Raw genomic sequence first — 57,671 nt, forward strand, 5'->3', positions numbered from 1 at the left:
GACCATGTATTGGTTCCATACTCACGGTTTAGCACGTTGTGGTTTATCGGAAGCAGAAATTATTATACCGCACCCGATTGCTTCTTATTATGGTATTCCCGAACTATTTTGGAGCTTCGTGAATAACAGTATTACTCACGGAAAAATCGTGTTTAATGAACCTATTTTTATTGGTCAAACCCAAGCAGGCTATGAGTATTTAGTTGCAGTACCGTTTGAAGAAGGGCTGTTGCATGTGGGTAAATCAACGCCAATTGATGACTTAAAACCACTTGAAGAGATGAATTTCGAGTTTGGTGATGCGTCATCAGAGCGTTTCATGGGGGATTGGCATGATCGAGACGAATCTCATCAGCACCCATCCGCGATGTTGTTCCGTGTGACACAAGAAAACCCGGTATTAGAAAGTTTCTTTGAAGGCTTTGAAGATCAAAACGCGATGATGTTTATGCGTACCGATGAAGAAACCGCTGATATGTCCCGTAAAGCCAAATTACGTTGGGAATATTTTACCCATATGCTAGATAACTACGGGCCAAAACCGGTCGCTCAGAAGAAAGGATTTTTTGCCAAATTCCTCGGTAAAAACGAGGAAGCGGAAGATTCGGAATGGCGCTTTTTAGTGAAATGCGGTATTGGTTACCATGATGCAGAAGAAGATTTCGATGGTCATGAACATATGTGGTTTGAACCTGTTTCTTGGAATGGAGACAAGTTTGAAGGGCGTTTAATTAACCATCCTTTTTATGTGAAAAATATGCAAGAAGGGGAAGTTTATCCATTAACGCGCGACGATATTACGGATTGGACAATTTATTTCCAAGACGGCAGTTATACCCCTGATACGATATATAAATTGTTAAGTGGCGCTCAAGTTCACTAACTTGTCATACTCGTCATACCTCAAGCTGCATGGGTGTTGACTGCGCTCAGCCAGTCGAATCACATACTTATGTATGCTCATCGGTCTGTCTTCGTTTGTCGCCTACATGCAACTTGAATTATTTAGAGTATATACGCGTCACGATTCAAACCGCATGGGTGTTGACTGAGCTCCGCCAGCCGAATCACATACTTATTCAAGCTAGAGTACAAAGGTTTATGTTAGACTGGGCGCGCAATGCGCCCAATTTAATGATGAAAATTTAACGCCATGAATGAATCCGAGCTTTACCAATATGCCTTGTTTATGCTTTCCCGTCGTGATTATGGGAAAGCAGAGCTATTTGCTCGTATGAAACGGCGTATGTATGAAAAAAATGAAGGTATTATTGATGAGCCTTTAATTGAATTGGTGCTTGAAAGGCTAAGTGAGCAACATTTTCTTGATGACGACCGTGTCGCGGGGTTATTAATGCAAGGTTATCTCCGTAAAGGGTATGGACCATTGCGGATAAAACAAGAAATGCGGCAGAAAGGTTTCACTGAAACGGTTGTGGAAAAGCATTTTGCTACTCTAGATGTAGATTGGTTTGAAAAGGCCGCATTGGTTCGTAGTAAAAAATTCGGTGATGACCTTCCTCATGATTTCAAGGAAAAAAGTAAACAAATTAGATACTTACAGTATCGTGGCTTTTTTGGCGATATGATTTATGAGTTATTCAATGGTTAGTTTCCATATTATTAATTTATAAAATCACTTACTTTTCAACTGGTTGAAATAAAATCTGAACATAGTTTTTGACGTTGTTTATTTTAGATTAATCAGTGAATTGTGAGTTCGATCTTTCTTTTATCAATTTCATGTTAACGTTAACATATATTTAATTATATACTGTGTTCATGTTCTGGGCTGCTCACTTCACGATAAATCAAAAAAGAGAAGAAAGCGCTAGCAATGATGTTTATTGGTTTAATTCAAATAGGTATTAATATGAAGATGTTACCGTTATCTGCGATTGCAGCGGCTTTTGTCATCCTATTCCCTTTGGTGGGGGATGCTCAAACGGATTTAAGTCGTATTGAGGCAAGGCTGGAGGCGTTAGAGAAAAGAGCTGAGTTGGCAGAACGACGTGCCGAAGCTGCTGAACAGAAAGCAGAGAAGCTCGAACGAGTGATGAATATGCATGAAACTACCAAACAACCCATATCAACCGTTGTTAAGGAGCCTATTTCCAATACAAATGTACCAAGGGAGAGTGAAGAAAAACCAATATCTGGGATCCAATACCACAATGATTACGGTGAACTTAAGCTTTATGGCGATGTTGAGTTCAATATGGATGGGGCGAGTCGTCAGGGACAAATTACATCTGTCAGAACGGCTCTTGGGAAAAACAACCAACCAAATAAGAGTGATAATTGGGATATTAATGGACGGATCTTGATTGGGGTAGATGGTAATCATTTGAAAGATAATGGAAATTATGCAGGGTTTTCTGTGCAGCCGCTTGCGGATATGACAGGAAAAATGAACCTTGATGATGCCGCTTTTTATTTCGGGCAAAAGGATCGCTGGCAAGTAAAGCTCGGCCGTTACGAAGCTTATGATATGTTCCCATTAGGGCAAGATACGTTTGTACAGTATTCAGGCAATACGGCGAATGATTTATACAGTGATGGGTTCGGTTATATTTATATGATGAAAGAAGGGCGGGGGCGTTCAGGTGATGGTGGTAGTGTTCAACTTTCCCATTCATTAGATGATTGGTATTTTGAAATTAACGCATTGGTTGAAGATGGTACCGCTTTATTCGATGATTCTAATTACCATGGTTATCAGCTAGATAATAAGAAAAATGTTATTTATTTAAGGCCTGTGGTGGCTTGGCAGCCGAATGATTTTAAAGTGGCTATTGCGATGGAATCCCAAGTTATCAACAATGCCTATGGGGATAACGTTGATGGTCATTGGAAGGATATGTCCAAACGTAATGGATATGGTATGACTTTAGGATGGAATAGCGTAGAAAAAGACTCAGATAATGGCGTGCAGCTAACATTCAGTACTGCATACCTAGATGCAATAGCAGAAACAGATTTATCGTTAGGTGGCTATGCCTTGTGGCGTCGCGCTCAACTAGGTTATATCTATGCGCATAATAATATTAAAGATTTTAATGCAGTAAATATTTCGACAGACCCTAATTCAGTATTGAATAACATCCCAGGTAAATATGATATTCATACTTTGTATGCTTCTTATGAGTTACCTCAAATTTTAGCTATAGATAATTACAAAATTTATCTTGGTGCTTATTATTCTAAAATTAATGCAGATGACCCTAATTTGATTAGTCATCATGATGATGAACGCTATGGTGTTCGTGCTCGCTTCAAATATTTTTTCTAGTCTAAGTTAAGCCGTTCTTCCTATGTGTTGTTAATAAATAGGAAGATCGACTGCAAAATAACTATCAAAAAGATTTTTTATTTATTTCTCTTGTGTTTTAACGCATTTCTATATTAAAAATCATCTGCTGACATGATCATTGTCAGTGAATTTTGCTTAATGATTAGGCAGAGTAATTTTTTTTATAATTACAAAATAAGACAGGCAGGAGAAATAAATGATTGAGCTCTTAATCGGCGTTATTGTCGCCATTGGAGTTGGGCGTTATATCATAAAAGGGTATTCCGCAACGGGTGTGTTAATGACAGGAGGGATTTTACTTCTAATCATTACCGCTATTATGGGCAAAAGTATTTTACCAGGTTCTGTTCCGACGACGGGGTGGCGTGTAACAGATATTCTGGAATACATAAAATTCCTATTAATGAGCCGAGGTGGCGACCTTGGTATGATGATCATGGTGTTATGTGGGTTTGCATCTTATATGACTCACATTGGGGCGAATGATGTTGTGGTGAAAATCGCTTCTAAGCCATTAAAAATGATCAACTCACCTTATTTGTTGATGGTTGCTGCTTATATTGTGGCATGTTTGATGTCACTGGCGGTATCTTCTGCGACAGGCCTCGGTGTATTACTGATGGCGACATTATTCCCTGTAATGGTGAATGTCGGGATCAGCCGTGGTGCAGCAGCAGCAATCTGTGCATCGCCAGCGGCAATTATTTTAGCGCCGACATCTGGTGATGTTATCTTAGCGGCAAAAGCGGCTGAAATGCCATTAATCGACTTTGCATTTAAAACGACCTTACCGATTTCTATCGCGGCAATTGTGGCAATGTCAATCGCTCACTTCTTTTGGCAGCGTTACCTCGACAGAAAAGAAAATGTCACGACTGAAATGTTAGATGTGAATGAAATTAAAACCCATGCTCCTGCTTTCTACGCTATTTTACCTTTTACGCCAATTATCGGTGTTTTAGTGTTTGATGGTAAATGGGCGCCTGAATTGCATATTGTTACCATTATTGTTGGCTGTATTATTTTGGCTGCAATCATTGAATTCATCCGTAGCTTCAGCGCTAAACATGTCTATAGTGGCTTAGAAGTTTGCTACAAAGGTATGGCAGAAGCATTTGCAACGGTCGTTATGTTATTAGTGGCGGCTGGGGTATTTGCTCAAGGTTTAAGTACCATTGGCTTTATTAAAGGGCTCATTGACCTTGCACAGTCATTCGGTTCTGGCGCAATTGTGATGATGATTGCACTGGTGGTGATTACGATGTTAGCTGCGATGACCACAGGTTCAGGGAATGCACCGTTCTATGCATTTGTTGAACTAATTCCTCATTTAGCAAAACAAATGGGGGTCAATCCTGCTTACTTAGTGATACCAATGCTACAAGCCTCTAACTTAGGGCGGACTTTATCGCCGGTATCAGGGGTTGTCGTGGCCGTATCTGGTATGGCAAAAATCTCTCCGTTCGAAGTCGTGAAAAGAACGTCAATCCCAGTATTAGTTGGATTGGTTGTGGTTGTAATTGCGACAGAAATATTAGTGCCTATATATCTATAACATTTCAGTTTCTCAGGTAAAAAAAAATGGCTGAGCGAATAACTCAGCCATTCCTCGAATTAAAAATTAAATACTTTATATCTAAAATTTACTCTTTTAATTGATTGCGAAATTATTTTTTTACAGAATAATTACGTGGTGTTTGTTCTTTTACGTTATTAACGAGATCTACCCCAAAAAGTTGAAAGAAATAGAGTAATTAAATTAGGTACTGTTGCCCATTTAATGCAAAATCTGCACATCTTATTTTAATAACGTTAATGATGAAGAACACAAGATGAGCACAATTGAAAAAGCAGTAGTTACAGAAGATAAACCTGTCAGTAAGTGGACTTATAAGGATTTTACTTGGGTACTTTCTTTATTTGGTACCGCCGTGGGGGCAGGCGTTTTATTCCTACCAATTAAAGCTGGTGCTGGGGGTTTTTGGCCATTAGTAGTATTAGCAATAATTGCAACACCAATGATTTGGTTGGCTCATAAAGGGTTAGCTCGCTTTGTCTTATCCTCAAAAAATCCAAATGCCGATATTACCGATACGGTAGAAGAGCATTTTGGTAAAGTAGGCGCAAATATTATTACATTTGCCTATTTCTTTGCTATTTACCCTATCGTATTGATTTACGGTGTCGGTATCACGAATACTGTTGATTCGTTCTTAGTAAATCAATTAGGAATAGACCCACTACCACGATGGTTATTGTCTGGAGTATTGATTGCTGCAATGACTGCTGGTGTGGTATTTGGTCGCGACCTTATGTTAAAGCTCACCTCCCTAATGGTTTATCCTTTGGTATTCATTTTGTTAGCTTTATCATTGTATCTAATCCCTGAGTGGAATATGTCCATGCTAGAGGTGGCTCCTGATTGGAGTGCAATGCCTGTGATTGTTTGGATGGCGATCCCACTTATCGTATTCTCATTTAACCATAGCCCAATCATCAGCCAATTTACTAAAGACCAACGTCAGCAGTTTGGTGATAATGCAGTGGTAAAAACGGATATGATTACTGGTGGTGCAGCATTGATGCTGACTGGTTTCGTGATGTTTTTCGTTTTCTCTGTGGTGTTATCACTAAGCCCAGCAGAGCTTGCCGTTGCGAAAGAACAAAATATCAGTGTGTTATCACATATTGCGAATATCAACCCATCGCCAATCCTATCTTATTTAGGGCCTATTGTTGCTTTCGCTGCGATTGTATCAAGTTACTTTGGTCACTTCTTAGGCGCTCACGAAGGTTTGGTTGGGTTAATTAAATCTCGCTCTTCTTTCTCTGTGAAGAAAATTCAAATGGCATCCATGTTATTTATTGTGATAACAACCTGGATTGTGACTATTCGTAACCCAAGTATTTTAGGCATGATTGAAACGATGGGGGCACCAATGATTGCCGCTATCCTATTCATTCTACCTGTTGTTTCGATGAATATTGTTCCTGCAATGAAGAAATTTAGCACTTCAAAACTGGCACAAATCTTTACTTTTATCTGTGGATTAGCGTCTATTACTTCGGTTATTTATGGTGCATTTTTATAATGACTAAGTGATTCGTTAAGGGCTCTCACTCTATTTGTTGAGTGAGAGCCCCTTGTTGTTTAATTACTGTATATTTAATTAATCTTATTAAAGAATACTACTAACATGTTAAAGCCATCAATTTAGTAGTTATCAGGACGACCAAACCCAGGGTCGCTATAAGTTGGGTAGGTATCGAAAATATTGCCATTTCCTGTTGCTCTTGGATCGCCATGCTCTTTTAAAGTTGTCATCAATTGAGTATCTAGCTGTTCAAGAACGCCTGCATATTCTTTATTCTGAGCTAAATTATTGAGCTGATCTGGGTCCTTTAGAATATCATATAACTCAACATTAGGTCGTTTACCTGTCGCCAAGGTATAAAAAGGTTCTATTTCTTTCTTATCTTTTTCGGTAATGATGAATGCTTTTGTTGGGCTGGCATCAATATTAGCATAGCCGCTATAAACTTTATTGGCATATTCCTTAAATGTAACGTCGTCCTTGCCTGGTTTTCCTGCTGGCCAGCGGTTAGGTTCAAAGTTTTTGATATATAAATATTGATGAGTACGTAATGCACGAATAGGATAAGTTTCTAGTGGAACCTCTCCACCATCCATGTGCCTTTCCATAGCAGTAATAACCGATTCACGATGTGGCTGGTCATATTGCAAGGTTGGAAGCAGGCTTTTCCCAACCATTGATGATGGCGGATTAACTCCTGCTGCTTCTAAAAAGGTAGGAGCTAGATCGGTTAAGGATACAAGTGAGTCATTTGTACGTGATGGTTTGATGACATTATTCCACATAATGGCAAGTGGAACGTGTGTTCCTGCATCATATAGGGTTGCTTTCGCCCTTGGGAATGCCCAACCATTATCACCAGTAATAACAACAACGGTATTATCTAAAAGACCTTCTTTTTCAAGTTTATTAAGAATATCACCACAATTCTTATCAAATATCTGAGCAGCATCGATATAATCCGCGATGTCATCACGTACTATCTGGTTATCTGGTAAATAGTTAGGAACACCATCATCTTTAACTTTTATTCCTTTTTTAACTCCTTCTCCCGTTGTAAAAGGGCGATGAGGTTCAGGGCTACCGTACCAAAAACAGAATGGTGTATCTTTTGGTCGCTCAGCCATAAACGTATCAAAGTTTTTATATCGAGCGCCGGCTGGGTTTTGACTTCTTCCTCCTGGCTCAGTTTTACCAGGTGCCCAGCCTTTACCAGAGAAACCTACATAATAACCATTGTCCTTTAAGATATCGGTATATGTTAATAATTTTGAGGATAATGTACCTGCGAGATTAGCTCCTTGTTCTAGTTGGTAAATAGGTTTACCCGTTAAAATAGATCCCCGTGAGGCTGTGCATGTGGGGGCAGCGGTGAATGCATTAGGAAAATTAACTCCTGAGCGTTTAATTCGTTCAAAAGTTGGAAGGTTTAAACCAAGCTTATCAACGGCTTCGGAATTCTGCCAACTCCAATCATCTGCGATGAGAAAAAGAATATTTGGTCGAGGTCTAGCTGTAGCTGCAAAAACATTAGTGTTTGTTATTGCAAGTACAGATAAAGCCATCAACCCTTCACAAAGTGTTCTACGAGTGACATCTACCATTTTACAATCCTCATATACTTTACATTATCCCTTAAGGTAAATTAATACTGCTGATTTGATTTATATACTTATAAATAAAGAAAATATAATCTTTCTATTTGATATAGATTGGTATAGATTCATGAATATAATTACAAGTTAATTATGTATAGTAAAAATAATTAATTTGTAATTATAATATGTAATATAGTTCACATTTATTGTTCATGATCTATCAATAATAATATAAACTATCAAAATATGTTGGTGGGGGTAAAATGTTACCAAAGATTGATGTAAATGCATGTAAATCAGAGGATTGTAAGAATTTTGCACTAGTTGATTGCGCTGATTACGTTAAACCATCATTCAAACTTGGTTATAGAGCCATATATTGTCCTAAATGTGGTGGTAATAGTTATCTAATTAATAACGATGACTTAAAAAAAATATTTTATCCATATTGGTCTTTCTATATGAAAAATATAGAAAAAGCTTGTCCAAGCTGCTATTCAACTGAAAGTATAAAATATGGAACAACAGCAATTGGTACTGTTAGGTATCAATGTAAGAATTGTAATAATGTTTATTCATTAAAAAATCTAAACAAATTTGATGATGTTGATAACAAACTCATAGAAAGTTTATTAAAAAACACCAAGGTTAGTACTATTTTTAAAGAGTTAAAAATTACACCGGCATCTTTTTATCGAAGATTAGAAAATATAAATGAAATATTAGATATATTATGTAGGAAAGTTGAAAAATATAAAATAAAAAATAAAATTTCATCAATAGAGACAAATTTATTTAATTTAAATTGTAGGGTTGAAAATAAAACGGGACTATCTAATGATTTACACTGTATAGTTAGTTGCTGCTCTAAAACAGGTTATGTATTACCTATTACGACAAATTGGAATGATCAAGAGTTATCATTAGAAAGTATTTATAAATCACAAAATATCCCAGCGGAATCTATTAATTTATTAGAAGAAAATACAATAGAAAAAATATATAAGAAATATGAATCATTTCATAAGCGTCATAGCTTTGATCATATCCACTATACGAGTGATAATGTGTCAAAACACATTATAGAGCCTGTTGTTGCTGGCCATAGTCATTTTAAAACATTAGAGATATTGTTAGCACCGAATGTAAAACATCACTTTATTCATCATGAGGTTTATATTCGAGGAGCAGTATTAACAGCTTATGGGAATGCAATTAGAAATGAGAAATGTGATGTTTTCTATGTTATTTCTAATGAAAATAGAGATGGCATTCAATATAAACATACTGGAAGCTATAAAGTTGGATGGTGGAAGAATGTTTGGCATGAATATAAAGATATTAATGGGGAAGGGTATAAATATATTTGTAACTTGACTAGTTCTAAAAACAATCAACCGTATGAGTATCTAAAGTTAAACCCATCATTAAAATATTCTGAAGAATTTATAAAAACGTTCTTGTATTTCTTCCCAAGTAAAAGAATAAATTCATTATCACCAAAAATTTTAGTTAAAATTCTTTCTTTATTTAGTAAATATTATAATTACTGCTGTATTCCTCCAAATGAAACACTAACAGCTGCTCAGCGTATAGGAGTGGCAAAACAACAGTATGACTTAAGTATGATATTGAATGTAGACTTGTATTCTGACAGCGAAGAGTAAAATATAGAGATATACCAACATAAATTGATAGTATTTTTCTGTTGATGATGAAATCAGTGGTTAAACGTGACTAAAATCACATATGTTCCAGTACGATTATTATTAACTACAGTCATCAAAAATGATGGCAATATATTTATTCTGGAGCAATTGTTATGAATAAAAAGTTATTAGTTTTACCCATAATTATAGGTTCGCTATTAGGTAGTACTCTTTCATATGCAAAAGATATTACTATCTATCATACTAATGATTTACATGCTCATGTTTCACCATTTAAAGTTCCTTATATTAGTAAAGATAGACAAGTAGGCGGGTTTGCTAATATAGCTAGTGTAGTTAAAGATGCTAAAAATAAAGAACAAGGTGTTTTTTTCTTTGATGCAGGTGACTATTTTACAGGGCCATATATTAGTACGTTAACAAATGGTGAAGCTGTAGTTGATATTATGAATGAAATGTCATTCGACGCAGTTTCAATTGGTAACCATGAATTTGATCATGGTGTTCCTAATATGTTAACTCAATTAAATAAGGCTAAATTTCCTGTTTTATTAGGAAATGTTTTTTATGAGAATTCAGAGAAACCTGTCTGGGATAAACCGTGGACTATTATAGAAAAAGATGGTGTTAAACTAGGTGTTATTGGCTTACACGGAAAATTTGCTTTCTACGACACAGTGAATAAAGATAAAAGAGAAGGTGTAGAGGCTAGAGACGAAGTCGAGTATTTACAAAAATATATTAATGAGCTGAAAGATAAAGTTGATATTACAGTATTACTGGTACATGAAGGCGTCCCTGCTCGTCAATCAAGTTTCGGTGCGACTGATGTATCTAGAATGCTACAAAAAGATATTGACCTAGCTAAACAAGTCGATGGTATCGATGTTTTAATTACAGGCCATGCTCATGTAGGGACACCAGAGCCCATTAAAGTAAATGATACCTTAATTGTTTCAACAGATTCTTATGGCATTAACTTAGGTAAGTTAGTGTTAGACGTTGATGATAATACAAATAAGATCAAAGGATATAAAGGGCAACTAATTAATATGTTCGCAGATGAACATACGCCAGACCCTGCTACTCAAAAGAAAATTGATGATTGGACTAAAAAGCTAGAAACAATCACGCTAGAAAAAATTGGAAATGCGAACGTCGAATTAACACGTGCTTATGGTGAATCATCTTTATTGGGTAACTTAATTACAGATGCTTTCTTGCAAACAGATTCACGCGCGAAAATTGCTTTTGTTAATAGTGGTGGTATTCGAAGCGAAATAGAGAAAGGTAATATTACTCTTGGTGATGTAATCAGTATGTTCCCATTCCCTGATGAACTTACTTACATGGAAATCAGTGGAAAAGATCTTCGTTCATTAATGAACCATGCTGCAAACTTGACAAATGGCGTATTACAAGTCTCTTCAGGCTTAGAAATGAAATATGACAGTAAGAAAAATCCAGACAGTCGAGTCGTTTCATTAAAATTAAATGGTAAAGATATTAATGATAACGAATATTATCCAATTGTTGTTAATTCTTTCTTAGCAACAGGTGGCGATGGTTTTGAAGCATTTAATAATGGTAAAAATACTAAAACAATCCCAGGTATCAGTGCTGCTGATGCGGTTATTGAATTTATTAAAAAGCAACCAAATCAAAATCCAAAATTAGATTTACGTATTAGTGATATAGCAAGTAAGTAATATATATAAAATAATGTCGATTAATTTCGGCATTATTATTAACTCTAACACTTTAATATATTTAAAATATAAGTTCCTTCTGAGGGAAATATGAATAAATCAAATATCCAGAGGCTATTTGCTATAAGCTGTCTGTCTTATTCATTCACTGGTGCATTAATTATAGTAACAGGAATGGTAATGGGTGATATTGCACAGTACTTTGGAGTGCCAATCACTAGTATGAGTAATACATTTACATTTCTAAATACAGGTATATTAGTTGCTATATTTCTTAATGTTTGGTTAATGGAAGTATTTGCAATTAAAAAACAACTAATATTTGGCTCTATTTTAATATTGTTATCTATAACGGGGCTTTTCTTTGGAAAATCCTTAATTATATTTTCTATTTGTATGTTTATTTTAGGTACCGTCAGTGGAATCACGATGTCTATTGGGACATTTTTGATCACTCAGTTATATGAAGGTAGACAGCGTGGTGCACGTTTATTATTCACCGATTCGTTTTTTAGTATGGCAGGAACGATATTCCCTGTTATTGCTGCTGCGATATTGACTCGCCATTTAGGTTGGTACTGGGTATATGGGTGTATCGCATTAATTTATCTAGGAATAATGTCACTAACATTGCTCTCTGATTTTCCTGCCATTGGTAAAAAAGTTAATGCAGAAGAATCGTCTAAAAATGGAAGTAATGTATCAGTAAAGGTAACCTCTGAAAAATGGGGACTGAATGTTGTATTACTTTCCGCTGCTGCTGTTTGCTATATATTGGGACAGTTGGCTTTTATTCAATGGATACCTGAGTATACAACTAAAGACCTAGGAATGGATATCAGTGAAGCTGGCGTACTAGTGAGTTATTTTTGGACATCTTATATGATCGGTATGTGGGTGTTTAGTTTTGTTATCAAGTTTTTTGATTTACAAAGAGTCCTTGTATTTCTTGCGGCTTTAGCGACTATCGCAATGTATATATTTATTCACAGTGAACAAGTCAATCTATTACAATATATCATTTTTGGATTAGGTTTTGTTTCTAGTGCAATTTATCCAACTATTATTACTTTAGGTTCACAACAAACGAGTGTGTCATCGCCTAAATTAGTTAATTTTATTTTAACCTGTGGAACAGTTGGTACAATGTTAACTTTTGTCGTAACTGGTCCAGTGGTTGAGCACTTTGGTGTTCAGGCCGCATTAATTACAGCTAATATTTTATATTTTACTGTTTTTGCTTGTTGTTTCTTACTTGGTTTCTTTACTAAACATAGAGTATTAAATTTAAGTCAGTCACACTAATAATGATAATTTATTTAAGATATGGTTCATTGTTTATAATAAAACAGGGATAGATAGAGTTATTTTATAATGATTTTCTATCTACCGCGTAATTAATAAATACCTCTGATTTATCTATAATGTTTATTTTCAATAGCCTTTCTATATTTATTTTGAAATAAGCAGGGGTATTTCAAATGAAATTAATAAAAGTTTTTATTCGGAGATTATAATGGCAACGCCTCATATCAATGCGGAACTCGGTGATTTTTCTGATGTAGTTATCATGCCAGGAGATCCATTGCGAGCTAAATATATAGCAACTAAATTTCTTGAAGAAGCTAAAGAAGTTAATAATGTAAGAGGAATGCTTGCTTATACAGGAAATTATCGCGGGCGGAAAGTCTCTGTAATGGGGCATGGAATGGGTATTCCATCATGCTCTATTTATGCAAAAGAACTGATCACCGATTTCGGTGTTAAGAAAATTATACGTGTAGGTTCATGTGGTGCAGTGCGGCAAGATGTTAAGTTACGTGATGTAGTTATTGGTCTGGGTGCTTGTACTGATTCTAAAGTTAATAGAATGCGTTTCAAAGGGCATGATTATGCTGCAATTGCTGACTTCAATATGGTTTGTAGTGCTGTGCAAGCTGCAAGTGAGCATGGAATTTCTACTCAGGTTGGCAATTTATTTTCTGCAGATTTATTTTATACACCTGAACCGGATATGTTCGATATTATGGAAAAATACGGTATTTTAGGTGTCGAAATGGAGGCCGCGGGAATTTATGCTGTTGCTGCGGAATATGGAGCTAGAGCATTGACCATTTGTACGGTTTCTGACCATATACGAACTAATGAAAAATTATCAGCTGAAGAACGTCAAACTACGTTTGATGATATGATCAAAATTGCTATGGAGTCAGTACTGATTTGTGACGAGAAAACACCCTCATCCCGTAAAGGTTTTTCGTTAAATAGAGTTTTATTTCAAATTGAATAATGATAACTCAAACATGCTTAGGGCAGAAATTGCTCTAAGCATATTCGTTATTATAGGATCATTAAAGGTGTTATTTGTCTGATTTCTTGAATAGAGTGACCTTGTTGTAATAGCGCAGCTAAGGTCTTCATTGGGGGAATAGAATGCTTGAAAATACTTTTATATCCTTCACATAAATAATTATGCGCTTTTCCATTTATGGAATTAATTCTTAGTTTTGGGCATCCGCCTTGACAAACGAATCGGTAGTCACATTCTAAACATACTTTAGAAAAGTCACTTTTACTCATTCCAAAATTTTTTTGTTTTTTACTATAAACTAAGTCAGTGAGGTTATCAGTCAATATATTACCAAGTTTATATTCTGGATATACAAAGTGATCGCAACTATAGATATCACCATTTTGCTCGATAACTAAACTTAATCCACATGTTGCACGCATTACGCACATACCAGGACTCTGTCCCATAACTGCTGCTAAGGTGTTCTCAAAAATCTGTACAAAAACACTGCCAATATCATTTTTGAACCAATAGTCAAAAATACTATTAATAAATGAAGCGTAAAGAGGGCCTGTTACAGACCATGGAGTGACATAAGCAAGAGTTTCAAGATTGGGACTAATTAGTTCACCTTGAAATACCCCCTGAGGTCGACGATCTACAGATGGGATAAACTGCAGATAATTCGCTTTCACTTCTTGTGTTAAATATTTATAGACTTCAAGCGGGTATTTGGCGGTATATTCATTTACTACGATCAATACATTAAATTCTACATTATATTTTTGTAAAATTCTCACTGCATTAACAACTTTATCATGAGTTGATTTCCCTGCATGAGTTTTTCTGTATTTGTCGTGGATGTGTTTAGTACCATCAAGGGATATACCCACTAAAAAATTATTTTTTGAAAGAAATTCTCCCCAATTGTCATCAATCAAAATGCCATTAGTTTGTAGTGTATTGGTTATCTTTTTCCCGTTAGCATATTTTTTTTGTAGTGAAAGTGCTTTTTGATAAAAATCGATACCAGCCATTGTAGGTTCACCACCCTGCCATGCAAACTCAACTAATTGAGTTGGGTTTTGTATTATATATTTTTTTATGTAGTTCTCTAATACATCATCACTCATGAATCGAGAAGGCGTTTTTTGGCTTAATGTCCCACTATCTTTGCCTTGATAGAAACAGTAGACACAATCAATATTACAAGTATAGCTTGTTGGTTTGGCCATTAGGTGAAAAGCAGGTTTCATGCTCAAAATCTCAGTAAAAGAACAAAAGGTCATAGTCAAATTTTTCCAAAGAAAAATATGAGATCTTCGTCACATTGACAATGTATTTAGTATATAACATTTTGGGTGTTATCAGTTTATGTTGTTTCAATAAAATAAGTTTTACCCACACCAACATATAATGATAGTGGTTAATGAAATTTAAATTATGATTTTATTTTTTGTGATGCTCTTCAACTAATATTAAGAGACTGTAAATAAAATTATAGCGATGAGTTAGTTAATTTTTAGGCTTTATATGAAATATTTTAATAATAAAAAATACAGTTGGAGGTTTTAGTGAATAATAGAATTGGTTTTGCTATCCCTATTTTATCATTATTAATTTTGAGTCAGAATGCATTTTCTAGTAATGAGTCAAATGGATTTATTGACGGAGCTAAAGGTAATTTATTATTACGCAATTATTTCATTAATAAAAATTATGTTGGTGATTCAGCAGTTAAAAACTATTCTAGAGAATGGACTCAAAATTTCATATTAGAAATTAAGTCAGGTTATACACCAGGAGTCATTGGATTTGGGGTTGATGGGCTAGGGTTATTATCGGTAAAACTTGACGGAGGTAGAGGTACGACTGGTACAGGGCTTTTACCTGATGATTCACCGCATTCTTATGGTTATGTTGGAGCTACTGCGAAATCAAAATTTTCTAAATCAGAATTAAGATATGGAGACTTAAGACCTAGAAACCCGATGGTAATTGCGACAGATACTCGTTCTTTACCTCAGGTTTTTCGTGGACTAGATTTTTCTAGTAAAGAAATTGATGGCTTAGAATTACAATTTTCTGTACTCCAAAAAGGAAAGTCGAGAGTTTCAGAAGATATGGAAACACTAACATATAATAAAATCAAAGGTGGTGATTTTTATTATGGTGGTGGTAAGTATGTATACAGTAAAGATACATCATTTTCCCTTTGGAGTAGTAAATTCGAAGATATCTATCAGCAAAACTATGTAAATTTGACTCAATTCTATAATATAGACAATGTAAGGTTGGGGGCAGATTTAAATTATTGGTGGGGTAAGGATACAGGCAGTTCAAAAGCAGGAAAACTTGATAATAAAACATTCAGTTCTGCACTTACAGCTCAGTATGGCGGTAATAAATTAATTTTCGGTTATCAACACTTAGAGGGCAGTTCTAAATGGATGCGTTTAGATGGTGCTGGTGGTGGCTTTCTAAGCAATGACTCGTTGAGTAATAGTTTTGATTCGCCGAAGGAACGTTCTTACCAAATCAGACATGAATATGATTTCACTCATGTGGGTGTTCCAGGGTTGAAAATAATGAATCGATATACTAAAGGGACTAATATTCATAATAAGTTTACGGATAATGGTCGCGAGTGGGTCCGTGAAACAGAACTATACTATACTTTCCAGACAGGCGCTTTAAAAAAACTTTCTGTGAGTTATAAAAATATTACGTTAAGACAAACTCATGGCACAAGAAATGAAAATGAAAACAGAATAACATTTAATTATCCATTAGGATTATTTTGATGTTATACCGTTTCTGTTATAGGTAATGACTGATTGGTTTCGCATGATTAATTAGGAATAATATATTATTTAATGAGATTTTTAGTGTCAACTTTGAATTTTATTATTATAGAAACTATTCATTAGATTAAATATAGAGGGGCTCTAGTTTGATTTATGACTCATGATCCCTTCTTTATCTCTTTTCTGTATCACATGAAATAATTTCAAGTAGATCGGGTTGTCTGTAATACGATCTGGGGTAATATCTATTGTTATCATAGAAAAAATATAACGACGTAATAATTACGTCCTTTGGCCATATTTTTCTGATGTGCCATAACAAGGATAACTAATGAAATTAGAAACATTATCGATTCACGCCGGTTACTCTCCTGACCCTACCACTAAGTCCGTTGCCGTGCCAATCTACCAAACCACCTCTTATGCTTTTGACGATACTCAGCATGGTGCTGACCTCTTCGATTTAAAAGTCGCGGGTAATATTTACACTCGTATCATGAACCCGACTAATGATGTTTTAGAGCAACGAGTTGCTGCGCTTGAAGGCGGTGTCGCTGGCTTGGCCGTTGCTTCTGGTATGGCGGCAATTACTTATGCGATTCAAACTATCGCGCAAGCTGGAGACAACATTGTTTCTGTAGCTAAATTATACGGTGGAACCTATAACTTATTTGCCCATGCTCTGCCGCGTTTAGGAATTGAAACACGTTTTGCGGAGCATGATGATCTCGCCGCATTTGATGCGCTTATTGATGATAAGACGCGGGCTATTTTTTGTGAGTCAATTTCAAACCCAGCGGGCTTTATTGTTGATATTGCGGCGCTCGCTGAAGTTGCACACCGCCATGGTATTCCTTTGATTGTCGATAATACGGTGGCGACACCTTATTTATGCCGTCCATTTGAACATGGGGCAGATATCGTCGTTCATTCATTGACAAAATATATTGGTGGTCACGGTACATCACTTGGCGGAATGGTTATTGATTCAGGTAAGTTTCCATGGACAAAATACCCGAATCGCTTTTCGTTATTGATAGAGCCGGATGTGGCATACCATGGTGTCAGTTATACCGAACATTTTGGTGCAGCGGCCTTTATTGCTCGTTGCCGTGTTGCGCCATTGCGCGGAACGGGTGCTGCATTATCACCGTTTAACGCATTCTTGATTTTACAAGGTTTAGAAACCCTCGCGCTAAGAATGGATAGACATACCGAAAATGCGCTAAAAGTTGCGAACTACCTGGAAAATCATCCACAAGTAGAGTGGGTGAAATATGCAGGGCTACCGAGTAACCCTGAACATGGCTTAGCGCAAAAGTATATGAACGGCAAGCCAGCAAGTATTATGTCGTTTGGTATTAAAGGTGGCCAAGAAGCAGGGGCGCGCTTTATTGATGCCTTGAAACTGATTGTGCGGTTGGTAAATATTGGTGATGCTAAATCACTAGCCTGTCACCCTGCATCAACGACACATCGTCAACTTAATGATGCAGAGTTAGCGCAGGCAGGAGTTTCTCGGGATATGATCCGCTTATCAATTGGCATAGAACATATTGATGATATTTTAGCAGACCTTGAACAGGCGTTAGCTGCTGCCAAATAGTTTTACTTTGTATGAATAACAACCGGTTATGGTGAATACCCTGACCGGTTTTTGTTTATAAACTGCTGTACACTTTTTTGTATTAATGACTAATATTAAGAACGAATTAAATTTTCACCTTATTTTTAAATACTGAACTATTCTTTAAACACTCAGTCTTATTTGATTCTTATCTCTTTTTGTATATGAATTGTAGTATTCATTTATTGATTGTTTATATACAGCGACCTTTCTACCAACTAACGTTCGATTTGTTTAAATGGGGTTTAATTGCCATAACGATAATAGCTAAATAAAAGAGCGCGTTTGCTCAAACGAAATAAATAAAATGATTAAATATCAATAAAAAGAATGGTTGAGATGAGATGATTATGGCAAACAATAGAATTGCCTACCTTAAATGGTGTCTGTTATTTGGTTTTGTCCTAGTGACCTATTTTTTACCCTTAAATGGTAGGTTACTGTGGCAACCGGATGAACTGCGGTATGCAGAAATTAGTCGGGAATTGATTATAAGTTATAACTGGAGTGTTCCTGAACTTTTAGATATTCGTTATTTTGAGAAACCCATTTTTGGTTATTGGGTAGGGGCTGTTTTCCAAATGTTATTTGGTGAAAATAACATTTCTGTTCGTCTTGGAGTAGTATTTAGTACATTAGTCAGTGGGTTATTTGTTTATCTCAGCGCTAAAATGGCTTGGAAAAACTCACGTATTGCGTTTAATGCGGCCTTTATTTACCTTTCAATGCTGATGGTCTTTACCATCGGTACCTACAATATTCTTGATCCCATTGTGACTGCATTTATCACTATGGTGATTTTCTTTTTCCAGTGGGGGTTAACGACAAAATACTTCTCTCATAAATTACTCGCTTTTATGATGATGGGAGTAGCCTGTGGGCTAGGGGTATTAACAAAAGGTTTTCTCGTTTTAGTGCTGCCAGTACTTGTTTGCTCAGTTGCCGCTATTTACTTTAAGCAATTCAAAGAAGTATTTGTTTTATCGTTTGTTTCACTGTTCACTGCTTTTGTCGTGTGCTTACCTTGGGCCTTTGTTATTGCCAGCCGTGAGCCTGATTTCTGGAACTATTTCTTCTGGGTTGAGCATATTCAACGTTTTATGGCGAATAACGCGCAAAACAAATCCCCATTTTGGTTTTATATCCCTATCTTGCTCGCTGCGGTATTACCTTGGCTAGGGTACCTTTTTGGTGCGCTACGTCACGCATGGCAGCAAAAAGGGTTACATATTTATTTTCTATTATGGTTTATCGTGCCATTTGTTTTTTTCAGTATTACTAAAGGAAAATTACTGACCTATATTTTGCCTTGTATTGCACCGATCGCGGTTCTTATGGCAGCCTACATTGAAAAAATACTGACTGAGAAAAACACACTCACTATTCGTTTGAATGCATTGATTAACACACTGATAGGTGGCGTTATTGCTGGTGGAATTATTGCTTCTGCTTATTACCCTAAACTGAATGTATATCAGGCCGATGAAAGTGGAAAGCTATGGTTAGCCGCTGGCGCATTTATTTTTTGGTTATTGGTTGCGTTGCTTTCTTTCAAACAACGGTTTTGGTATTTAGCCGCAGTGTGTACGGTGGCAATTAGCTTAACGGTAGGGCATGTGATCCCATCTCGTATTGCCAGTAATAATACGCCACAAGAGGTGATTGCGAAGTATCATCACCAGTTAGCTGATAAATCTGTATTGTTAACCAATAATGTCGGGCTAGGCACCACATTGGCATGGGTACTTAAACGCAGTGATATTACGATGCTTCACCAAACAGGGGAATTAGGCTACGGGCTAAAATACCCAGATGCCGCTAATCGGTTTTATAGCTTAAAGCAGTTACCTGATTTATTAAAAAATTATCATTATAAAGATGTGGCGGTGGTCGTAGAAAGTTCTCAGCGTGAATTGTTGGACGCATTACCCGGCAACCCAATTATTATTCGGGAAGGTAATCTTGTTTTAGCTTTTTATGAAGGCCAATAGAGACAGTACGTTGGGATGTTATTTGATAATCGCCGCCATACCATTTAGGTTTGGCGGCTATTTACATTAGCGTGTAGGCTTATTTAAAGTGCTCGAGTTTGACGCTGAATGAGATTTTTCCAGACCTGCGGGGAGACCATGATAAATTAATAGCATGGCCATGCTATTACTCATTGCATTCACTTCCACTTCGTTGACTGTACGGCTGTTACGTTGATGACGGCTAGTTAACGTATTTCTCATTGGGACGTCTCCTCAGTTTCTTTGATTAGGCGATTCGCTTCGGCAAGCTCATAGCGCCTTGGTGTTAGTGCGGTTGCACTGTGATTACGGGCTAGCAAGGTATAAATGGTTGGTAAAACAAACAGGGTAAATAATGTGCCAACTAACATACCAGTGACTATCACTAAGCCTAAGCCAAAGCGGCTATTTGCTCCTGCTCCAGTGGCGAATAGCAGAGGAACTAAGCCAATCACCATTGCTGCGGTTGTCATTAGTATTGGGCGTAAACGAATTTGTGCTGCTTTGAGAATGGCATGTCGTCTATCTAACCCTTCATTGGCTTGTAATTCATTGGCAAACTCAACCATCAATATTCCGTGTTTACTGATTAAGCCAATCAATGTGACTAAGCCGATTTGGGTGTAAATATTTAATGTTGCATAACCAAGTGCCAATGGAATTAACGCACCACAAATTGAAAGTGGAACAGTAATCAAGATAATCAATGGATCGACTAAACTTTCATATTGTGCCGCTAAGACTAAGTAAATAATGATGAGCGCCGCCATAAAGGCAAAGGCGAGGGTGTTTCCTTCTTGTTTATATTGGCGCGAATCGGATTGCCAGTCATGGCTAAAACCTGCTGGTAGCTCATTGGCAATATTATCTAAATAAGCAACAGCTTGGCCTAATGTGACACCAGGAGCAGGTATTGCTTGGAAAATTGCCGCATTTTGCTGATTAAATTGCGTGAGTTTATTCGGTTCAACTTGGGTATTGATATCAACCACCGTTGACAGTGGGATCATAGTTCCCGCTTCCGATTTCACATAATGGCGTGAAAGGGCTTCCGGTGTTAAGCGTTGGCTACGAATACTTTGAGGGATCACATCATAAGAACGGCCATCCATCCCAAAGCGGTTAATATAGTTTTCCCCCACTAATAAGGTCAGTGATTCCCCGATATCTTGCATACGAATACCTAAGCTATTCGCTTTTGAACGGTTTATGCGGACTTCTACCACTGGGTTGTTGTAGTCGAGGTCACTATCTACCACCATAAACAGACCGCTTTCACGTGCTTGTTGCTTGATCTCTTCCATGGTTTTATAGAGTACCGAATAATCTTGCGGACTTCTGAGAACCATTTGGATTGGCAAGCCACCCGTTGAACCTGGCAAGGCGGGTAACTGGAAAACGAAAATACTGTTCCCTTCGACATCACCGACGCGCCCTTGTAAGTCACCTTGGATCTCAGATGCGGCGCGGTCACGCTGCTCCCATGATGTCAAGTTAGTTCCCCCAAAGCTGGCGGAAGGGCCATCGGTTCCGTTAATAATCCAAGTACTTTCTGTTTCTGGCAACTCCATGAAAACATCATGTAATTTACGCGAAAAACGTTCTACATACTCGAGGTTAGCGTGTTGCGGCGATTTGATCGCCGTTAATACACTAGACTGGTCTTCCACAGGGGCTAATTCACGAGGAGCTGATTGATAAAGCAGTGGTAAGCTAATGAATACACCAACGGCAATAACACCTGTTAACCAACGGTTTTTCAAAGAGAAATTCAATACAATGGTATAGTAATGGGCTAAGGTAGAAAAGAAGGTTTCTGCCATGCGCGCCATACGCCCTTCATTCTGTTTTGAGTTCAACATAAACGAGCTCATTACAGGGGAAAGGGTTAATGCCACAATCCCCGAAACAATCACCGCCCCGGCCAACGTGAGTGCGAATTCTTTAAACAAAGCTCCCGTTAAACCTGACATTAGCCCTATTGGAGCATATACCGCCGCCAAGGTGATCGTCATCGCGATAACTGGGCCTGCCACTTCACGAGCACCAATTAAAGCCGCTAAAACCGGTGATTTCCCTTCTTCAATATGGCGATGGACGTTTTCGACCACAACGATAGCATCATCGACGACGAGACCAATTGCTAATACCATGGCCAGTAGCGTCAGTAAGTTAATACTAAACCCAAATGCCATCATGAGTGCGGCTGCACCTAACATAGATAGCGGAATAGCTAAAATTGGGATGATTACGCTGCGAATTGACCCTAAACACAGGTAAATAACCGCAATAACAATCAGTAGCGCTTCAACTAGTGTGCTAATCACTTGGTCAATAGACGCTTTAATAAAGCGCGAAGTTTCAAATGCCATTTCCACCTTAACGCCGGGCGGTAAAGTTTTGGTGATGTCAGGCATTAATTGATTCATGCCGTCAACGATTACTAGAGGGTTACCGGTTGGTGTGGCAAATAAACCAAGGTAAATCGCAGGCTCACCATTCATTAAACCACTGGTTTCTGTGGAAGCGGCTCCTAATTCAATGGTTCCCACATCTTTTAAACGTACTAATCCATTGCCGTCGTTGCGGATCACTAGATCACGAAACTCATCGACATTAGTGAGGTCGGTATTAACATAGACATTAGAAATCACGAATTCGCCTTTGACTTTACCGGGTGCCGCTTGGTAGTTGTTTTGGCGAACTGCTTGCGCAACATCCGCAGCGGTTAGCCCTCGGCCAGCTAATTTATCGGCATCCAGCCATAAACGCATTGCTAATTGTTGGCCTCCGAAGACTTGAACTTTAGCGACACCATCAATTGAGGAATACATTGGTTCAATGACGCGAGAAATATAGTCTGTCAGGGCAGGAATGGATAAATTGGTGCTGGAAAAACCGATATAAGCAACCGCAGTAGATTCCCCAGAGGAAAGTTCAATCACAGGGTCATAAGCTTCTTTCGGTAATTTATAACGAACTTGGTTCACCTTCGCCATTACTTGTGCAAGGGCTTGAGTGGAGTCTCGGTTAAGTTCCATTCGTACGGTGACAAGGCTACTTCCTTGCACAGAAGAAGAAGACAGATAGTCTACGCCTTCCACAGAGGAAACCGCTTGTGCGATGGGTTGTGTCACAAACCCTTGCATCAATTTAGCTGATGCGCCAGGGTATTGCGTAGTAATGGTGATCGTCGAGCTTTCAAGTTGTGGATATTGGCGAATAGGCAGTTTACTCAGCGCAAATAAACCAATTAATACAATCAGCGCACTGACCACGAGAGCCAGAACAGGTCGGCGAACAAAAATATCAGTAAATTTCATTACGCCTTCCTTATGAACCTTGAGCCGTATTAGTGACAGGTTCAGACAATGTATCTTGGGCAACAGGGGTGACAGCAGAGCCGTCGTTTAAGCGTAATTGCCCAGAAGTGACGACTTTATCGTTAGCACTTAAGCCGTGTTCTATTTCAATTTTGCCATCCCAACGTTGCCCCGTTTTTACGGACACCCGCTTGACGGTCATCGCATCCCCTTCACCTTGCGTAATAAATACGGTATCGCCATAGGCGGTATACGTAACAGCGGTTTCTGGGATTGTAATGACTTCATTACTGGCTTGGCGTACCACATTCACATTGGCGTACATCCCAGCTTTTAATGTGCCATCGCTATTTTCTAATGTGGCTTGCAGGGCGATAGTACGTGATTTACCAATGAGTGGGTCAATGGCCGTAATACGGGCTGGAAAAGTTTTATTGGGATAAGCATCAACTGTAATATCAACAATTTGGCCTTGATGCAGTTCCGGTGAGGCCTGTTCATCTAAGGAAAAGTTGAGCTTTAAGGTTTTGGTATCCACCAGGCTGGCAATGGCTTCCCCTGGGTTTAAATACTGTCCTTCATGGACTTGGCGAATACCTATCGTACCGTCGAATGGCGCTCGGATTGTCTTTTGCGCAATCAATGCTTGGGTTTGGCGGATCAGGCCTTGGGCAATATCACGTTCAGCACGTGTACTGTCCACTTGAGCCTCTGCCACTAAATGTTGCGCAGATAATGAACGTGTTCTTTCATATAAGCGAGCCGCATTGCGCAACTGTGCTTGGTAACGTGATAAATCAGCTTGTTCAACGGCATCATTGAGTTGCACTAATAATTGGCCTTTTTTGACTTGCTGGCCAGATTCAAATGCAATTTTTGTTATACGGCCATTGGTTTCTGCGGCGACTAAGACTTGGCTGCCAGCTTCTAACTCACCTACACCGTAAAAAGTACGAGGCGCGGTATCTAAGCTAACAGGAGCCAATGCCACTTTTACGGGTGGATATTGGTATGCTGCTTGTTCGTCTTCTTCATTTTGCGCATAGGTCGAATAAATCGCGCTACCCGCCCCAACAGCGATCAAAACGGAACAAAGTGTCATTATTGTTTTTTTATTCATTAAATTTTCCTTCTATTTCTGCGTCTTTAACGCGAAATAAAGACCTCGAAAATGCCCTGCAATGGCGATAGCGATTAAGCCCCCAATAACAGCGATATGTTCAATTGCCCAAAACATGGCGATTTGAGCTTGTTCTCCCGTGTAGCTCCAAAAGGTGTGGACAACCACAATAGTGAGGAACAAAAACACGGCTAACGCGCCAGTTCCAAGCCATAAAAGACGGTTAAATAGCACAAGAACAGAGCCAATTAACATGACAGCAGCAGAAGCAATATTGAAAAACCAATCTGGGTGAAGACCTGCGGCACGCATTTCGGCCAGACTATTTTCATAATCAAAAACTTTGGCTAAACCAGATGAAATAAATAAAACCAAGACTAGTAAGCGAGCAATAACCCATAAGCTATTGCTTTCTAACATTTTGGTAATCACCGATGGCATAAACCTATCCCCTTTTAAAAAATAACCTCAATTGACAAACTAGCAGGGTGGCACTATAAAACCTTAAGTTAAGTTGAGGTCAAGCAAAGGTGAGCTAAAATGGCGGACAAAGACACAAAAACGATAAAACCTCAGAAGAATGAGGGGAAAAAAATTGATTTTACTCGGGCATTAACGGTGGGCGAAGTGGCAAAACGCTCGGGAGTGCCTGTTTCTACAGTCCATTTTTATGAATCAAAGGGGCTAATTCAAAGTACACGAACTCAAGGGAATCAGCGACGATTTCACTCTGTTGTACTTCGTTACATCGCCATTATTAAGGTTGCACAAAGTACGGGGATCCCACTACATGAAATTCAAGAGGCATTGGGGCGTTTTCCTGCAAATAGCGCGCTAACTTCGGAGCAATGGAAGGAGATGTCGACGCAATGGCGTAAATCTTTAGATAAGCGTATTCGGCAACTGACACGTTTACGTAATGAGTTGGATAACTGTATTGGTTGTGGTTGCTTATCACTCAGTGACTGTCCGCTGCGCAATCCTGATGATGTACTTGGTAGGAAAGGCCCTGGTGCCCGTATTTTAGAACGTCCATAAGTTATTTTATTAATTTCTGCGATTAATCATACTTTTCATTATTTGGATAGCCACTGCTGAAAGTGGCTATTTAACGATTTATATCATCACCTTACTATTTAAATTACCGCACATAATGGATATTTTTTGCGCCCATCGGCTACCCCTTTCCAGCATATTTGCGTAACTATTCGTTATGTTAATTTTTTGTGAACTCATTGTAACTAAATGAGAGAAAAAGAGGGTGACAAAGATGAAAGGCTTGAATAATAAGATTGCCATTGTGACTGGGGGAGCGACCAAAATTGGTGCAACCGTTGCGAAGGTATTAAGTGATTACGGCGTTAAAGTCACGATTTTTGACATTGATACCTTGAATGGTGAAAAGGTAGCTCAAAGTGAGCCCAATATTGATTTTCTTCCTGTCGATATCACTGACGACCAACAACTTAAACAAGGCATTGACCGTGTTGCGCAAAAATATGGGCAACTCGATTTTTTAGTTAATCTGGCTGCCACTTATCTTGATGAAGGCCAGTTATCTACAAGGCAGGATTGGCTCACTGCGTTGAATATTAATGTGGTGAGTGCAGTGATGGCTGCGCAGCTTGCAAAAGTACATTTCGCAAAATCGGGTAAAGGTGCCATCGTCAATTTTACCAGTATTTCTTCTTCTGTCGCCCAAACTGGTCGTTGGCTCTACCCTGCATCTAAAGCCACCATGTTAGAGGTAACTCGCAGCCAAGCAATGGATTATGCGGCTGAAGGAATTCGTGTAAATTCCGTTTCCCCTGGGTGGACTTGGTCCCGAGTTATGGATGAAATCACAGGGGGAGACCGTCAAAAAACAGACCGTGTTGCTGCTGATTACCACTTATTAAAACGCGTTGGTGACCCAGAAGAAGTCGCTCAAGTTGTCGCGTTCCTACTTTCTGATTTGGCCAGCTTTGTTACAGGTGCGGATTACGCTGTCGATGGCGGTTACTCCGCTATGGGGCCTGAACAGGCTAAACCGGCAATTCCCCGTCTTGCTGAATAAGACACCATTTTAACTATTTTGTAGAGGAAAATACTATGCGCCGTATTGCTATCGTCGGTGGTGGTCAAGCGGGTATGCCATTAGCTTTGGGTCTACTCAATAAAGGTTATGAAGTCACTGTTGCAACAAACCGCACTCCAGATGACGTTAAAAATGGCCGAGTGATGTCGAGCCAGTGCATGTTCGATATTTCACTGCAATTTGAACGTGATTTAGGCATTAATTTTTGGGAAGAACAGTGTCCGCCGGTTGAAGGAATTGGTTTTACAGTTCCTCATCCCGAAAAAGCGGGGGAAAAAGTAATTTCTTGGCGTTCACGTCTCGATAATTATGCCCAAGCTGTCGACCAACGTATCAAAATGCCTTACTGGATGGAGTTATTTGCAGCTCGTGGCGGTAATTTACGCATTGAAGATGTTGGTATTGCAGAACTGGAACGCTTAGCGCAAACACACGATTTAGTCGTGTTAGCGGGTGGAAAAGGGGAAATTGTTAAACTGCTTGAGCGCGATGCCTCCCGCTCACCTTATGACAAACCACAACGGGCCTTGGCACTGACTTATGTGCATGGCATGTTACCAACGCCAGAGTATTCACAAGTTTCTTTCAACTTAATACCCGGTGTTGGTGAGTATTTTGTGTTCCCATCACTGACGAATAGTGGTGATTGCCACATTATGGTGTTTGAAGGGATCCCCGGTGGGCCTATGGATCAGTGGAATGAAGCTCGTACTCCACAGGAACACTTGGCATACAGTAAAAAAATACTCAATACCTATTTACCTTGGGAAGCAGAACGTTGTCATAATGTTGAGTTAACTGATGATAATGGCATCTTAGCCGGAAGATTTGCACCAACAGTGAGAAAACCGGTGTTAACTTTACCATCAGGTAACATTGTGTTTGGTTTAGGAGATGCGTTAGTCACCAATGACCCACTAACGGGTCAAGGTTCGAATAACGCTACCAAGGCTTGTAAAGTCTATTATGACGCTATTTTAGCCCATGGTGACAAACCTTACACTGCAAAGTGGATGAATGACACATTTGAACAGTTCTGGAAGTATGGTCGCCATGTTGTGGAATGGACCAATTCCTTACTCGCCCCACCTGAGCCGCATATTTTACACCTATTGGGTGCAGCCCAGCAGCTGCCATCCCTCGCACACACCATCGCGAATGCCTTTAATTACCCGCCCGTATTATTCCCTTGGTGGAAAGATGAGGCTGCTTGTGAGGCGTATATTCAATCGCAAATGATGGAAGAAGCTCGAGCTTAATGGGAGATATCAGTATGTCTATGATTGCAGAGGATACACTCATGTGTGATAGGGAATGGGGCGATACCGAATTTGAATCAAAGATATTGCGTAATCTGTTGGGATGTTACCCAACAGGCGTGGCTATTGTTACCACCCGAACTGCAGATGGCCGTGATGTTGGGTTAACTATCAACTCATTTGCGTCGTTATCACTTGACCCACCATTAGTGCTATGGAGCTTAGTGAATCATTCACCAAACCTAGCGGTATTTCGTGATTGTACTCATTTTACTATCAATATATTAGGCCACGGACACCAAGAACTAGCGATGCGTTTTGCGAACCCACGTATCGAAAATAAATTTGCAGATGTGGCTACCCACCTAACACCAGAAGGCGTTCCTGCATTGCATGGTGCTATTGCCACATTGGTGTGCGAAAACCATAAGCAAGACACGATTGGTGACCACTTATTAATGGTGGGGCATGTTCGCCGTATAGGTAGTGAAGCGGGTAAACCGTTAGTGTTCCATGGCGGTAGCTTTACTGCCCTACATGAAGCGCCTTAAGGAGGGAGTGACTATGAACCAGCAAATTTTAATGACATTCGCGACACAATTGCAGCAAGGGAACATCCAAGTTATCGACCTGACACAAACCTTATCGCCTTCATTTCCGGCACTGCAATTACCTGAACAATTTGGGCAAGTTTGGTCATTTAGCATGGAACAAATTTCTTGCTACGACGATAACGGCCCTGCATGGTATTGGAATAATTTTAGTTGCGGAGAACATACCGGCACGCATTTTGATGCACCAATTCACTGGATCAGTGGCAAAGACCAAATCAACAACACCGTTGATACTATTCCAGTGGAAAACTTTGTAGCGCCAGCCGTTGTGGTAGATGCCAGTGCGGAAGTGGCTCAAAACCCTGATTGGGTGTTAACTGTAGAGTTTTTGCAAAAATGGGAAGAAAAGCACGGCATAATTCCTAAAGCAGCTTGGGTACTTTTCAGAACGGATTGGTCGAAAAAGGCGAATGACCCGGTTGCCTATGTAAGTATGCGTGAAGATGGTGCACACACGCCGGGGCCATCGCAAGAAGCGGTGGAATGGCTTATTCATCAGCGTGATGTCAAAGGGTTTGGCGTTGAAACCATCAATACAGATGCAGGGCAATCATACAGTTGGCCAGTACCTTACCCTTGCCATACTTTAATGCATGGTCACAATAAATATGGCCTGCAATGTTTAACGAACCTCGACAAACTGCCTGCGACAGGTGTCGTGATTGTTGCTGCGCCACTTAAAATTGAAGGTGGTTCTGGCAGCCCATTACGTGTACTCGCACTTGTGGGGTGAGGTATGACAGCAAGCTCAACTCCTCAAGTGATAGTCGTGGGCAGTGGAATGAATTCCTTGATGTGTGCAGCCTTGTTGGCAGTACGTGGAAAATCAGTCCTCGTTCTTGAGCGAAATGACCGCTTAGGGGGCTGTATCCGCACTGAGAATTTGTTTGAGGGCTATACCCACGATTTACTTTCTTGCTGGTACTCCTTATTTGTTGGTAGCCCTGGGTACCAAGAGCTCGAACCCTATTTAAAGCAGTATGGATTAGAATTTGCTCAATGTGATTATTCAACGGGGTTAGTGCAACCGGATGGTCAATCGATTGCGTTAAAACGGGATATTTCTGAAGCGGCTAAGCAACTCGACCAGTTGGCTCCGGGAGATGGCCTTGCATTTCGTAAGATGGCGGAACAGCTATTTACGCAAGATGCAGCGCTTACATTTGGCCTATTAGGGCAAAACCCATATAGCGCCAATATGCTGAAATTATTATTTCCAGAATGGCGAAAACGTGGAGTCGATGGCTTGCTTGATTTTGCAAAAGCAGGAATAGAAAGCTTTCGCCGTTGGTCAGAACGTGAATTACAGCACGACTTTAGCCGAGCTTTGATGGCGCCATGGGTATTACATACCGGACTTGGGCCGGATGAAGCCAGTTCTGCATTAATTGGGAAATTAACCTTTGCGGCGGTGGTGGCTGGTGGTATGCCAGTGGTGAAAGGCGGCAGTGCTCGTATCGTGGAGGCTTTTGCGAAGGTTATTGAAGTGCATGGTGGCCAGTTAAAAACGGGTATGAATGTTGAAAAAATCATCACTATAGGTGAGGGGAGAAACCAACGAGCAACAGGAGTGATGGCGAATGGGCAAATCATTGCTGCGTCTGAAAGCGTAGTTTGTAACGTTACCCCAACGCAGCTGTATGGGGCATTACTCGAAAATACTTCACTGCAAGTGAGGGAAAAAGCGAGAGGTTACCGTTATGGGCGTGCGGGGATGCAAATTCATTTTGCTTTAAGCGCCCCTCCCCCTTGGTGTAATCCTGAACTGTTAAATGTACCACTGGTTCATTTCACTGAAAGCATGGAGCAAGTGTGTTTATCGGTGACACAGGCAAATAATGGTTATTTACCAGATAAACCGACATTTGGTATTGGCCAACCTACCGCGCTCGATCCCAGTCGAGCCCCAGAAGGAGGGTGGATCTTATGGATCCAAATGCAAGAGTTGCCTCGAGTGTTAAAGGGGGATTCTGCTGGTGAAATTTCAGTACCGGATGACGGGGGTTGGGATGAGCAAGTGCGAGAGGCTGTTGCAGATCGAATTCAACAGCGCTTAGAGCTGGTAATGCCTGGCTTTTCTAATTTGATAGTGGGGCGCAAGGCAATTTCTCCCGCCGACCTAGAAAATTATAACTGTAACCTTGTTGGTGGTGACCCTTATTCAGGAACTTGTTCACCTGATCAGTTCTTCTGGTTGCGGCCTTTTGCTGCGACTGGCCAGACGAAAACGCATCAAACCGCAGTCAAAAACCTTTTTCATATTGGCGCCTCAACGCACCCCGGTCCCGGTTTGGGTGGTGGTTCAGGTTACCTTGTTGCACAAAAATTAGCAGTCAAACGCAGGACATAATAAATCAGCAAAGGATTTGTGACTTAACAGGTAAAGCACACACAGTAAGCAACCCACTATGGCAGGAAACATGATGAAAAAAACAACAATCGGTAAGCTTGTAGCAGGTTCGTGTCTCAGCATATTTTCGTTTGGTGCGATTGCCACCGAAGGTGGCGGTTTAGGGGTATACCCCGATGGGCTAGAAAACTTTATGTCAGGTGCATTGCCACCACAAGGGGTACATGTACTGGTGTATGGTGGAAATGCGCATTATGACAGTATTCGCGATAACAAAGGCGATAAGATCCCTGTTCCGGGGTTTAGCGTCAATGTGAATGTACTCGCTCCTCGACTTATTTGGGTAACTGACCAAAAAGTCTTTGGTGGTGATCTGGCTTTTCATACGATTGTGCCATTATTGGATGTGACTGCAAAAGCGGCTGGGCAAAAAGATACTAGCCGCGGCCTCGGTGATATTACATTTGGCCCCGCATTAGGGTTTCATCCATCAGCCGATTTGCATTATGTGGTTGGGCTAGATGCGTATGCTCCAACAGGTAAATACAGCAAAACAGACCCATCAAGTTTAGGTAAGAATTATTGGGCGCTGCAACCAGTTTGGGCAATCAGTTATATTCCACCTGTTGGTGTAAATGCGGATTTGAAGATGATGTATGACTTTAACTTCCGCAATAACGATACGAAAACACGTTCAGGGCAAGCATTTCACGCTGATTATGCACTAGGTTGGGGGTTCGGCAATGGTTGGGTGGCAGGTATTGGGGGCTATGCATTTTGGCAAACGACAGATGATAGCGGACCAAATTCAGCTCAAGGAAAAGCTCGAGCCTATTCTATTGGGCCTTCAATTCGCTATGCTAACCCGCAAGGGTGGCTATTTACTGCTAAATGGGAAAAGGATTTTGAAGTCAGAAACCGTCCAGAAGGTTCCCAAATTTATTTGAAGGCATCGATACCTTTTTAAACACGTTTGTATATCAAAACCCCATATTGGTATTACATAACAATATGGGGGGTATTTCTAAGAAAGTGATGATTGGGAATTTAGGCTTTTTTCATACTCTGACTTGGAGTTTCACCATAGCGTTGTTTGTAATCTGCACTAAAGCGACCCATATGGGCAAATCCCCAACGTAAAGCTACCCCAGTGACGCTAGTTGCTTCCCCTGAAAGGAGCTCTGCTCGAACACGTTCCATCCGTAAATCACGTAGATACTGCATTGGGCTGATATCTAAGAACTCTTTAAAACCAGCATATAAACTGCGTAAGCTGACGCCTGCAATATGAGCTAGCTGCTCAACAGTGATAGGTTCATGGGCGTGTGCTTCTAAATATTCTTGCACTCTGCGTACGTGACGAGGACGAATTGTTGACCTTCGCATGCCTGAGTCTTCGATATAATTATGGCCTTGGGTAGAAAGTAAAGTGACAGAAACCAATTGTTCAACTTGAGTCGTGATCAATTTATGTTGTAAGAGATCGGGCGCGCGAGTTGCGCATTCAATCAGGTAATTCATTAAAGTGCGCCATGCAATGCAAGATTGCCAAGCAAAACCCAACTCAAAAACTAACGGTTTATCTAAAGTATGCCCTAGTTGGCCTACTAAGGATCTTTCGAGTAAAGAACGGGAAATACGTAACATAAATTGATCGTTATCGCTATTCCAACGCATTATTGTTGATTCTTCAGGGCTAAGAAGTGAGGCCATCTGAGGAGTTGATTCAATACATTTTCCACCACTTTCGATGACTGCTGTACCTGATAGAGGCATTTGAACCAAAAAAAAGTCCTGTAGTTGCCCTGGAATAATGGAGACATCGGCACCATAGCGTAAGCGGCTTAGAGAAATATCCCCCATAGGAATATAGTGCATACGAGCATCAAGGCGTTGATGTGGATTAAGTAAGTTAAATTGATGTGGCTTCATGACTCGACCAACCATCGATTTAATCTCTTCAGGGTCAGCTGAGGTAAATAATAAACGCTCTGAAGAACAGAGCTGATTTTCAATCTGAGATGCAGATGAATGGGACCACGAGTTGCTCAACATCGGAGGTTCCTCCAAAATGATTTGCCAGCCCTGCTTTATAGAATAACCAAAATAGGGCCCGACTAATATTGCTTGTTATGTGTTTTTCTCAGTAAATTCAATTTATTATAATATTTTGCAATGACTTATTATATTAGGGAGGAATGCTTTCCATTTAAGTCAAATGAAGCCTTCCTTTTTGTTAACATTTTATTGACTATTTTTTAACTAGTCATGAGTTGAACATAACATAAACAAATTTTCTTACCTAGATAAAAACATGCAGAAACTATCCTAAAACTGCAAAAAAATAGAAACTATGCGGTTGTTGTGATAGCGATAACAATATAAAAAATAAAGTTATTTTTATTTCAATAACAGTAAAATATATATGATTTTTCATATTAAATTTTATGTTTACCTATCTTTTTCTTATTTAATTAATGTAATGCTCTAATTAATTATTTTATGGCGATGTTTTTTTCTGATTTGTTTGCTTTTGTGAGGCCTATTTTCTATTTAAACATGCTATTCAGTATTTTTTATTTATTTTATTGATCTTTTTTTTCTACGCTATTTGGCGGAAAAACTAATTTTCTAGTTGTTTTAACTCACTATTTGTCCCTTATCTGCAAGCCTTATCCACTCTCTGCATAAATCTAATTTACATGATTAATCATGGATTGACCTGTTATTAACAAAAGATATACAAATAATAAACACAAAAAAGATAAAAACGTTCTGATGTTGATTGGTGAGGTTAAAATGGCTGAGCGATCGTTTGTACAAGAAGTTCAAAAATTACGGCAAGGGCAAGGTGAAACCTTCAGTGGTGAAGGGATCCTTGCTGTTACAAAAGCGCTATTAGAGTCGGGTGTATCTTATGTTGCGGGATATCAAGGTGCTCCTATCTCCCATTTGATGGATGTCCTTGCTGACGCACAAGATATTTTATCTGAATATGGTATTCGCTTTGAAAATAGCGCAAGTGAAGCAACTGCAGCGGCAACCTTAGCAGCCTCAGTTAATTATCCACTACGTGGAGCTGTGACTTTTAAAGCAACAGTGGGGACGAATGTCGCATCTGATGCCTTAGCTAACTTAGCTTCGGGTGGTGTGTTAGGTGGTGCTTTAATTATTGTTGGTGAAGACTATGGTGAGGGCTCTTCTATTATGCAAGAGCGTAGCCATGCTTTTGCGATGAAATCGCAGATGTGGTTGCTTGACCCTCGGCCCAATTTACCGTCTATCGTTCAAGCCGTGAAAGATGGTTTTGAGCTCTCTGAAGCCAGTAATACACCCGTTATGTTACAAATGCGTATTCGTTCTTGTCACGTTCACGGGCAATTTGTTTGCGCAGATAATCAGCGCCCTAAATTTACCGTCAAAGATGCGCTTGAGAACCCAACTCGAGACGTCAGTCGCATAGTATTACCCCCTGCTAGTTTCTTACATGAAAAAGAAAAAATTGAAGCTCGCTGGCCCGCTGCAATTAAATTTATTCAACAACATGAGTTAAATGAATTTTTTTCAGAAGACTCGGATGATGTTGGAATTGCGCTACAAGGCGGTTGTTACAACACGTTGATCCGCGCATTAAATCAGCTAGGGCTAGCGGATGTTTTTGGTAATAGCCAAATTCCTTTATATGTGATGAATGTGGCTTATCCATTGATTGACGATGAATTTGAACGCTTTTGTCGTCATAAAAAAGCCATTCTAGTTTTGGAAGAAGGCCAGCCAAATTTTGTTGAGCAAAATGTGGCGAATATTTTGCGTCAACGCAAGATTGATATTGCCCTGCATGGTAAGGATATGCTGCCAATGGCGGGGGAATATAATACTGCAACAGTGCTTGCGGGTTTACGTTCGTTTTTTGAATGCTATGGAAAGATAGCTCCACAAGTCAAAGCGGCTGCAAAACAGATTCGTATTCCAACGATTAATATTGCCACTCAAAAATCTGAAGAATCTTTACCTGAATACGTGAATGCAGCAGAGCCAACATTAGATGAATCTGTCCATGCGCGCCCACCAGGGTTTTGCACAGGTTGCCCCGAAAGGCCTATTTTTACTGCGATGAAGTTGGTGGAGCGTGAATTAGGCGAACATCATGTGAGTGCGGATATCGGCTGTCATTTATTTTCTATTCTACCGCCCTTTAATTTGGGGAATACCACCATGGGCTATGGGCTAGGAGGCGCAGGGGCTGCGGCTTTGAATGCAAAGGCTGGGAAACGCGCGATTTCAGTGATGGGAGATGGGGGGTTCTGGCATAACGGTTTAACCAGTGGTATTGCCAATAGTGTTTTTAACCGTAGCGATAACTTAACTATTGTGGTTGATAACAGCTATACCTCTGCGACAGGAGGGCAAGATATTCTCTCTTCGACAGCGTTGAATCCAACCCGTAGTACTGGTCATGAAATTGAAAAAGCGGTGAAAGGGGTGGGTGTTAATTGGGTGAAAACCATTAAACACACCTATGACTTAAAAACCATGACAAATACGTTACGTGAAGCTTTAACAACCGATGAGCAAGGGCCCAAGGTTCTGATTGCGCAAAGCGAATGTATGTTGAACAAACAACGCCGCGAAAAGAAAAAAGTGCGTAGTGATGTTGCCGCAGGCAAACGAGTGGTACGTGAGCGTTTTGGTGTCGACCCTGATACCTGTACCGGGGATCACTCTTGTATTCGTTTATCTGGTTGCCCGTCTTTATCAATTAAACCAAGCCAAGACCCATTAAGAACAGACCCGGTTGCAACAGTGATGGATAGCTGTGTCGGTTGTGGGCTATGTGGTGAAGTCTCTCACGCTGCTGTCTTGTGCCCTTCTTTTTTTAAAGCTCAAATTATTACTAACCCTAATGGCTGGGACAAATTGCGTCATCGTGTACGCGGTTGGTTTATTGGCTATTTACAGCGTCGTGACGCACGTCGTCGTGAACAATTTAGTTTCTAAGGGGGATGCATGAATTCTTTATCAACTGCATTACCATCAACAAAAGTCGCATTACAGCCGATTAAAATTGCCATTTTAGCCATGGGCGGCGAAGGCGGTGGAGTACTTGCCGACTGGGTTGTCAACCTAGGTGAAGAAAACGGTTATTTTGCTCAAACGACTTCAGTGCCTGGCGTGGCACAGCGCACGGGGGCAACAATTTATTATGTGGAATTATTCCCAGGTGCTGATAACCCACAAACCCCTTCTCCTGTATTAGCGCTTATGCCGATGCCCGGTGATGTTGATGTTGTTTTGGCCTCTGAGTTAATGGAAGCAGGCAGAGCAGTACAGCGCGGCTTTGTTACCCCAGAGCGCACAACATTGATCAGTTCAACACACCGGGTTTACTCTATCGCGGAAAAATCAGCCATGGGTGATGGGCGAGTCGATAGCCAAGCATTAATTCGCCACACTGCGGCATCTGCGCGTCAGTTTATTCACTTTGATATGGCACAAGCAGCACAAGAAAGTGGCAGTGTGATTAGTGCTGTTTTATTTGGTGCGCTGTTTGGTTCCGGTGTTTTGCCATTTAGCCGCGCACAATTTGAAGAAACGATTGTACGTGGAGGTGTTGGCGTAAAGCCAAGCTTGCGAGCGTTTACATTAGGAGCAGAAAAAGCGGCTAAACCCGAAGATGCATATCAGCCGGAGTCCACAAAGAACACCGTATATTCACCAAAAAATAAGCAGGTATCGCAACTATTAGCTCGTATCCAACATGAATTCTCTCCTCATGTGCAGTATCTCGTGACTGAAGGGACTCGCCGACTTATAGACTACCAAGACCCTGCCTATGCCACTTTATATTTGGATCGCCTCAATAACCTCTTTGCGCAAGATGGCGGGCAAGATGAGCGTTTGCAACGTGCGCTTGCGCGCCACTTAGCCCTTTGGATGTCCTATGAAGACACCATCCGAGTGGCTGACCTTAAAATTCGTGATAGCCGCTTTTCTCGCGTTCGCAATGAAGTACAGGCAAAAGATAATCAATTATTGGAGATCAATGAATTTATGCATCCAAGAATTGAAGAAATTTGCGAAACGCTTCCCAAAAATTTAGGTCGTTGGTTAATGCGTCCACATTGGTTACACAAAGCGCTTCGCAAAATGACCGAAAAGGGGCGCACGATCACTACCAGTTCTTTATTAGGTTTTTTACAGTTGTATCTATTAGCCGCATGGCGAAAAGGCCGACGTTCGACGTTACGTTATCAACTAGAAACGCAGCGTATCGAAAAGTGGCTAGCGGTTGTAATTGAAGCAGCGAAAGCTAACCCTGCACTTGCAACCGAAATTACCCAATGCCAACGCGTGGTTAAGGGGTATAGCGACACTCATGCGAGAGGGTTGCGTAATTTTAAAATCTTAATGGACATCGTTGCGCAGCAAGGGAACAAACTCGCCCCCATTAATTTACGTGAACTACGTGAAGCCGCATTGGCTGATGAACATGGGAAAGAATTGGAAAAATGCCGTCAACGTTTAGCGATGAATTAAGGATAACATCATGAGTTTACTGATATTTACTAAGCCACATAAAATTCATTTTTCGGAGTGTGACCCCGCAGGGATTGTGTTTTACCCCCAGTATTTCGTGATGTTTAACAATTTACTTGAACGTTGGGTTGATGAATTAGTCCCTCAAGGCTTTGCGGGTTACATCATGGAACAACGCTTTGGCTTGCCGACAGTACACCTAGAAGCGGAGTTCAAGGCCATTAGCAAAATGGGGGATAACGTGATGTTAGAGCTACATGTACAGCGTATTGGTCGCAAGTCTCTGACGTTACATCAACGCTGTGTCGGTGTTGATGGAGTACTGCGCATGCAAGTGACGCAAACTTATGTCACGACGTCATTAGAAACGCATCAAGCCATCCCCATTCCAGACGCCTTGTATCAGGCATTAACCGCTCAGCAACCAGTGTAAGTAAAGGAGAAGTTCCATGAATATTGTGTGTATTGGCGGTGGTCCCGCAGGGCTTTATTTCGGGTTGCTGATGAAACTACAGAACCCAAAGAACCGTGTAGTGGTGGTGGAACGTAATCGTCCTTATGACACTTTTGGCTGGGGAGTGGTATTTTCTGATGCCACGCTCAGTAATTTGCGCCAAGCGGACCCTGTTTCTGCTGAAACTATTTCTGCGGAATTTAGCCACTGGGATGATATCGATGTGCACTTTAAAGGTGTATGTAACCGCAGTGGTGGCCACGGGTTTATCGGCATTGGGCGTAAAAAGTTACTCAATATATTACAAGACCGTTGTGTGGAATTGGGGGTGGAGCTGGTATTCGAAACCCAAGTAACGGATGACCAAGCGATTGCTCGTGAGTACCAAGCTGATTTGCTTATCGCTTCTGATGGCATTAATAGTACGGTGCGTACGCGTTATGAAAACGTATTTAAACCAGATATTGACCCACGTCGTTGCCGTTTTGTTTGGCTAGGTACAAAGAAGATTTTTGACGCCTTTACCTTCTTATTCGCCAAAAATGAGCATGGATGGTTTCAAGTTCATGCCTACCAATTTCAAGAAGGGTTATCGACCTTTATTGTGGAGACGACGGAAGAAACTTGGCTTAAAGCCGGTATTGACCAAATGTCTCAAGAGGATGGCATCGCTTATTGTGAAAAACTATTTGCGCCATGGCTTGATGGTGAAAAACTGATTGCTAACGCAGCGCATTTACGTGGTGCCGCAATTTGGATCCGCTTTCCTCGGGTCATTTGTGAAAATTGGGTGCATTGGATGCAGCCCGCTCAAGGTAAAGACGTTCCTGTGGTCTTAATGGGTGACGCGGCACATACCGCCCATTTCTCTATTGGTTCTGGGACTAAATTAGCACTAGAAGATGCTATTGAGCTGTGTGAAAGCTTGAAAACTTCAGGGGGTGATTTACGTAAAGGGCTTGTGCATTACCAGAAGGTTCGCAGCATCGAAGTTCTGAAAATTCAGAATGCGGCACGCAATTCGACAGAATGGTTTGAAAATGTCTGTCGTTATGAAAATTTAGCGCCAGAGCAATTTTCCTACTCTCTCTTAACGCGTTCACAGCGTATATCTCATGAAAATTTGCGCGTGCGTGATGCTGTATGGTTGGAAAACTATGAGCAGTGGTTTGCGGAACAAACAGGTGTGACTTCAAAGGCAAAAGTGCCCCCTATGCTGACACCTTATCATGTACGAGGTATCACTCTTAATAACCGTGTGGTTGCGTCACCAACATTGTTGTATTGCGCTAATCAGGGTATACCCGATGATTTTCATTTGGTACATCTGGGAAGCCGCGCATTAGGTGGTGTGGGTCTAGTGATGACTGAAATGACGGCTATAGCCCCCGATGCCCGTGTGACAAAAGGCTGTGTCGGTATTTGGAATGACGAGCAAGTTACTGCTTGGCAACGTGTGACTGATTTTATTCATCAAAAAACGGATGCCAAAATTGGCATTCAATTAGGCCATGCAGGGCGTCGTGGTTCAACTCAGCGAGGGTGGGAGAAAGAAAATCACCCAATGGATGCAGATAACTGGCCGTTAGTTTCTGCTTCAGCGTTGCCTTATTTACCGAATATCTCACAAACTCCGGTAGAGCTATCCGAGGCACAAATGACTACGGTGATTGACCAATTTGTTGCTGCAGCAAAACGAGCAGAAACGGCTGGTTTTGACTGGCTTGAACTGCAAGCCGGGCACGGTTATCTACTGTCGAGCTTTATTTCTCCATTAACTAATCAGCGTACAGATAACTACGGTGGAACGTTAGAAAATCGCTTACGTTTTCCGTTAGCCATCATTAGTGCTGTGCGTCAGGTGTGGTCAAAACCTTTGAGTGTACGTATTTCATCGACGGATTGGGTGGATGGCGGGACTACGGTTGATGACGCGGTGGAAATTGGCCGTGCAATGAAGCAAGCGGGCGCAGATATGATTGACTGCTCTTCAGGTGAAGTGTCACCGCAACAGCAACCGGTCTATGGCCGGATGTACCAAACACCAATGGCAGACCGTATTCGTAATGAAGCTGGAATACCGGTTATTGCTGTAGGTGCTATTACTGATGCTGACCAAGTCAACAGCATTATTGCCGCTGGGCGGGCGGATTTATGTGCTTTATCTCGGCCATTACTTTCTGACCCTGCATGGGTCTTACATGAATGTGCGCGTTATGGGTGGGAAACTCGTTGGCCGGCACCATATGAATATGGGCGTCAGCAACTCGTTCAATCCTTGAAGTCGCGTTAAAGGCTTTGGCAAACAAAGAGGAAAATAGCATGAATACACACTCCCATGACCAATACCGAGAAAATGTGGCAGGGCGTGCCGATGTGGCAGATACCCCTGAGCTAGTGGCGTATTACCAAGAACTAGATGCGTTGAAGACAGGTGCATTATGGACGGTCGCAAACAAGATTGAACCGTGGCAACCCAAATCAAGCTCAGTTCCTGTGCTGTGGCGCTACCGTGATTTACGCGAACATGTGTTGCGCTCAGTTGAACTGGTGACACCAGAAAAAGCGGGGCGTCGCGTGATCTATCTGAATAATCCCGGCCGCCAAGAAGTGGCTGCTGCAGTAGGTTGGCTATACTCAGGTTTACAAGTCATGCATCCGGGAGAAGCCGCTTCGGCTCATGCCCACTCATCCTCAGCATTGCGTTTTATTATGGAAGGGCGTGGGGCATATACCATTGTCGAAGGGCAAAAAATGATGCTAGAAGCCAACGACTTTGTACTGACGCCGAATGGGACATGGCATGAACACGGCGTTTCGGAAGATGGTTTACCTTGTATCTGGCAAGATGGATTGGATATCCCGTTAGTCAATGCCATGGAAGCTGGGTTTTACAAAGTGCATCCTGACTTACATCAAACACAAACACGACCTATCGATTACCCCGTTGGTATGTGGGGAGGAACCGCATTACGTCCTCACGATATCGGCTGGGATAAACCTTATTCACCATTATTTAAATACCAATGGGGGCCAACCTACGAGGCGTTGTGCCGTGCAGCGAAGGCAGCGGATGGCTCAGTATTTGATGATGTTTTGATGCACTACACTAACCCGCTCACAGGAGGACCTGTGATGCCAACCATTGGAGCGAGTATGCAATTACTGCGTCCGGGCTTTGTTGGTAAAGCTCATCGCCATACGGGAAGTTTTATTTATCAAGTAGCGAAAGGGCAAGGGTACTCCGTGATCAATGGGCAACGCTTTGATTGGCAAGAGCGTGATATTTTCTGTGTGCCATCGTGGATGTTCCATGAACATGTGAATACCTCACAAACCGAAGATGCTTGTCTGTTTTGCTTTAATGATTTACCCGTAATGCACTCTTTGGGGCTCTATTATGAAGAGGCTCTAGTAGAAAATGACGGTCACCAGAAAGTCGTTACCTAGGTGAGTATTATATTTCTTATTGATTAATATAAATAATTTTATTATTCCAATTTACGTGAAGAAGTGAGTGAGGCAATCACCTCATTCAAGGAGAAAGAAAATGCGCTTAATAACTTATCGTTCTGATGTGACCGCGGCAGCCCGTTTAGGAGCAGTTGTTAATCAACAAGTAGTGGATTTAGCCCTTCTGGCACAAGAGCAAGGGCTGTACTTGCCTGATAATATGTTGGACTTTATCGATTTAGGCCCACAAGGTGTGCGTGTTGGTACAGAACTTCTGAATACATATCAAGGGCAATTCCCAGCAGGGACTGCATGGCCTGTACAAAATGTGAAAATTTTGGCGCCGATACCTCGCCCACGTAAAAATATTTTTGGTATTGGCTTAAACTATGTTGAACACGTGGCGGAATCCAGCCGTACATTAGACACCTCAAAAGATCTTCCAAAACAACCCGTTATCTTTTCTAAGCCCCCAACCACAGTGATTGGGCCGGGAGATGCCATTGAACATAACGCCAAAATTACCCAACAATTAGACTGGGAAGTGGAGTTGGCGGTGATTATTGGCACTCGTGCGAAAAGTGTCGTGGCAAAAGATGCTCTTAATTATGTGTTTGGCTACAGCTTGATGATTGATATGAGTGCGCGTGATTGCCGCCGTGCTGGGCAATGGATTTATTCTAAAGGGCAAGATACCTATGCACCATTTGGGCCATGCATTGTCACTGCTGATGAGATTCCAGATCCTCATACCTTAGATTTAAGCTTGAAGGTGAATGGTGTAACCAAACAATCCTCAAATACACGCCACATGTTATTTAATGTGAATACATTGATTGAAGATATTAGCCAAGGGATCACATTAGAACCAGGTGACATTATTGCAACAGGCACTCCTGAAGGGGTAGGGGCGGGAAGAACACCTCAAGAATGGGTCTGGCCGGGGGATGTGATTGAAGCATATGTTGAGAATATTGGTGAATTGCGCCATCCAGTTGTCGCCGTTTAAGGGGGAAGTATGCTTAATTTGCAGACGTTTAAAGCCGCTGCGGTACAAGCCGCTCCGGTGTTTCTCGATACCAATGCTACGGTAGATAAAGTTTGTCGTTTAATTGAAGAGGCGGCGGATAACGGAGCGAAATTGGTTGCATTTCCAGAGGTTTTTATTTCTGGTTACCCTTATTGGAGTTGGGTGATGAACCCGATAGATGGCAGTCCATGGTTTGAAAAACTGTGCAAATCTGCCATTGAAGTCCCAGGGCCTGAAATACAAAAAATTGCTCAAGCTGCCGCACGCCACCACATCAATGTTGTAATTGGTGTGAATGAGCGGAACCCTAATGGAATCGCTACGTTATATAATACATTAGTGACGATTTCTGATGAAGGAAGAATTCTGGGGCGCCATCGTAAATTAGTCCCAACATGGGCAGAAAAACTGACGTGGGCAAATGGAGATGCCTCTTCACTAGAAGTTCATCAAACCAGTATTGGGCCTCTTGGGGCGTTGGCCTGTGGGGAAAACACCAATACATTGGCGCGTTTTGCTCTATTGGCGCAAGGCGAGTTAGTCCATATTGCGAGCTATATCGCCTTACCCGTTGCACCAAAAGACTATGACATGGCCGAAGCGATTCGTTTACGCGCATCTGCCCACTGTTTCGAAGGCAAAGTTTTTACGATTGTTTCCTGTTCGACAGTGTCAGAAGAGATTATGGATGCAATGTCTGCAACTCACCCAGAAGCACGTGAGTTACTGGCTCGGCCAAATAGCGCTTTCTCAGGAATTATCGGGCCTGATGGACGAGTTGTAGGCGAACCATTGGTTGACAAAGAAGGGATTGTTTACGGTGAAATTGATTTAAATCGCTGTATTCAACCACGACAAATGCATGATATTACAGGGCATTATAACCGTTTTGATATCTTTGATTTACAGGTGAACCGCCGGCCATTAACGGCAGCACGTTTTCACGGTAATGGGCAAGAAGATGAAGCTTTAAATGTATTTCCAGAATCAGGTGAGTCATTTGGGGAGAGGGAGATATGAGTTTAGCACGTACATATCGTATTGGGCAGATTGTCCCGTCATCAAATACCACGATGGAAACAGAAATTCCGGCTATATTACGGGCAAGAGAAGCTCTGTTTGCGGATCGCTTTACCTTCCATTCAAGCCGTATGCGTATGCAAAAAGTTACCAAAGAGGAGCTGGCAAAAATGGACTCCGATAGTGACCGCTGCGCTATTGAATTGTCAGATGCTGCGGTTGATGTGCTGGGATATGCCTGTTTAGTTGCGATTATGAGCATGGGGAAAGGTTATCATCGCATTTCAGAAAAACGTTTGTTTCAACGTACGGTAGATAACGGCCATCCAGCACCTGTAGTGACTAGCGCTGGGGCATTAGTTGACGGCTTACATGTAATGGGCGCTAAAAAAGTGTCTATTTTAACGCCTTATATGAAGCCGTTGACGCAGTTAGTGATTGATTATATCGAAAGTGAAGGCATTGAAGTGGTAGATAGTATTTCATTGGAAATTCCAGATAATTTAGATGTGGGCCGGCAAAACCCATTAGCACCAGTGGAAATTACGAAAAAACTCAATACCCAAGTAGATGCAATTGTGGCTTCTGCATGTGTGCAAATGCCTTCGCTACCCTCAATACAATTAATTGAAGACCGAGTTGGTTTACCTGTACTGTCTTCTTCGGTGGCGACGACCTATATGATGTTAAAAAAGTTGGGTTTAGAAACTCGTGTTGATGGGTTTGGTTCATTGCTAAGTGGAAAGTTTTAGCTGAATTATCGCCGACTTCTGCTACTCTTGAGGGGTTGTAATCAAATGCAATAATTCAAGATGTTATCAAGGGGAGCGAATGGCAAACTCAAAGGTTTTTGTTGATAATTATTTGCCTGCCCTATTGGGGCAGGCTTGGATGTTGGTTTCATCTGAGTTTCATGCCATTGTTGAAGAAAAAGGTTTGTCAATATTAGAGTGGAGAGTGTTATCCACACTAGCAGGTAATGGCTCGATGGGGATTACAGAGCTCTCACAAAAAACAGTCAGTAAACAACCGACAATTACTCGCGTACTACAACGGCTAGAACAGCAAGGGCACGTGGTTCGCCACAGTAACCATAATGGTAGTGATAAGCGCATAACACTTGTCAGTGTGACATCAAGTGGAATGTCACTAGTTGATGGTTTACTTATTGCAGCTCAGCAACACGAAGAAGTTGTTTTAGCTCCCTTGGGGCTACGTAAAAGTAAGATTCTTAAGCAAGTGCTACAAGAATTAATTGAGCGGCATAGTATAGAAAACACCAATACTGCAGATAAAAGCACTTCCGATAAAAATAATGAAAAAAAGCTAAAAAGAAAAAAATCAGGTAGCCTAAATTTATCTAAAGAAACAACAAAATAGTCGATTAATGATGGTTTAGTTCTATTTTTGATGGCAATACATAACTTATTATTGATATTGCGTTTAAATATTTATTTATCAAATAGATAAATAAGTTTCTTATGGGGCATTTAAGTCAGTGGTAATTTTTGCAACCTGATGATAGATAGGCTATTTCTTAATTTTATTATTTTTGTATCGATTGATTAATTGCCACTTTACATTGATTCATTTTATCTATTTACTTCATAACTGATAATTAATGATTAGCTAAACATGGAGCAATCAATGTCAGTAGTGACACTTGTACTCGTTTTTTTATTAGCCGTTGTTGTGAGCGTTTTTGTTTCACGACTGCTCAAAGATATTATTCCATTACCCCTGATCCAGATAGCACTAGGGGCTGGCTTGTCTTTATACGGTTTTACAGTTGAATTTGAGCCTCATCTATTTCTATTTTTATTTATTCCTCCTTTATTATTCCTTGATGGATGGCGTATCCCTAAAGAAGCCTTATTTCAAGAAATTAAACCGATCATGTCGCTAGCCATAGGTTTAGTGGTTGTAACAGTGATTGGTATGGGCTTCTTTATACATTGGTTAATCCCAGCCATTTCTTTAGCTGTTGCCTTTGCGTTAGCAGCCATTTTATCGCCAACGGATCCCGTTTCCGTGTCTGCCATGACTGTCAATTCCCCATTGCCATCTCGAATGGCGCATATTTTGGAAGGGGAGTCATTGTTGAATGATGCAACGGGTCTGGTGTGCTTTAGTTTTGCAGTGGTCGCTGCGTTAACAGGTACATTTTCCCTTGCTTCAGCGGCTGGGCAATTTGTATTAGTGGCATTTGGCGGAATTTTAATTGGTTTGCTGGTGGCTTGGGCAATTGGCTGGTTAAACCAACTGCTCGTTAAGCGTACTGGGGAAGAACCTGCAATTCAAATTATGATCAGCTTACTGATGCCATTTACGGCTTATTTATTAGCTGAACATTTGCATGTTTCCGGTATTTTAGCGGCAGTAGTTGCTGGTATTGCGATGCACTATGAAAAAATTGCAGGTCGCATGCAAGCTGCTACACGTATGCAAAGTAAAGCGGTGTGGGATACGGTACAAACTGCGTTGAACGGGATGATTTTCATTTTGTTAGGTGAACAGTTACCGGGTATGTGGACAAATATGCCTGCTGTAGCAGAGGCCGCGGGTGCGAGCCATCCTTGGATGCTGTTTGTTTATGTGGCGATTATTACCGTGGCATTGGCAGTTTTACGGTTTAGCTGGGTGTGGATCTCGATGACTTTAACCGTCTTCCATAAACGCCGTCGCGGTAAAGAAGCAGATGTTATGCATATTCGTATGATGGCAGTAATGGCGACAGCGGGTGTGCGCGGAGCGATTACGTTAGCGGGTATTTTAACGTTACCTTTATTGATGCCAGATGGTTCATTATTCCCGAATCGTGACGTGGCTATTTTCTTAGCGATGGGGGTGATTTTATGCTCATTATTGATTGCCAGTATCGCACTGCCTATTTTAACGAAAGGGTTAGTACAAGACTTACCTTATGATAATGACGAAATTCGAGCGCGTTTAGCTTTAAATGAAGCCGCGATGGCACATTTACGTGAATTAATGAACCACCCATCGGATGATATGGATGAAATTGCTATGCGTACTGAAGTTGGGGCGCAACTATTAGAAATTTATGGCAGACGACTCGATAATTCGGATGAAACTGAGTCAGATGTCTATGATTTACATAAGATGATTAATATGGAACGCGAAATGTCTAAGTCGGCGTTAAAAGCGAAACGCGACGCGTTATATCAAATGCGTAAAAGTAAAAATATCAATGAAAGGGTGTATCACCGTTTACGTGATGAACTTGATTTAAAAGAAGAGACTCTGAATCACCATAAAAATGGTAAACATTAATTAGCGAAAACAAACGACCTGAATTTATTCAGGTCTTTTGTTATTGTAATTCAACTGAATTTGACGGCTTGTATTGAGTTCTGATAGGTTGGTTACAATTCAATTTAGGAAATTTATATGTCACAGGTTGTAGCAAGCTTAAGCATTATTATTACCATCACATAGTGGTGGGGATAAGCTACATCCTAAACCCGCCAGATAAGGCGGGTTTTTTGTCCTTATCTGGTTAATTCTTCAGTAAGGAACTATTTATGAATTTAACAGAAGCATCTCCATTATTAAAAAAACAACCTCGTTTGCATTTTCTTTGTGGGAAAATCGCTTCTGGGAAATCGACATTAGCGAAACAACTGGCTAACCTCCCTCGTACTATTTTGCTCTGTGAAGATGAATGGCTTGCCGCCCTTTATCCTAATGAAATTAATGAATTGGCTCACTATGTCGAAAAAAGTGCTTTAGTAAAACAGGTATTGGAAGACCATATTAGGCAATTAATACAGGCTGGGAATAATATCGTGATGGATTTTCCTGCCAACACACCAATACAGCGTCAATGGTTAATGTCTTTGGCGCAATCATCTGATGTATCTTATGTATTTCATGTATTGCAGGTAAGTAATGATGAGTGTAAGGCAAGGCTTGTTGCTCGTAATTTAGCAGGGGAAAACCCATTTCAAACATCTGAAACGCAGTTTGATTTAATTACGGCACATTTTTCTTATCCAACAAGTAGTGAGCGGTTAATCTGTAAATTTTATCCATAAAGGTAACATATCTGAGTAATAAACTTATGGAGGAGACTTATTACTCAGATTTATGGTCACTTAGGTCGATACATTTTGAGGTTTTGCTGCTGTTCAATCCAATAGTAATCAGCTGGCCCTCCAGCACGCAATAGTGGTTTCTGGCTAGCACAATTATATAAGCCATTATTCAAGGCTGATTCATCAATATGCACCATGACGACTTCTCCCATCACCATCCAAGTATCCAATAGTTGCCCATCTGCCCGTTTAAGTTGCTGATATTGTGTGACAACACATTCCATTGAAACGGGTGTTTGAGCGATACGAGGCGGTGAAACGAGTGTTGAAGGGAGGGTGGATAGCCCCGTTAATACAAATTCGCTTTCACCATGTGCGAGTGTGGCACTACTCATATTTACGTGTTCACCGAGTGAAAGCGTAGCAAGGTTATAAACAAACTCCCCTGTTTCGATGGCATTAGTTACTGAATCTTTTTTACCAACACTCGAAAAGGCCAATATAGGTGGTGAATAATTGAAAATATTGAAAAAACTATAAGGAGCTAGATTGGTTCTACCTTTACTATCACAGGTTGATATCCAACCAATAGGTCTAGGACCAATGAGTGATGGGATAGGATCATGGGGTAGCCCGTGACCCTGCTGTGGTTGGTAACTATAAAACTTTGCTATCATTTTGGAGTCCTTTTTAACGTTACTTTAACGGATATTTGAACAAGGTGTTAGGTATTTAAATAATAAATGCTATTAATGCATAAAGAATGCAGTAAGTGGATATTCTATTTTTAATTTTTCTTATATTAACGTTTGAGGATATAACTTAATATAATAATATTAAATTAAATAGTAATTGATGATTATCTTTATTTTATTTATGAGCTTTAGTATTGACTTTATTGCTTAACTCTATTTTTGTGTAAATCCAGTGGATTGATTTATTTTAATTAGAAGCTTTAATTTATTCTTTTAATTTCGTTATTTTCTGCATGTTAATATTTTTATATTTAATTAATTCGTCTTGCTATTATCTTGATTTATTTGTCTTTAACCTTTTGATTTTTAATATTTATTGTGTGTGCATCTAAGTTATATTACATGGGTTATATAATTTAATAGGAAATAGCTATCAAATTATATAAGTTCGATCGATACAAACGTATTTACAGAATTAATTAATAAACCTATATTTAAATTAAATTATTCTCTATTTTTATTAGATGTAAAAATAAACTGATTCTTAAGTTCGTAACGAGTCATTTAAAATTTCACATGGGAGTTTTATTCATTGGAATTAATATGATAAAAACAAATGCGTTATTACGTCGGGATGTTGGGTTATTTTTAAGACAAGCCAGAATTGATAAATCATTAACAGGGTACCAACTAGCTAAAATACTAAAAATAAGTCAACAACAGGTTTCTCGTTATGAGAGAGGGGAAACAGGTATTAATGTTGAAGTATTGAATACTCTTTTGGGCGTATTAGAAAGAAATTGGCTAGAATTTTTTTTCAAAGTCCTAGTGAATCATTCGAATGAAATTGCAGATATAAGAATACAAAATGAATTTTTTAATCTCATCGAAAGATCACTTTTCTACTATTATGGGGAATCAAAAAAAAGATAATTTTCAATTGGGTATGTGGTTGGAGTAAAAAATCACTCATATGGTGATGCTTAGTTTTATGTCCTCTTTAATTGAATTAAATATCGAAATTAGATTTACGCTATTGAATATTTAATGGCGTATTTATTGTAGTTTAATTTTTTAATTGAAAGGAAAAATATATGCAATTTACCAAATTAAATATTGCACCCTATTTATCAAAATCATCTCGGTTATTTATTTTTACTGCATTAATAGCTGGTATTTTTTCAACAAATTCTGCTGCCGACAACACAGGTACAGTTGATTTCGAAGGTGTCGTTGTTAGTACTCCTTGTAATATAGCGCAATCCTCACTAAAGCAAGTTATTGATTTTGGACAATTATCTCGTCGAGCATTGGAAAATGGTCGCGTGGCTGAGGTGAAATTTAATATTGAATTTACTGGGTGTGATTTCACTGACTTTGATATTGATACAGCTGGAAAACCTATTGCTGTTAAATCAATGGAATTAGTGTTTACAGGGCAAAGCTATGCGGATGCAGCAAATACTTTACTTTCTACTTCTGCGGGTAATACCAACAATGTAGGAATTGGTATTGATGGATTTGAGTTTGGAAAAGCTAAAGATGTGCTTTCACGTATCATCAATAAAAAAGGAGATAACGTATTATCTTTCAAAGCGTTAGCAAAAGCTGTTGATACAACGAAAAGTGTATCGGAAGGTAAGTTCAGCGCAGTAACAAACTTTCGTATTACCTATCAATAACTAAATGGTTTAACCGCCAGAATTGACTGGTGGTTAAATATTGATTCGCTAGAGGGGGGGGCATGGTTAGTTATCAAAGGGTTATGAATATAATAGTCTTGTCGATAATGCTTATTTTTAGTATTCACTCATATGCAGACCCCAAAATTATTAAGCCCTACAACGTCAATGCAAGAACATTACTTAAAGGCAGTGTTATCGATGCGCCGTGTTCAATAACGTTGAAAAATCGCTATCAAACTATTGATTTTTCTTCTTTGGCTCTCGCTTTTTTGTCAAATAGCTTGCAAAGAGAAATGCATGATCAGCCTTTTATTATTGAGCTACAAGATTGTGGTAGTGCTTATTCAACCATTGACCTAAAAACATGGAAAATACGCTTTGTCGGCCAAAGTGCGCAATATATTGATGCTTTTACGCTACAAGGTGCTTCCGAAGGGCTAGGCGTATCGGTATTAGACAATTCAAAAATACGATTACAGCCTAATAAGGTTTATTCATTATCTGACAATGTGTTGTATCAAGATAAATCAGGATACAGCCTTTTCCTTCGCTATTTCTTACGTTTGGAATTAACCGGACAGCCGATTCAAGCGGGCCATTATTACGGGCTGATCCGCTTTTTCATCGATTACCAATAACACGCACGAAGAATATGTTTTTATGAGCTTCATTTTGAAGATGAACTCTTATTGCATTTAATCTGGTATAGCTAGGATGGTATAGAGCATGGTGTTCAAAACTAACGAAAAATTGAAGCTAGCTTGGCTCATTGCTTTTCTGTTACCGAGTTTTATAGGATGGAAAGCATTTGCAACTGAATTTAATACAGATGTTTTAGATGCAGATGATATGCAAAATATTGATATGAGCCAGTTTTCGGTAGCAGGGTATACGCTACCGGGGGATTATGTTTTTACTCTCTTTGTTAATGGGCAACGTTTAGGGGCACCCCGTAATATCTCCGTTTATGAAAATAAGCCAATTGCAGGTGAATCAGCCCAAGCGACACAAACTATTTGTATTCCTCCTGATATCCTTGAGTTAATTGGGTTAAAGCGTTCTGCGATGGAGAAAGTGACACTTTCTCATAGTGGAAAATGCCTCGATTTTTCTGCGCTATCAGGCGTTCAAACAGCCATAGAGCTCAGCACCTTATCGCTGAAAATGACTATTCCGCAAATATGGATGGAATATCGCGACCCTTACTGGGTTCCTGCTAATTTATGGGAAGAAGGAATAGGTGGCGCATTTATTGATTACAATGCGAATATTTCTGCAACCAAAGAAACGAATAGTAATCGGCAAATCTATTTATCAAGTAATGGAATCACTGGGGTAAATTGGGGGGCTTGGCGCCTACGTGGTGATTACAGTACATCTTATCAGAAGCAACGGGGTGATTATCCTCAAGAAAAACATGACTTTGATTTTACTCGTCTTTATGCATTTACTTCATTGAAAGATAGTGCCTCAATCTTTACGTTGGGAGAAAATTATTTTTATTCGGATATCTTTGAATCTTGGCAATATACTGGTTTTTCTTTAGAAAGTGATGACCGCATGCTACCGCCTAAATTAGTGGGGTATGCACCTGAAATTATTGGTGTTGCAAATACTAATGCGATTGTAATTGTTCGCAGCCAAGAACGCATTATTTCTGAAACGGCAGTGCCTCCTGGACCATTTCGTATTCAAACACTTGATAGTGGGATCCGTGGTGTATTAGATGTGACTGTGCGTGAAGAAAATGGGGAGGAGAGCAAGTTTAGTCTTAGTACAGCTTCGTTACCTTATTTAACACGTCCCGGACGCGTTATTTATAAAGTCGCAATGGGAAAGACGCGTTATGACAATCGGCATTTGACAGGTGAGCCTGTTGTAAGTGGTGAATTATCATATGGTGTTTCAAATGCATGGTCATTATATGGAGGAACTCAACTTAATGGTTATTACCAAAGTGCAGCATTAGGGATCGGACGGGATCTTTTTTCAATAGGCGCGGTTTCTTTTGATATCACACAATCTTTTGCCGATTTTTCAGATAAAAGACGCCAAGGCCGCTCTTATCGCGTTAATTACGCAAAATCTTTCGATGAGCTACGCACAGATATTACCTTTGCAGGCTACCGTTTTGCCGACAAAGAATACCGAACACTAACGCAATTTATGGATGAAGAGAGAATAGGTTATGGTACTCAGGCAGCAAAAGAAAATTATCAATTATATTTAAATAAATATTTTGATGATTTTAATATTTCTCTTAATTATCAATATAGTACTTATTGGCAGCACGACTCACAAACGCAATACGGTTTATACATTAATGCGCCTTTAAATTTTCCTCTTCTGTCCCAGAATGCCGCAAATTTATCATTATCAGCAACTCGTACTGAACGAGACAATGGCAATGAAGAAGATGCAATTAATCTCTATCTCACAGTACCATTATTCCGCGGTCATAGCATCACATTTTCTGAACTCTACTCACGGTCAGCGGGTAATAATCAATTTAATCATCAGGTTGGCTATAGTGGTTATGGGGAACAAGATAATTACAATATCAATGTTGGTTATAACCACGGCCAACATATTGATAATCAAGTGAGTTTGAGTGGCTTTTATTCACGAGATATCTCTCAAGCAAGTACATCTATAAATGCGAGCTATGTGCCTGATCAATACCACAGCATTGGCGGGTCAATCAATGGCGGGCTTACATTAACCTCGAAAGGGGCGGCATTGCACCGATCAGCGCACGGTGATACACGACTTATGGTTGAAACCCCCGACGTGAGCGGTATTCCTCTCGATAATGGGGTGATTAAAACCAATGCATTTGGGTTGGCTGTTATTCCCAATGTGAATAGTTATCGAAAATCAACAGCTTCAATTAATACCAGCCAGTTACCCGATGATATCGAAAGCCTCGATCCCTCGACAGATATTACGTTAACCAAAGGTGCCATAGGCTATCGCAGCTTATCGGTGATGAAGGGGCATAAATTATTTGTTGTTTTTGCTTTGTCAGATGGAAAGCACCCACCTTTTGGCGCCAGTGTACGTAATAAAAATAACCAAGAAGTAGGGCTAGTGGGTGAAGGCGGTGTGACGTGGCTAGTGGGGGTATCACCTCAAGAAAAGTTGTCGTTGTATTGGAATAACCAGCCACAGTGCGAGTTATCTCTACCTGAAAAATTAAATGAGCTTACGGATTTGTTGTTGCTGCCATGCTCTTCAGCCAAAGCGGTCCGTTCAGTTTATTCATCATCAAGTAAATGATTGTGAGGCTAATTATGTGGAAGTTAGATATTTGTTATCAATGGATTGTGAGAGTACTGCTTGTCATACCTATATTATCATTTAATACCTACGCAGCAGTGACCCTGGATCGAACTCGGATTATTTTTCCTGGGGATGTGAAATCGATTAATATCAAGATAACTAATGATAACCCAGAAGAGGCGTATCTCGCACAAAGCTGGATTGAAGACCAACAAGGTAAGAAGCTAACAAAAGGAGCGTTATTGGCTACGCCGCCACTACAACGCGTAGAGCCGAATAGCCAAAGCTTAGTTCGCTTGAGTCTGACGCCTTTATTTAGTCAGTTACCGCAAGATAGGGAATCCGTATTTTATTTTAATTTGCGAGAAGTCCCGCCTAAATCTCATGATGCGAATACCTTACAAATTGCTTTGCAATCGCGAGTGAAGCTTTTTTATCGACCTCCGTCCATTTTAGCCAAGTCAGAAACAAACTGGGCACATAAGGTCACATTAATGAAAACGAATAAAGGGTATCAGCTCAATAATTCAACTCCTTTCAATTTGACGGTTATTGGCTTGGGTAATAACCAAAAACAGTCGGAACAAAGCCAATTTGAAGTGGTGATGGTGCCGCCTAAATCGACTCAAGAGTTTATTTCCCAGCCACTAACAAGACCTCATTTAACCTATATCAACGATTATGGCGGAAAACCGACTTTGGCTTTTCATTGCCAACAAGACGTTTGCACAGTGGTGGATGAATATTAGTTAGCTGAGGGGGATATACGCCTAGCATCAATAATAGAAGGAGTAATGCATTGATAAAGCATATGCTTATTGGTCTATTTTTCATCAGTGGCATGATAGGAGTGATGGCTTCAGCGAACGGACTTTTAAATCATACTGCGGTGAATGAATCACATTATGAAGATTTAAATAGTGGATGGTTAGAAGTGAGCGCTCGATTATTCAATTCGCCTTGCCACTTAAAAATATCAACCTCAGCGGTGATGTTGACTCAATGTGGCGCAGGGGGTGCATTTTCTGCGGATAAAACACAAACAACGCCCGCACAAATACGCTTCTATGATGTGCAGAATGGAAATGTTACGGCCATAGAGAAAATGAATTTATTAAACGGTAATAATTTTATTCACCCACCTGTTTCAATGCATAAATCGAATTTATTACGGTTGGAGGTGGTTTATGAGTAAGGCAATTTTACTTTTAAGCCTTGTGGTTCCTATTTTTGGTTGGAGTAAGGAAAGCCTAGATGTGGAATTTAGTGGCATTTTAGTCAACAAAACCTGTCAGTTAGCGGCTGATTCCATCAATAAGCGGGTAAAAATTGAAAATATACGTTTGAAGTCGATTAATGACAATATTCCTAGTGATATAACACCATTTTTTATCACGATTGAAAAATGCAGCCAAGCCGACCTTAATAAGATGATTAAGATTACCTGGAAAAGCCCAAAACAAGACACTGTAGAGGGAGGGAATTACCTTGGAACGGATGGAAGTAGTGGTGTACTGCTTGGTGTAGTTGATAAGCAAGGCGCATTTGTTACTTGGGATAAATCGATTGAGGTAACACCTGTTACGGTTACGGATGGGAGTCAACAATTGGAATTTGGTGTATTTGTGCGTAAAAATCCGTTGAATGAAGCAAAAAAAGGGGTTTTCTCAAGCTCAGCGACTTTTTCATTGGAGTATGAGTAATGAATACAATCAATTGGTTATCTAAATTTGTTTTGTGTTTTTTATTCCTCCCATTTATGTCTAAGTCGGATGTTTTAATCGATGTGAGCGCGACGTTAGTCGACCCAGCCTGCCACCTGCGTAGCGAAGATAACAGTACACCGTTAAAAATCAATTTTGGGGTGATTAATATACCGCATAACTCTGATGATATTTCCCAATCCCATATATTTCCATTGTATTTAACTGGCTGTAATTGGAATAAATCACTCGGTATTATGATTAACCCCAAAAATAGTAACACTATGGTTTATCAAGGAAAAAGTATTTTATCCACTAGTACTGATGGCCTTGGCATTAATATCAATAATATAACTGGTGGTGTGGCTCATCCACTTGAAGTTAATCAAATTCAACAAATATTTCCAGAACAAATAGATGCCACTTTACAGCGAATTATTTTACAAGCTGAGCTCGTCAATACCCTACCAGCGAGCCAACTCCGTGCTGGAAAATTTAGTGCTATTGCCATGATTTCGGTCACTTACTATTAAGGCGGTAATATCGGTTATGTCTAATTTTCAAATCCTGTTTCAGGCGGTTTCTAGCTCTATGGTGAAAATACCATTTCCCTTATTTTTTAAGGGAGAGTTTTTTAAACAACCATCTAGCTTATCAATGTATTTTCTGGTGGCCATTCTTAGTTTGTATGGAATGAATGCTCATGCAGATTATGCATCTCGAATACAAAATTCCAATTCAGGTTATTCAATTCGGATCGATAGTAATAGTGTTATTGAACCCGTTGCACGAGTTGGTTCTGATGGCAAAAATTATTATCGTGTAGGAAACCCTATTGTTATTGATGGTAATAGTGCTCAAGTGAGTGTGTCTGGCTTGGTTGATTGTGTTGGGAGACGATGGGGGAGCAGCAATACAAGAATTCATTCATCACAGGCATTTCATCGTTTGTTTATGTATGTAGCTTCTGCGGGAGTCACGATTGATGGAAAAACAGCCTACCGGATCAATAACAATTTAGTGATGACGGTGGAAACCCCGATAATGAATTGGATAAATATTGATGCAGGAATGTGCTCATATGCTTATGTGGGGCTTGTTAGGGCTGCCCAAGAGTTTACCAGTCAATTTCCAGTTACTATTACATTTTTTATTAATGAGCAAATTATTGATGGAAAACTGGTTATTCCTGCAATGGATTTAGCGGGCTATGTTCGCGCTTTTACTGAGCCTAAAGCAGTGCCACCCTTTGATAGCTGGCCTTTATCTGACTCAACAGTGCCAATGCGTCTTGCCGCTTCTCAGTTAAATGTGAAAGCAATGTGCTCCACGCAAACGAGCTCTGGGCAGGCTAGCACCGTTAATTTGCGACACGGTCAATTAAGTAGTATTCATTACGATAGCTTGGTGACGGAAAGTATCAGATACACGTGCAAATTTGCTGCCTTAACGAAGGTAAGGTTACGGTTAGACTATGTGACAGATGGCGACCCACAAAAGCGCTTGCCAATGAAAGATGCTTCAAATAGAACGATTTACAGTAAGTTAGACATTGTGGATGAACAAATCGGTGCGACAGGTACAGATATTCGTGTGGGAATTCATTCAAATCGCACTATTTATATTCGTAGTCGTATTCAAGGAAATAATGCAGACGCAGGAAGTTATCAAGGGTCTGCATGGTTAATTGCCACATTTGACTAAATTGAATTTTTGAATGGTTAGGTGTTATCCACTAATTCTCTGAATAAAACTGGATGGACTTTGCCCTAACCATTTTTTAAACATGGTCGAAAAAGACCCAACGCTGCTGTAGCCTAAATCAAATGCGACCTCAGTAATGGATTTACCTGCAGAAATATGGGTAATCGCACTTAATAAGCAAGCTTGCTGCCGCCAGTCAGAGAAAGATAACCCCGTTTGAGCACCAAAAAAACGGCTAAATGAGCGCTCACTTTTATGTAGTTTTGCCGCCCACTCCTGTGGTAATGAGGTGATTTGTGGCGCTTTTAGGAATTCTCGGCACAATTGGGCTAAATGTTCATCCCGTGGGATTGGGGCATAGAAAGGTAGGGGTTCTGCCTGCGCAATTTCATGCAAAATCAATTGGTACATCACACCATCACGGCCATTTAAATCATATTCAATTGGGGTATCAACTGCTTCAAGCAATAGCTGACGAAGTAAGGGGGAAACCCTGAGTACTTCGCATTTGTTTCCCCTACGTGGAGCGGCTTTGGGCTCAATGTATAAGCTACGCGTACTGACATTCAACATGCGCGTTTCATGGGGCGTATTACAGGGGATCCAAACACCACTATCAGGCGGTATGACCCACTCGCCATCTGCGGTACTCACTTCAATCAAGCCTGTCGCACCATATAGAAACTGGGCACGGCGGTGAACGTGAGAATCAAGCAGCACGTTTGGTAAATAGTCTGTTCCGATAGCTAAAACATCACGCGGAGTTGCATCGACAGTTTTCAGAGGAATATTTCGCATAGGAATTTTTCTTGGCTGAGATTCAAAAGTTATTATCTATTTTCTGAATATAGGCAATTTTTATTGATATAACCACATGTTTTCCGTGGTTGGCTGAAATTCCAATGTGTTTGGCAGGTTTTCGAAAGTTGATAAACAGGGAAATGTTTACCCTATCGCGGCAACCTAATGTATGCCAGAGGTAGAGTTATCATGGAAAATTATTATGATCAGGCGGGTAGTGAGAGTCTGATTGAACCCCTAACCCGTCGTCGGTTTATTCAAGGCAGCTCTGCGCTCATGGCTGTCCCATTTATTGCGACAAATACTGTTGCATCGACAGCAGAAAACCCGAATATCATCCCAACCACAACGCTGCAAAATGAAGGTGAGCGAGTGGTCTCCA

General features: G+C 40.3%; 49 protein-coding genes (2 of these 49 cut by a window edge). 40 read left to right on the forward strand and 9 right to left on the reverse strand.

Annotated features, from left to right (window positions below):
- The 5 genes from P3L40_RS02260 to P3L40_RS02280 all read left to right on the forward strand — a co-directional run.
- Window positions 1-883: the 3' portion of a DUF4026 domain-containing protein gene (locus tag P3L40_RS02260; protein WP_136135449.1), read on the forward strand. Its footprint begins 575 nt before the window's first position; 883 of the gene's 1,458 nt are visible here — the last part of the coding sequence; the start codon falls outside the window, past its left edge; it ends in the stop codon at window positions 881-883.
- A gap of 270 nt (window positions 884-1,153) precedes the next feature.
- Window positions 1,154-1,612, forward strand: coding sequence for a regulatory protein RecX (locus tag P3L40_RS02265; RefSeq protein WP_004261175.1), 459 nt, complete (start codon window positions 1,154-1,156; stop codon window positions 1,610-1,612).
- A 261-nt stretch (window positions 1,613-1,873) separates the two neighbouring features.
- Entirely contained in the window at window positions 1,874-3,292 is a 1,419-nt protein-coding gene (locus P3L40_RS02270; RefSeq protein WP_136135448.1) for a carbohydrate porin, read from the forward strand.
- A gap of 217 nt (window positions 3,293-3,509) precedes the next feature.
- Complete coding sequence (gene dcuC / locus P3L40_RS02275) at window positions 3,510-4,868, forward strand: anaerobic C4-dicarboxylate transporter DcuC (RefSeq protein ID WP_004261170.1); 1,359 nt, start codon at window positions 3,510-3,512, stop codon at window positions 4,866-4,868.
- A gap of 277 nt (window positions 4,869-5,145) precedes the next feature.
- Window positions 5,146-6,405: an aromatic amino acid transport family protein gene (locus tag P3L40_RS02280; RefSeq protein ID WP_094961452.1), complete on the forward strand. Its 1,260-nt coding sequence runs from the start codon at window positions 5,146-5,148 to the stop codon at window positions 6,403-6,405.
- 122 nt (window positions 6,406-6,527) lie between these two features.
- On the opposite strand, the gene P3L40_RS02285 is transcribed toward P3L40_RS02280, so the two are convergent.
- The gene (locus P3L40_RS02285; RefSeq protein WP_210852947.1) at window positions 6,528-8,012 is read right to left on the reverse strand and encodes a sulfatase; all 1,485 of its coding nucleotides are present in this window, start codon (window positions 8,010-8,012) and stop codon (window positions 6,528-6,530) included.
- A 257-nt stretch (window positions 8,013-8,269) separates the two neighbouring features.
- On the opposite strand from P3L40_RS02285, the gene P3L40_RS02290 reads away from it, so the two are divergent.
- From P3L40_RS02290 to deoD, 4 genes are all read left to right on the forward strand, one after another.
- A complete protein-coding gene (locus P3L40_RS02290; protein ID WP_210852949.1) occupies window positions 8,270-9,673 on the forward strand; it encodes an IS1 family transposase in 1,404 nt (467 codons plus the stop codon).
- Between the two features lie 155 nt (window positions 9,674-9,828).
- Window positions 9,829-11,385: a bifunctional metallophosphatase/5'-nucleotidase gene (locus P3L40_RS02295; protein ID WP_004261157.1), complete on the forward strand. Its 1,557-nt coding sequence runs from the start codon at window positions 9,829-9,831 to the stop codon at window positions 11,383-11,385.
- Window positions 11,386-11,475: 90 nt separating this feature from the next.
- The gene (tsgA, locus tag P3L40_RS02300; protein ID WP_136134384.1) at window positions 11,476-12,690 is read left to right on the forward strand and encodes an MFS transporter TsgA; all 1,215 of its coding nucleotides are present in this window, start codon (window positions 11,476-11,478) and stop codon (window positions 12,688-12,690) included.
- 211 nt (window positions 12,691-12,901) lie between these two features.
- A complete protein-coding gene (deoD, locus tag P3L40_RS02305) occupies window positions 12,902-13,675 on the forward strand; it encodes a purine-nucleoside phosphorylase (RefSeq protein ID WP_110592508.1) in 774 nt (257 codons plus the stop codon).
- Window positions 13,676-13,725: 50 nt separating this feature from the next.
- Here the strand turns inward: deoD and P3L40_RS02310 are convergent, their stop codons facing one another.
- Window positions 13,726-14,934 carry an anaerobic sulfatase maturase gene (locus P3L40_RS02310; RefSeq protein ID WP_136134385.1) on the reverse strand — a complete coding sequence of 403 codons (1,209 nt, stop codon included), beginning with the start codon at window positions 14,932-14,934 and terminating at the stop codon, window positions 13,726-13,728.
- A gap of 318 nt (window positions 14,935-15,252) precedes the next feature.
- Here P3L40_RS02310 and P3L40_RS02315 point away from each other — a divergent pair, with 318 nt between their 5' ends.
- The 3 genes from P3L40_RS02315 (at window position 15,253) to arnT (ending at window position 20,103) form a co-directional block, all read left to right on the forward strand.
- The gene (locus P3L40_RS02315; protein WP_004261143.1) at window positions 15,253-16,482 is read left to right on the forward strand and encodes an OprD family outer membrane porin; all 1,230 of its coding nucleotides are present in this window, start codon (window positions 15,253-15,255) and stop codon (window positions 16,480-16,482) included.
- Window positions 16,483-16,816: 334 nt separating this feature from the next.
- Entirely contained in the window at window positions 16,817-18,091 is a 1,275-nt protein-coding gene (locus tag P3L40_RS02320) for a bifunctional O-acetylhomoserine aminocarboxypropyltransferase/cysteine synthase (RefSeq protein ID WP_096864568.1), read from the forward strand.
- 365 nt (window positions 18,092-18,456) lie between these two features.
- Window positions 18,457-20,103 (forward strand): lipid IV(A) 4-amino-4-deoxy-L-arabinosyltransferase, encoded by a 1,647-nt coding sequence (gene arnT, locus P3L40_RS02325; RefSeq protein ID WP_210852951.1) that lies wholly within the window; start codon window positions 18,457-18,459, stop codon window positions 20,101-20,103.
- A 66-nt stretch (window positions 20,104-20,169) separates the two neighbouring features.
- Here the strand turns inward: arnT and P3L40_RS02330 are convergent, their stop codons facing one another.
- The 4 genes from P3L40_RS02330 to P3L40_RS02345 are packed head-to-tail and all read right to left on the reverse strand — an operon-like array spanning window position 20,170 to window position 25,008.
- On the reverse strand, window positions 20,170-20,346 hold the full coding sequence (locus tag P3L40_RS02330) for a hypothetical protein (protein WP_004261134.1): 177 nt from the start codon (window positions 20,344-20,346) through the stop codon (window positions 20,170-20,172).
- The gene (locus tag P3L40_RS02335; protein WP_004261131.1) at window positions 20,343-23,447 is read right to left on the reverse strand and encodes a MexW/MexI family multidrug efflux RND transporter permease subunit; all 3,105 of its coding nucleotides are present in this window, start codon (window positions 23,445-23,447) and stop codon (window positions 20,343-20,345) included. Before P3L40_RS02335 ends, P3L40_RS02330 begins: the two co-directional genes overlap by 4 nt.
- A 10-nt stretch (window positions 23,448-23,457) precedes the next feature.
- On the reverse strand, window positions 23,458-24,567 hold the full coding sequence (locus P3L40_RS02340; RefSeq protein ID WP_096864570.1) for an efflux RND transporter periplasmic adaptor subunit: 1,110 nt from the start codon (window positions 24,565-24,567) through the stop codon (window positions 23,458-23,460).
- Between the two features lie 12 nt (window positions 24,568-24,579).
- A complete protein-coding gene (locus tag P3L40_RS02345) occupies window positions 24,580-25,008 on the reverse strand; it encodes a DoxX family protein (protein WP_004261127.1) in 429 nt (142 codons plus the stop codon).
- A gap of 99 nt (window positions 25,009-25,107) precedes the next feature.
- Here P3L40_RS02345 and soxR point away from each other — a divergent pair, with 99 nt between their 5' ends.
- The 7 genes from soxR to P3L40_RS02380 all read left to right on the forward strand — a co-directional run bounded on the left by soxR (window position 25,108) and on the right by P3L40_RS02380 (window position 31,834).
- Complete coding sequence (soxR, locus tag P3L40_RS02350; protein WP_004261125.1) at window positions 25,108-25,605, forward strand: redox-sensitive transcriptional activator SoxR; 498 nt, start codon at window positions 25,108-25,110, stop codon at window positions 25,603-25,605.
- 232 nt (window positions 25,606-25,837) lie between these two features.
- Window positions 25,838-26,623, forward strand: coding sequence for an SDR family oxidoreductase (locus P3L40_RS02355; protein WP_004261123.1), 786 nt, complete (start codon window positions 25,838-25,840; stop codon window positions 26,621-26,623).
- A gap of 35 nt (window positions 26,624-26,658) precedes the next feature.
- On the forward strand, window positions 26,659-27,903 hold the full coding sequence (locus tag P3L40_RS02360) for a styrene monooxygenase/indole monooxygenase family protein (protein ID WP_094961446.1): 1,245 nt from the start codon (window positions 26,659-26,661) through the stop codon (window positions 27,901-27,903).
- 14 nt (window positions 27,904-27,917) lie between these two features.
- The gene (locus P3L40_RS02365; protein ID WP_226617123.1) at window positions 27,918-28,454 is read left to right on the forward strand and encodes a flavin reductase family protein; all 537 of its coding nucleotides are present in this window, start codon (window positions 27,918-27,920) and stop codon (window positions 28,452-28,454) included.
- 13 nt (window positions 28,455-28,467) lie between these two features.
- The gene (locus P3L40_RS02370; protein WP_196732222.1) at window positions 28,468-29,250 is read left to right on the forward strand and encodes a cyclase family protein; all 783 of its coding nucleotides are present in this window, start codon (window positions 28,468-28,470) and stop codon (window positions 29,248-29,250) included.
- Window positions 29,251-29,253: 3 nt separating this feature from the next.
- The gene (locus P3L40_RS02375) at window positions 29,254-30,867 is read left to right on the forward strand and encodes a phytoene desaturase family protein (RefSeq protein WP_210852953.1); all 1,614 of its coding nucleotides are present in this window, start codon (window positions 29,254-29,256) and stop codon (window positions 30,865-30,867) included.
- A gap of 73 nt (window positions 30,868-30,940) precedes the next feature.
- Window positions 30,941-31,834, forward strand: a complete 894-nt coding sequence (locus tag P3L40_RS02380) for a transporter (protein WP_226617121.1) — start codon at window positions 30,941-30,943, stop codon at window positions 31,832-31,834.
- 80 nt (window positions 31,835-31,914) lie between these two features.
- Here the strand turns inward: P3L40_RS02380 and P3L40_RS02385 are convergent, their stop codons facing one another.
- A complete protein-coding gene (locus P3L40_RS02385; protein ID WP_036958341.1) occupies window positions 31,915-32,922 on the reverse strand; it encodes an AraC family transcriptional regulator in 1,008 nt (335 codons plus the stop codon).
- Between the two features lie 744 nt (window positions 32,923-33,666).
- Between P3L40_RS02385 and P3L40_RS02390 the strand changes: the two genes are divergently transcribed.
- The 11 genes from P3L40_RS02390 to P3L40_RS02440 all read left to right on the forward strand — a co-directional run bounded on the left by P3L40_RS02390 (window position 33,667) and on the right by P3L40_RS02440 (window position 47,419).
- Window positions 33,667-35,865, forward strand: a complete 2,199-nt coding sequence (locus tag P3L40_RS02390; RefSeq protein ID WP_094961459.1) for an indolepyruvate ferredoxin oxidoreductase subunit alpha — start codon at window positions 33,667-33,669, stop codon at window positions 35,863-35,865.
- Window positions 35,866-35,874: 9 nt separating this feature from the next.
- Window positions 35,875-37,404, forward strand: a complete 1,530-nt coding sequence (locus P3L40_RS02395) for an indolepyruvate oxidoreductase subunit beta family protein (protein ID WP_196732224.1) — start codon at window positions 35,875-35,877, stop codon at window positions 37,402-37,404.
- 10 nt (window positions 37,405-37,414) lie between these two features.
- A complete protein-coding gene (locus tag P3L40_RS02400; protein WP_094961443.1) occupies window positions 37,415-37,837 on the forward strand; it encodes an acyl-CoA thioesterase in 423 nt (140 codons plus the stop codon).
- Window positions 37,838-37,853: 16 nt separating this feature from the next.
- Window positions 37,854-40,151, forward strand: coding sequence for a bifunctional salicylyl-CoA 5-hydroxylase/oxidoreductase (locus P3L40_RS02405; protein ID WP_136134389.1), 2,298 nt, complete (start codon window positions 37,854-37,856; stop codon window positions 40,149-40,151).
- Window positions 40,152-40,180: 29 nt separating this feature from the next.
- The gene (locus P3L40_RS02410) at window positions 40,181-41,308 is read left to right on the forward strand and encodes a cupin domain-containing protein (RefSeq protein WP_136134390.1); all 1,128 of its coding nucleotides are present in this window, start codon (window positions 40,181-40,183) and stop codon (window positions 41,306-41,308) included.
- 100 nt (window positions 41,309-41,408) lie between these two features.
- Complete coding sequence (locus P3L40_RS02415) at window positions 41,409-42,320, forward strand: fumarylacetoacetate hydrolase family protein (protein WP_004261092.1); 912 nt, start codon at window positions 41,409-41,411, stop codon at window positions 42,318-42,320.
- Window positions 42,321-42,329: 9 nt separating this feature from the next.
- Entirely contained in the window at window positions 42,330-43,361 is a 1,032-nt protein-coding gene (locus P3L40_RS02420) for a carbon-nitrogen hydrolase family protein (RefSeq protein WP_136134391.1), read from the forward strand.
- Entirely contained in the window at window positions 43,358-44,113 is a 756-nt protein-coding gene (locus P3L40_RS02425; protein ID WP_136134392.1) for an Asp/Glu racemase, read from the forward strand. Before P3L40_RS02420 ends, P3L40_RS02425 begins: the two co-directional genes overlap by 4 nt.
- Before the next feature lie 79 nt (window positions 44,114-44,192).
- Window positions 44,193-44,741 carry a MarR family winged helix-turn-helix transcriptional regulator gene (locus P3L40_RS02430; protein WP_004261083.1) on the forward strand — a complete coding sequence of 183 codons (549 nt, stop codon included), beginning with the start codon at window positions 44,193-44,195 and terminating at the stop codon, window positions 44,739-44,741.
- A gap of 267 nt (window positions 44,742-45,008) precedes the next feature.
- Window positions 45,009-46,655 carry a Na+/H+ antiporter gene (locus P3L40_RS02435; protein WP_036958339.1) on the forward strand — a complete coding sequence of 549 codons (1,647 nt, stop codon included), beginning with the start codon at window positions 45,009-45,011 and terminating at the stop codon, window positions 46,653-46,655.
- A 251-nt stretch (window positions 46,656-46,906) separates the two neighbouring features.
- The gene (locus P3L40_RS02440; RefSeq protein ID WP_004261079.1) at window positions 46,907-47,419 is read left to right on the forward strand and encodes an AAA family ATPase; all 513 of its coding nucleotides are present in this window, start codon (window positions 46,907-46,909) and stop codon (window positions 47,417-47,419) included.
- A 56-nt stretch (window positions 47,420-47,475) separates the two neighbouring features.
- Here P3L40_RS02440 and P3L40_RS02445 read toward each other — a convergent pair whose 3' ends face one another.
- Window positions 47,476-48,096: a flavin reductase family protein gene (locus tag P3L40_RS02445; protein WP_004261076.1), complete on the reverse strand. Its 621-nt coding sequence runs from the start codon at window positions 48,094-48,096 to the stop codon at window positions 47,476-47,478.
- A gap of 621 nt (window positions 48,097-48,717) precedes the next feature.
- Here P3L40_RS02445 and P3L40_RS02450 point away from each other — a divergent pair.
- The 9 genes from P3L40_RS02450 to P3L40_RS02490 all read left to right on the forward strand — a co-directional run bounded on the left by P3L40_RS02450 (window position 48,718) and on the right by P3L40_RS02490 (window position 56,488).
- Entirely contained in the window at window positions 48,718-49,047 is a 330-nt protein-coding gene (locus tag P3L40_RS02450; protein WP_036958338.1) for a helix-turn-helix domain-containing protein, read from the forward strand.
- 161 nt (window positions 49,048-49,208) lie between these two features.
- Entirely contained in the window at window positions 49,209-49,796 is a 588-nt protein-coding gene (locus P3L40_RS02455) for a fimbrial protein (RefSeq protein ID WP_004261070.1), read from the forward strand.
- A 62-nt stretch (window positions 49,797-49,858) separates the two neighbouring features.
- Complete coding sequence (locus tag P3L40_RS02460; protein ID WP_136134393.1) at window positions 49,859-50,437, forward strand: fimbrial protein; 579 nt, start codon at window positions 49,859-49,861, stop codon at window positions 50,435-50,437.
- Window positions 50,438-50,525: 88 nt separating this feature from the next.
- Window positions 50,526-53,078: a fimbria/pilus outer membrane usher protein gene (locus tag P3L40_RS02465; RefSeq protein ID WP_136134394.1), complete on the forward strand. Its 2,553-nt coding sequence runs from the start codon at window positions 50,526-50,528 to the stop codon at window positions 53,076-53,078.
- A 14-nt stretch (window positions 53,079-53,092) separates the two neighbouring features.
- Window positions 53,093-53,830 carry a molecular chaperone gene (locus tag P3L40_RS02470; RefSeq protein ID WP_036958337.1) on the forward strand — a complete coding sequence of 246 codons (738 nt, stop codon included), beginning with the start codon at window positions 53,093-53,095 and terminating at the stop codon, window positions 53,828-53,830.
- A 50-nt stretch (window positions 53,831-53,880) separates the two neighbouring features.
- Window positions 53,881-54,276 (forward strand): fimbrial protein, encoded by a 396-nt coding sequence (locus P3L40_RS02475; protein ID WP_136134395.1) that lies wholly within the window; start codon window positions 53,881-53,883, stop codon window positions 54,274-54,276.
- On the forward strand, window positions 54,269-54,784 hold the full coding sequence (locus tag P3L40_RS02480) for a fimbrial protein (protein ID WP_210852957.1): 516 nt from the start codon (window positions 54,269-54,271) through the stop codon (window positions 54,782-54,784). The genes P3L40_RS02475 and P3L40_RS02480 overlap by 8 nt, the downstream gene beginning before the upstream one ends.
- Window positions 54,784-55,317 (forward strand): fimbrial protein, encoded by a 534-nt coding sequence (locus P3L40_RS02485; protein ID WP_172766784.1) that lies wholly within the window; start codon window positions 54,784-54,786, stop codon window positions 55,315-55,317. The genes P3L40_RS02480 and P3L40_RS02485 overlap by 1 nt, the downstream gene beginning before the upstream one ends.
- Window positions 55,318-55,333: 16 nt before the next feature.
- Window positions 55,334-56,488: an adhesin gene (locus P3L40_RS02490; protein WP_272515395.1), complete on the forward strand. Its 1,155-nt coding sequence runs from the start codon at window positions 55,334-55,336 to the stop codon at window positions 56,486-56,488.
- Window positions 56,489-56,512: 24 nt separating this feature from the next.
- On the opposite strand, the gene P3L40_RS02495 is transcribed toward P3L40_RS02490, so the two are convergent.
- Entirely contained in the window at window positions 56,513-57,286 is a 774-nt protein-coding gene (locus P3L40_RS02495) for an AraC family transcriptional regulator (protein WP_136134398.1), read from the reverse strand.
- Window positions 57,287-57,478: 192 nt separating this feature from the next.
- On the opposite strand from P3L40_RS02495, the gene P3L40_RS02500 reads away from it, so the two are divergent.
- Window positions 57,479-57,671 carry the 5' end (the start) of a DMSO/selenate family reductase complex A subunit gene (locus tag P3L40_RS02500; protein ID WP_210852961.1) on the forward strand. The gene runs 2,225 nt beyond the window's last position, so the window shows 193 of its 2,418 coding nt (coding positions 1-193); it begins with the start codon at window positions 57,479-57,481; its stop codon lies off the right edge, out of view.

Source organism: Providencia sp. PROV040 (assembly GCF_032706145.1).
Classification (GTDB): domain Bacteria; phylum Pseudomonadota; class Gammaproteobacteria; order Enterobacterales; family Enterobacteriaceae; genus Providencia; species Providencia hangzhouensis.

Coding starts and splice junctions, on each gene's coding strand:
- P3L40_RS02265 (WP_004261175.1), top strand. CDS start 1,154: ATGAATGAATCCGAGCTTTACCAATATGCCTTGTTTATGCTTTCCCGT.
- P3L40_RS02270 (WP_136135448.1), top strand. CDS start 1,874: ATGAAGATGTTACCGTTATCTGCGATTGCAGCGGCTTTTGTCATCCTA.
- dcuC (WP_004261170.1), top strand. CDS start 3,510: ATGATTGAGCTCTTAATCGGCGTTATTGTCGCCATTGGAGTTGGGCGT.
- P3L40_RS02280 (WP_094961452.1), top strand. CDS start 5,146: ATGAGCACAATTGAAAAAGCAGTAGTTACAGAAGATAAACCTGTCAGT.
- P3L40_RS02285 (WP_210852947.1), bottom strand. CDS start 8,012: ATGGTAGATGTCACTCGTAGAACACTTTGTGAAGGGTTGATGGCTTTA.
- P3L40_RS02290 (WP_210852949.1), top strand. CDS start 8,270: ATGTTACCAAAGATTGATGTAAATGCATGTAAATCAGAGGATTGTAAG.
- P3L40_RS02295 (WP_004261157.1), top strand. CDS start 9,829: ATGAATAAAAAGTTATTAGTTTTACCCATAATTATAGGTTCGCTATTA.
- tsgA (WP_136134384.1), top strand. CDS start 11,476: ATGAATAAATCAAATATCCAGAGGCTATTTGCTATAAGCTGTCTGTCT.
- deoD (WP_110592508.1), top strand. CDS start 12,902: ATGGCAACGCCTCATATCAATGCGGAACTCGGTGATTTTTCTGATGTA.
- P3L40_RS02310 (WP_136134385.1), bottom strand. CDS start 14,934: ATGAAACCTGCTTTTCACCTAATGGCCAAACCAACAAGCTATACTTGT.
- P3L40_RS02320 (WP_096864568.1), top strand. CDS start 16,817: ATGAAATTAGAAACATTATCGATTCACGCCGGTTACTCTCCTGACCCT.
- arnT (WP_210852951.1), top strand. CDS start 18,457: ATGATTATGGCAAACAATAGAATTGCCTACCTTAAATGGTGTCTGTTA.
- P3L40_RS02330 (WP_004261134.1), bottom strand. CDS start 20,346: ATGAGAAATACGTTAACTAGCCGTCATCAACGTAACAGCCGTACAGTC.
- P3L40_RS02335 (WP_004261131.1), bottom strand. CDS start 23,447: ATGAAATTTACTGATATTTTTGTTCGCCGACCTGTTCTGGCTCTCGTG.
- P3L40_RS02340 (WP_096864570.1), bottom strand. CDS start 24,567: ATGAATAAAAAAACAATAATGACACTTTGTTCCGTTTTGATCGCTGTT.
- P3L40_RS02345 (WP_004261127.1), bottom strand. CDS start 25,008: ATGCCATCGGTGATTACCAAAATGTTAGAAAGCAATAGCTTATGGGTT.
- soxR (WP_004261125.1), top strand. CDS start 25,108: ATGGCGGACAAAGACACAAAAACGATAAAACCTCAGAAGAATGAGGGG.
- P3L40_RS02355 (WP_004261123.1), top strand. CDS start 25,838: ATGAAAGGCTTGAATAATAAGATTGCCATTGTGACTGGGGGAGCGACC.
- P3L40_RS02360 (WP_094961446.1), top strand. CDS start 26,659: ATGCGCCGTATTGCTATCGTCGGTGGTGGTCAAGCGGGTATGCCATTA.
- P3L40_RS02365 (WP_226617123.1), top strand. CDS start 27,918: ATGTCTATGATTGCAGAGGATACACTCATGTGTGATAGGGAATGGGGC.
- P3L40_RS02370 (WP_196732222.1), top strand. CDS start 28,468: ATGAACCAGCAAATTTTAATGACATTCGCGACACAATTGCAGCAAGGG.
- P3L40_RS02375 (WP_210852953.1), top strand. CDS start 29,254: ATGACAGCAAGCTCAACTCCTCAAGTGATAGTCGTGGGCAGTGGAATG.
- P3L40_RS02380 (WP_226617121.1), top strand. CDS start 30,941: ATGAAAAAAACAACAATCGGTAAGCTTGTAGCAGGTTCGTGTCTCAGC.
- P3L40_RS02385 (WP_036958341.1), bottom strand. CDS start 32,922: ATGTTGAGCAACTCGTGGTCCCATTCATCTGCATCTCAGATTGAAAAT.
- P3L40_RS02390 (WP_094961459.1), top strand. CDS start 33,667: ATGGCTGAGCGATCGTTTGTACAAGAAGTTCAAAAATTACGGCAAGGG.
- P3L40_RS02395 (WP_196732224.1), top strand. CDS start 35,875: ATGAATTCTTTATCAACTGCATTACCATCAACAAAAGTCGCATTACAG.
- P3L40_RS02400 (WP_094961443.1), top strand. CDS start 37,415: ATGAGTTTACTGATATTTACTAAGCCACATAAAATTCATTTTTCGGAG.
- P3L40_RS02405 (WP_136134389.1), top strand. CDS start 37,854: ATGAATATTGTGTGTATTGGCGGTGGTCCCGCAGGGCTTTATTTCGGG.
- P3L40_RS02410 (WP_136134390.1), top strand. CDS start 40,181: ATGAATACACACTCCCATGACCAATACCGAGAAAATGTGGCAGGGCGT.
- P3L40_RS02415 (WP_004261092.1), top strand. CDS start 41,409: ATGCGCTTAATAACTTATCGTTCTGATGTGACCGCGGCAGCCCGTTTA.
- P3L40_RS02420 (WP_136134391.1), top strand. CDS start 42,330: ATGCTTAATTTGCAGACGTTTAAAGCCGCTGCGGTACAAGCCGCTCCG.
- P3L40_RS02425 (WP_136134392.1), top strand. CDS start 43,358: ATGAGTTTAGCACGTACATATCGTATTGGGCAGATTGTCCCGTCATCA.
- P3L40_RS02430 (WP_004261083.1), top strand. CDS start 44,193: ATGGCAAACTCAAAGGTTTTTGTTGATAATTATTTGCCTGCCCTATTG.
- P3L40_RS02435 (WP_036958339.1), top strand. CDS start 45,009: ATGTCAGTAGTGACACTTGTACTCGTTTTTTTATTAGCCGTTGTTGTG.
- P3L40_RS02440 (WP_004261079.1), top strand. CDS start 46,907: ATGAATTTAACAGAAGCATCTCCATTATTAAAAAAACAACCTCGTTTG.
- P3L40_RS02445 (WP_004261076.1), bottom strand. CDS start 48,096: ATGATAGCAAAGTTTTATAGTTACCAACCACAGCAGGGTCACGGGCTA.
- P3L40_RS02450 (WP_036958338.1), top strand. CDS start 48,718: ATGATAAAAACAAATGCGTTATTACGTCGGGATGTTGGGTTATTTTTA.
- P3L40_RS02455 (WP_004261070.1), top strand. CDS start 49,209: ATGCAATTTACCAAATTAAATATTGCACCCTATTTATCAAAATCATCT.
- P3L40_RS02460 (WP_136134393.1), top strand. CDS start 49,859: ATGGTTAGTTATCAAAGGGTTATGAATATAATAGTCTTGTCGATAATG.
- P3L40_RS02465 (WP_136134394.1), top strand. CDS start 50,526: ATGGTGTTCAAAACTAACGAAAAATTGAAGCTAGCTTGGCTCATTGCT.
- P3L40_RS02470 (WP_036958337.1), top strand. CDS start 53,093: ATGTGGAAGTTAGATATTTGTTATCAATGGATTGTGAGAGTACTGCTT.
- P3L40_RS02480 (WP_210852957.1), top strand. CDS start 54,269: ATGAGTAAGGCAATTTTACTTTTAAGCCTTGTGGTTCCTATTTTTGGT.
- P3L40_RS02485 (WP_172766784.1), top strand. CDS start 54,784: ATGAATACAATCAATTGGTTATCTAAATTTGTTTTGTGTTTTTTATTC.
- P3L40_RS02490 (WP_272515395.1), top strand. CDS start 55,334: ATGTCTAATTTTCAAATCCTGTTTCAGGCGGTTTCTAGCTCTATGGTG.
- P3L40_RS02495 (WP_136134398.1), bottom strand. CDS start 57,286: ATGCGAAATATTCCTCTGAAAACTGTCGATGCAACTCCGCGTGATGTT.